Origin of the sequence: Ureaplasma zalophigenitalium (genome assembly GCF_025780055.1) — a bacterium.
Classification (GTDB): domain Bacteria; phylum Bacillota_I; class Bacilli_A; order Mycoplasmatales; family Mycoplasmoidaceae; genus Ureaplasma; species Ureaplasma zalophigenitalium.
In genome coordinates, this window is the sequence record NZ_JAOXHJ010000003.1 from 57672 (window position 1) to 111669 (window position 53998).

At 29.6% G+C, this 53998-nt stretch carries 40 protein-coding genes and 1 other RNA gene (1 of these 41 running past the window's edge); 16 read left to right on the forward strand and 25 right to left on the reverse strand.

The window, feature by feature from the left end:
• Together OF365_RS01730 and OF365_RS01735 are read right to left on the reverse strand one after the other, a co-directional pair.
• Window positions 1-100, reverse strand: partial view of a lysophospholipid acyltransferase family protein gene (locus OF365_RS01730; RefSeq protein WP_263817889.1) — the start only. 689 nt of this gene lie to the left of the window's left edge; only the first 100 of its 789 coding nucleotides appear in the window; the start codon lies at window positions 98-100; its stop codon lies beyond the left edge, outside the window.
• A 53-nt stretch (window positions 101-153) separates the two neighbouring features.
• On the reverse strand, window positions 154-435 hold the full coding sequence (locus OF365_RS01735) for a hypothetical protein (RefSeq protein WP_263817890.1): 282 nt from the start codon (window positions 433-435) through the stop codon (window positions 154-156).
• Between the two features lie 159 nt (window positions 436-594).
• Here OF365_RS01735 and OF365_RS01740 point away from each other — a divergent pair, with 159 nt between their 5' ends.
• The 8 genes from OF365_RS01740 to OF365_RS01775 all read left to right on the forward strand — a co-directional run bounded on the left by OF365_RS01740 (window position 595) and on the right by OF365_RS01775 (window position 20835).
• Window positions 595-1497, forward strand: a complete 903-nt coding sequence (locus OF365_RS01740; RefSeq protein WP_263817891.1) for a deoxyribonuclease IV — start codon at window positions 595-597, stop codon at window positions 1495-1497.
• A gap of 49 nt (window positions 1498-1546) precedes the next feature.
• On the forward strand, window positions 1547-2632 hold the full coding sequence (gene rsgA, locus OF365_RS01745) for a GTPase RsgA (RefSeq protein WP_263817892.1): 1086 nt from the start codon (window positions 1547-1549) through the stop codon (window positions 2630-2632).
• Window positions 2619-3899, forward strand: a complete 1281-nt coding sequence (yqeK, locus tag OF365_RS01750) for a bis(5'-nucleosyl)-tetraphosphatase (symmetrical) YqeK (protein ID WP_263817893.1) — start codon at window positions 2619-2621, stop codon at window positions 3897-3899. Before rsgA ends, yqeK begins: the two co-directional genes overlap by 14 nt.
• On the forward strand, window positions 3899-4588 hold the full coding sequence (gene mtnN, locus OF365_RS01755) for a 5'-methylthioadenosine/S-adenosylhomocysteine nucleosidase (RefSeq protein ID WP_263817894.1): 690 nt from the start codon (window positions 3899-3901) through the stop codon (window positions 4586-4588). The genes yqeK and mtnN overlap by 1 nt, the downstream gene beginning before the upstream one ends.
• Complete coding sequence (locus OF365_RS01760; protein WP_263817895.1) at window positions 4572-4754, forward strand: hypothetical protein; 183 nt, start codon at window positions 4572-4574, stop codon at window positions 4752-4754. Before mtnN ends, OF365_RS01760 begins: the two co-directional genes overlap by 17 nt.
• Window positions 4720-6210, forward strand: coding sequence for an endonuclease/exonuclease/phosphatase family protein (locus OF365_RS01765; RefSeq protein ID WP_263817896.1), 1491 nt, complete (start codon window positions 4720-4722; stop codon window positions 6208-6210). The genes OF365_RS01760 and OF365_RS01765 overlap by 35 nt, the downstream gene beginning before the upstream one ends.
• A gap of 231 nt (window positions 6211-6441) precedes the next feature.
• Window positions 6442-16485 carry a GDSL-type esterase/lipase family protein gene (locus OF365_RS01770; RefSeq protein ID WP_263817897.1) on the forward strand — a complete coding sequence of 3348 codons (10044 nt, stop codon included), beginning with the start codon at window positions 6442-6444 and terminating at the stop codon, window positions 16483-16485.
• 24 nt (window positions 16486-16509) lie between these two features.
• Complete coding sequence (locus OF365_RS01775; RefSeq protein WP_263817898.1) at window positions 16510-20835, forward strand: SGNH/GDSL hydrolase family protein; 4326 nt, start codon at window positions 16510-16512, stop codon at window positions 20833-20835.
• Between the two features lie 10 nt (window positions 20836-20845).
• On the opposite strand, the gene OF365_RS01780 is transcribed toward OF365_RS01775, so the two are convergent.
• Window positions 20846-22468 carry a hypothetical protein gene (locus tag OF365_RS01780; protein WP_263817899.1) on the reverse strand — a complete coding sequence of 541 codons (1623 nt, stop codon included), beginning with the start codon at window positions 22466-22468 and terminating at the stop codon, window positions 20846-20848.
• A gap of 233 nt (window positions 22469-22701) precedes the next feature.
• Between OF365_RS01780 and rpsD the strand changes: the two genes are divergently transcribed.
• Window positions 22702-23310: a 30S ribosomal protein S4 gene (rpsD, locus tag OF365_RS01785; protein ID WP_263817900.1), complete on the forward strand. Its 609-nt coding sequence runs from the start codon at window positions 22702-22704 to the stop codon at window positions 23308-23310.
• 171 nt (window positions 23311-23481) lie between these two features.
• Here rpsD and OF365_RS01790 read toward each other — a convergent pair whose 3' ends face one another.
• From OF365_RS01790 to OF365_RS01825, 8 genes are all read right to left on the reverse strand, one after another.
• Window positions 23482-23700, reverse strand: a complete 219-nt coding sequence (locus OF365_RS01790) for a hypothetical protein (protein WP_263817901.1) — start codon at window positions 23698-23700, stop codon at window positions 23482-23484.
• Window positions 23701-24397: 697 nt separating this feature from the next.
• Entirely contained in the window at window positions 24398-25789 is a 1392-nt protein-coding gene (locus OF365_RS01795; protein ID WP_263817902.1) for an MSC_0618 family F1-like ATPase beta subunit, read from the reverse strand.
• Window positions 25790-25802: 13 nt separating this feature from the next.
• On the reverse strand, window positions 25803-27326 hold the full coding sequence (locus OF365_RS01800; protein WP_263817903.1) for an MSC_0619 family F1-like ATPase alpha subunit: 1524 nt from the start codon (window positions 27324-27326) through the stop codon (window positions 25803-25805).
• On the reverse strand, window positions 27316-29586 hold the full coding sequence (locus tag OF365_RS01805; protein ID WP_263817904.1) for an MSC_0620 family F1-like ATPase-associated subunit: 2271 nt from the start codon (window positions 29584-29586) through the stop codon (window positions 27316-27318). Before OF365_RS01805 ends, OF365_RS01800 begins: the two co-directional genes overlap by 11 nt.
• Window positions 29587-29589: 3 nt before the next feature.
• Window positions 29590-30051: a hypothetical protein gene (locus tag OF365_RS01810; protein WP_263817905.1), complete on the reverse strand. Its 462-nt coding sequence runs from the start codon at window positions 30049-30051 to the stop codon at window positions 29590-29592.
• Window positions 30020-30898 carry an MSC_0622 family F1-like ATPase gamma subunit gene (locus OF365_RS01815; RefSeq protein ID WP_263817906.1) on the reverse strand — a complete coding sequence of 293 codons (879 nt, stop codon included), beginning with the start codon at window positions 30896-30898 and terminating at the stop codon, window positions 30020-30022. Before OF365_RS01815 ends, OF365_RS01810 begins: the two co-directional genes overlap by 32 nt.
• 9 nt (window positions 30899-30907) lie before the next feature.
• Window positions 30908-31447, reverse strand: coding sequence for a DUF2714 domain-containing protein (locus OF365_RS01820; protein WP_263817907.1), 540 nt, complete (start codon window positions 31445-31447; stop codon window positions 30908-30910).
• A 20-nt stretch (window positions 31448-31467) separates the two neighbouring features.
• A complete protein-coding gene (locus tag OF365_RS01825) occupies window positions 31468-32928 on the reverse strand; it encodes an MSC_0624 family F1-like ATPase-associated membrane protein (protein ID WP_263817908.1) in 1461 nt (486 codons plus the stop codon).
• A 232-nt stretch (window positions 32929-33160) separates the two neighbouring features.
• Between OF365_RS01825 and OF365_RS01830 the strand changes: the two genes are divergently transcribed.
• From OF365_RS01830 to rnpB, 3 genes are all read left to right on the forward strand, one after another.
• On the forward strand, window positions 33161-35716 hold the full coding sequence (locus tag OF365_RS01830) for a putative immunoglobulin-blocking virulence protein (RefSeq protein WP_263817909.1): 2556 nt from the start codon (window positions 33161-33163) through the stop codon (window positions 35714-35716).
• Between the two features lie 27 nt (window positions 35717-35743).
• A complete protein-coding gene (mip, locus tag OF365_RS01835; protein WP_263817910.1) occupies window positions 35744-38161 on the forward strand; it encodes an Ig-specific serine endopeptidase MIP in 2418 nt (805 codons plus the stop codon).
• An 18-nt stretch (window positions 38162-38179) separates the two neighbouring features.
• An RNA gene (gene rnpB / locus OF365_RS01840) (RNase P RNA component class B) lies at window positions 38180-38544 on the forward strand.
• A 65-nt stretch (window positions 38545-38609) separates the two neighbouring features.
• Here rnpB and OF365_RS01845 read toward each other — a convergent pair.
• The 8 genes from OF365_RS01845 to OF365_RS01880 all read right to left on the reverse strand — a co-directional run bounded on the left by OF365_RS01845 (window position 38610) and on the right by OF365_RS01880 (window position 42173).
• Window positions 38610-38741, reverse strand: a complete 132-nt coding sequence (locus OF365_RS01845) for a hypothetical protein (protein WP_263817911.1) — start codon at window positions 38739-38741, stop codon at window positions 38610-38612.
• Window positions 38742-38846: 105 nt separating this feature from the next.
• Window positions 38847-39212 carry a Vmc-like lipoprotein signal peptide domain-containing protein gene (locus OF365_RS01850; protein WP_263817912.1) on the reverse strand — a complete coding sequence of 122 codons (366 nt, stop codon included), beginning with the start codon at window positions 39210-39212 and terminating at the stop codon, window positions 38847-38849.
• Window positions 39213-39229: 17 nt separating this feature from the next.
• Window positions 39230-39709, reverse strand: a complete 480-nt coding sequence (locus OF365_RS01855; protein WP_263817913.1) for a hypothetical protein — start codon at window positions 39707-39709, stop codon at window positions 39230-39232.
• A gap of 163 nt (window positions 39710-39872) precedes the next feature.
• Window positions 39873-40196, reverse strand: a complete 324-nt coding sequence (locus OF365_RS01860) for a Vmc-like lipoprotein signal peptide domain-containing protein (protein ID WP_263817914.1) — start codon at window positions 40194-40196, stop codon at window positions 39873-39875.
• A 71-nt stretch (window positions 40197-40267) separates the two neighbouring features.
• The gene (locus tag OF365_RS01865) at window positions 40268-40444 is read right to left on the reverse strand and encodes a hypothetical protein (RefSeq protein ID WP_263817915.1); all 177 of its coding nucleotides are present in this window, start codon (window positions 40442-40444) and stop codon (window positions 40268-40270) included.
• A 36-nt stretch (window positions 40445-40480) separates the two neighbouring features.
• The gene (locus tag OF365_RS01870) at window positions 40481-40912 is read right to left on the reverse strand and encodes a hypothetical protein (RefSeq protein ID WP_263817916.1); all 432 of its coding nucleotides are present in this window, start codon (window positions 40910-40912) and stop codon (window positions 40481-40483) included.
• A 119-nt stretch (window positions 40913-41031) separates the two neighbouring features.
• A complete protein-coding gene (locus OF365_RS01875) occupies window positions 41032-41700 on the reverse strand; it encodes a hypothetical protein (RefSeq protein WP_263817917.1) in 669 nt (222 codons plus the stop codon).
• A 2-nt stretch (window positions 41701-41702) separates the two neighbouring features.
• Complete coding sequence (locus OF365_RS01880) at window positions 41703-42173, reverse strand: HIT family protein (protein WP_263817918.1); 471 nt, start codon at window positions 42171-42173, stop codon at window positions 41703-41705.
• Window positions 42174-42258: 85 nt separating this feature from the next.
• On the opposite strand from OF365_RS01880, the gene OF365_RS01885 reads away from it, so the two are divergent.
• Both OF365_RS01885 and OF365_RS01890 read left to right on the forward strand, forming a co-directional pair.
• Window positions 42259-42672 (forward strand): hypothetical protein, encoded by a 414-nt coding sequence (locus OF365_RS01885; RefSeq protein ID WP_263817919.1) that lies wholly within the window; start codon window positions 42259-42261, stop codon window positions 42670-42672.
• Window positions 42632-43234 (forward strand): YigZ family protein, encoded by a 603-nt coding sequence (locus OF365_RS01890; protein ID WP_263817920.1) that lies wholly within the window; start codon window positions 42632-42634, stop codon window positions 43232-43234. The genes OF365_RS01885 and OF365_RS01890 overlap by 41 nt, the downstream gene beginning before the upstream one ends.
• A 1197-nt stretch (window positions 43235-44431) precedes the next feature.
• On the opposite strand, the gene OF365_RS01895 is transcribed toward OF365_RS01890, so the two are convergent.
• Genes OF365_RS01895 through ileS form a run of 4 tightly spaced genes read right to left on the reverse strand, consistent with a single transcriptional unit; the run spans window position 44432 to window position 49966 of the window.
• Window positions 44432-45106: a hypothetical protein gene (locus OF365_RS01895; protein WP_263817921.1), complete on the reverse strand. Its 675-nt coding sequence runs from the start codon at window positions 45104-45106 to the stop codon at window positions 44432-44434.
• 20 nt (window positions 45107-45126) lie between these two features.
• Window positions 45127-46275, reverse strand: coding sequence for a methionine adenosyltransferase (gene metK, locus OF365_RS01900; RefSeq protein WP_263817922.1), 1149 nt, complete (start codon window positions 46273-46275; stop codon window positions 45127-45129).
• Window positions 46276-46287: 12 nt separating this feature from the next.
• Window positions 46288-47280, reverse strand: coding sequence for a tRNA (adenosine(37)-N6)-threonylcarbamoyltransferase complex transferase subunit TsaD (gene tsaD, locus OF365_RS01905; protein WP_263817923.1), 993 nt, complete (start codon window positions 47278-47280; stop codon window positions 46288-46290).
• Entirely contained in the window at window positions 47273-49966 is a 2694-nt protein-coding gene (ileS, locus tag OF365_RS01910; RefSeq protein WP_263817924.1) for an isoleucine--tRNA ligase, read from the reverse strand. Before ileS ends, tsaD begins: the two co-directional genes overlap by 8 nt.
• 101 nt (window positions 49967-50067) lie before the next feature.
• Between ileS and OF365_RS01915 the strand changes: the two genes are divergently transcribed.
• Window positions 50068-50961: a DUF5378 domain-containing protein gene (locus tag OF365_RS01915; protein ID WP_263817925.1), complete on the forward strand. Its 894-nt coding sequence runs from the start codon at window positions 50068-50070 to the stop codon at window positions 50959-50961.
• A gap of 81 nt (window positions 50962-51042) precedes the next feature.
• Here the strand turns inward: OF365_RS01915 and ribF are convergent, their stop codons facing one another.
• Both ribF and truB read right to left on the reverse strand, forming a co-directional pair.
• Window positions 51043-51912 (reverse strand): riboflavin biosynthesis protein RibF, encoded by an 870-nt coding sequence (ribF, locus tag OF365_RS01920; RefSeq protein ID WP_263817926.1) that lies wholly within the window; start codon window positions 51910-51912, stop codon window positions 51043-51045.
• Window positions 51878-52549 (reverse strand): tRNA pseudouridine(55) synthase TruB, encoded by a 672-nt coding sequence (gene truB / locus OF365_RS01925; protein ID WP_263817927.1) that lies wholly within the window; start codon window positions 52547-52549, stop codon window positions 51878-51880. Before truB ends, ribF begins: the two co-directional genes overlap by 35 nt.
• A gap of 129 nt (window positions 52550-52678) precedes the next feature.
• On the opposite strand from truB, the gene OF365_RS01930 reads away from it, so the two are divergent.
• A complete protein-coding gene (locus tag OF365_RS01930; RefSeq protein ID WP_263817928.1) occupies window positions 52679-53719 on the forward strand; it encodes a hypothetical protein in 1041 nt (346 codons plus the stop codon).
• Window positions 53720-53998 lie beyond the last annotated feature (279 nt).

A 53998-nucleotide genomic window follows, 5' to 3' on the forward strand; every position in this document is an offset into this window, starting at 1 on the left:
ATTTGTTTGCTAATAATTTAGCAAAAAGCATTTGCCAAATTACATAAAAAAAGACGAATGGACTAGACATTATTCATCATATTGCTTTTAAGAAATTCATTATATCACCATTATGTTATTGTACCACAAGCACGTTTTTATTGGTTAATGTTTTTAAATAACAAGTTCTAGTTTTTCATAATCAATTAAAATAAAGAATTTTTTATTTGCTAAATCGACTAGTTCAGCTTTCACAATGATTAAATCACCTGCGCTTAAATCATTAATTTTTTGATTTGTTTTAATTTGGAAGCTCAAGACTTTAGCGCAACATTGATTATGAGATTCTAAAATGTAAGCCAAAACTTCTAATACACTTGTTTGATTAGATTTCGTAATAACATACCCGCTAAAAAAATGATATTTTTTGTATAAATTCAGTCCGTACTCAAACATAAAAACCAACTCCTAATTAAATTATGCAGAATTATTTTCGATATTTTTGCATGGTTAAACTTTGATTTTAATAAACTTTTTTGTTACTTTATTAAATTGGTCTGTTTCGTGTTCTAATTTTTTTTATATTATAATATTGATACAAAGGATTGTGATTAAATGAATATATATAACTTGATAATAGGAAGTCATGTGAGCATGAAAGCTGATGACTATTTTTTAGGGGCAGTGCGTGAAGCTTTGGAATACAACAGTAACACATTTATGATCTATACAGGTGCTCCCCAAAATACGCGACGAACTGACATAAATAAATTAAAAATTCCGGAGGCCCACAATTTGTTAGCACAGAATAATATATCGTTAAATAACTTAATTGTTCATGCACCATATATTATTAACCCCTGTTCATCTAAACCTGATGTGCGAGAACTAGCCAAAGAATTCTTGATTAAAGAGATTCGGCGAACAGAAGCTTTAGGGATTAACAAAATTGTTTTACACCCTGGTTCTCGTTTGAACCAACGTCTCGAAGTCGGTTTAGATTTATTAATTAATATGCTTAATGAAATATTTGAGACAATAGATACAAATGTTTGTATTTGTTTAGAAACAATGGCCGGCAAGGGCAGTGAAATTGGTGCTGATATTTGCGAATTAGCAGTAATTATTCAAGGGATAAAATCTAAAAAAAATATTGGAGTTTGCTTAGATACTTGTCACATGTTTGATAGTGGTATCGATTTAACACGTAGTTCTTTTGATAGTTATTTAGAACGCTTCAATGAATTAATCGGGTTGGAATACATCAAAGTTTTGCATATTAACGATTCTAAAAATATTTTAGGCAGTCACAAGGATCGTCACGAAAATTTAGGGTATGGTAAAATTGGGTTTAATAATCTGATGCATATCGTTTACCATCCATTGTTAAACAATGTACCGAAAATTTTAGAGACCCCATGATATGGATCTAAAAACAATGAACATCCTCCATACAAAGAGGAAATTGAAATGATCCGCAAACAGGAATGATGAGATTTTAAACAATCAAATGAGTAACCATTCCTTATATAATTAATTAATATACTTTTAAAAAAAGAGAACATTTATGAACACCAATAAAAAATGCAAAGGTTGCGGTAGTTATTTAACTAACGAATTAAATCAACCTGGATACACCCCAAAAACCCTAGATTCAAATACAAATCTATGTCAACGCTGTTTTAAAATCAAAAATTATAATGTAAAAGAAGATTTTATTAAGATTGATCAAAAAATTAACGACGTCTTAAAGGATATTGACTTTACTAATCTACATATCATGATGGTTTTAGATATTTTTGATTTAGAGCATACAATTATTGACGAGTTGACTCCTTATCAATCACAAATTACTTTTGTCATTAACAAAATTGATCTATTACCTAAAAGTTATAATGTCAATTTAGTCAAAGAAAACGTCCTAGCTATTTTACAAAAACATGGTTTTAAAAACCCACAGATTTTGTTTTGTTCAATTAAATCGAATTCGAGTTTAAAAAACTTAAATGAAATCGTGCAAAGTCAAACAGAAAAACGTAACAAATCAATCTTTTTCGGCCGCACAAATGTCGGTAAATCTTCGTTAATTAACGGGTTATTAATGATCAACAAATTACCACCAGTTTTAACAACTAGTTCATTTATTAATACATCAACAAATATTTTAAAAATTAAAATTCGCAACAGCATAGTCTTGGACACACCGGGAGTTTTGTTCCCTGAAAACATTTTGAATTATGTAAATAATAAAGATAACTCTAAGGTTGTTTTTAAAAAAACACTTGTCCGTAATTTTTATTTAGCTCCTCAACAAACTATTATGTTAAATAAACTAGTTTATGTTTCATATTTAAGTGGTGCGCAAACAAATTTTAGCTTCTATGTGAATGAAGATGTGAATTTTAAACGTATGCAAACTAAATACGTTCAAAAAAATTTAGCAAACGAGCTTTTGGATAATGAATTAAAAGTCCACTATGCAACAGAAAACATTCGTTGAAAAACACATACATTTATTTTAAATCCCAATAAAAAACACAACATAAATATCGCTGGTTTGGGTTTAATTTCAATTAATAGTGAAGCTCGTGAAGTTAGTGTTTCTGTACACGAAGGCGTAGGAGTTAAATTAAGTTCACATGCGATCATCTAATATTGAAATTAAAAATTTAAATAAGACGCCAAAAAAGTCAATGGTGCTATATTTTGGGGCATTCGATATGTTCCATTATGCGCATAAGGAAATGATTCAAAAAACACAAAAACTCCTAGGTGAAGATACGCCAGTTCATTTAATTCTAGCGGCTAATAAATTCACTCAGAAACCATATGATCAAAATGACCCCGTCGCAGTTGCTAAAAATACATTAGCTAATTATGACGATCGTTGTGCAATGATTAAAATACAAATTAATGACTTAAAGAACGTCTTTTTATCTGATTACGAAATCAATTTAGCTGAAAATAAAAAAACACAAATTTATAGTTATGAAATTTTAGAAATTTATGAGCAAAAGTACCCAAATATTCAATTTTATTTAATTATGGGTACTGATAATCTAATTAGTTTTAAAGAATGAAAAAAATATGAAACACTTCTTGCAAGAACTAAAATCATTGGTTTTAAACGATTAGGCTTATGTGTTAATCACCAGTGTGATAAAAAATGTTCATGCACACATTATCTTCTAAATAACATATCGATTCCTTTGTATGACTTAAAATATAATGCCGTTTCTTCAAGTAGTATCAAAACATCATTTAATTGGGTTGGACAAATGGATGAAAAAGCGTTTAATTATTTATTAGAAAATGGCTTATACGGGGTTTATTTACTAGAAAAACATGTGCTTAAAATTCAAAATAATCACTCACAAATTGATTACAAACGCATTAAACATTCTCTAGAGGTTGCTAAATTAAGTGCACAAATTATGGAGCGTTATGACCCAACACAAACACGAAGAGCATATGTCGCTGGTTTATTTCATGATCTATTAAAACCTCTAAACCAAACCATGACAAACGATTTCTATGCCCGATATTCAACGGATTTAACTGAAATACCATGGACAATTAAACACGGTTCTAATGCCGCCTTTCTCTTATATTTTGAATACCACTTCTCTGATTATGCAGTTTTAAATGCGATTATCCGACATACTAAACCATACCTTTATACCAAACAACTAACATTATTAGATAAGGTATTATTCGTTGCAGATAAAATTGAACCGCACAGAACGATATCAGATCATCCAAATTTACACGCATTAAGAGAGTTAGTATTCACTGATTTAGATCGGGTTTTCGATGAAATAGATCAGTACCAAGATGCGTGTTTTGGTAAAATAAATTTAACAAATAAACAACATTTACATGTTATTAATTATGATGTGAAAGAAAAGAGACCAAAATAATGATCGGCTTAATTGTTGCATTACAAGATGAAATCAGCTATTTTTTAGCAAATAATAACCATTATAAAATCAAACGCATTAACAATACCAACTATTATATTTTTAAAATCCAAGGCAAGGAATTTGTATTGGTTTTTTCGGATGTCGGCTTAGTCAATGCAGCTATGGCAACTACTGCATTAATCGACCATTTTGAAGTTAATTTCATTGTCAATTTAGGTAGTTGTGGAACAAATCATCCGGAAGCGAAATTATTACAAGCATATGTGATTAATAGCGTTCAGTACATGAACGTTGATTTAACCGCCTTCGGGTATGAAAAAAATCAAATTCCTCGTAAGCCAGTTAGTTTTTTATCTCACAAAAATTTAAGTGCTGAGCTAGCGGAATGATTAGAAACTACTGAATTACCTTGTGCAAGTAGTGATATGTTTATCGATCATGAACAGCATACATTAATCAAATCAATTAAACCAAGTTTAATCGATATGGAACTAGCTGCTATTGCTCATGTAGCCCATGCTCATTTTATCGAATGAATTAGTATTAAATGCGTTTCTGATTCTTTAATTACCTGCCAAAAAACAAGTCAATCACACCAAGAAAATTTACATGCGATTAATACTTTTTTTCAAGACAAGTTATTAGCCATTATTGGTATGGTAGAGACATATGTCGAAATCGATTAATTCAAAAAAAATTGTGAGCATCATAACTGGTGTCCTAGTCGCATCAATGTTCATTGGAACGATTACTGCTGCAGCTGTTTTAATGAACAAACCTACACCAAAAAAACCAATAAAGAAACAGGGTGCTAAAAATGTCGAAACAACTACAGAAAAAACGACAAAATAAAAAAATCTTGCTTTCTTTGGGCTTGGGATTAACTTGCGCTTTGCCATTAGCTTTATCAACGAGTTGCTTTCTTCATGTTAAAAAAACTGATGATCAAATAAGTAGCACAAAACCAGAAATCACCCATCAAGAAACAAATCAAAATAAACAGCCTGATTATAAAAAAGAAAATAATCATGATCAGGTTAATGAGACAGAAGAATCAGCACAAACAATAGATACTGTTGATCCTCAATCATCCTTAAATTCAATTAAACAATTAAGTAAAAATCCAAATTACTGACGAATTGGACATTGAAATATTTTGAATCAAGGTGGAACGAATGAATTAAAAAATACGCTTTTAGCTCGAACAATCAACTATCTTAATTTCGATGTTATCGCTTTAACGGAAATCAACGCTCATAACGTACAAGACCAAGCAGTAACTAAAATCATTAATTTACTAAATAAATGAAATCCTGATAATCCATATACTTATATTCTCAGTGATGAACTTTATAGTCCAGAGTTTGCAACACAAAAAGAACGTGTAGCCTTTATTTATCGTAAAAACTCATTTGATGTTAAGCAAGAGTTCTACTTTCTTAAAGATAAAAAAACCAATACACCTTATGAATTAGACCAGGTAATTCTATCGTCAGATCCAGCAGATCACCCAAAACAAAAGGCGACAAAAATTACTTATGCTCGAACACCATACGGAGTTACATTAATTGATAAAAATCGTGAGAACGACTTTTCTATTTTAGCAGTGCATCTTGATTCACCGGGTGATTCGAATCATAAATCAATTAAAAAACAAGATTATAAATATGCATATAGGAACGGTACTAAGGAGCTTAATGAGGCTTATCACTTAACGACTGTAATGAAGCTTTTCGACAAGTTCGATGGACCTAATCAGGATTTAATACTAACAGGTGATACAAACGTTAAAGAGAAGAATTTCAACGTGGCTTTTGGTGCTTTAAGTAAACCACCATTAAACTATAAAAGCTTATTAATGGCCTCTTTACGAACATCTTTAGGCACTAGTTTTTCGTGTTATACTTCAGCTTATGATAAGCTATTTTTAAGAACTGACTACCAAGCTACAGATCCCTCTAATCAACCGGCTTATGATAACGCCAAGATGTTTGATTTATGACAGGTAGGAAATCCGGTATACAACATTGTAACCGACGAAATTCGTATGCAGGTTTTAAATGAGTGAATAACAAAAAAACCGAACGGAAAAAAAGTTAAAGCCAAATATACAGAACGGGAAAAGCAAGTTTTACTAGCTAAGTGAAAGCGATTTGACGACCCGCAACAACGAAAAACAATGAATAAAGCAGATCGGGACGAAGTAGTGGGTTTTATAGAATTTTTAGTGCGAAAAACCACAAGCGACCACGCACCTGTCTTTTTTGATATGTTCATTGATCATGATGATATGCGTAAAGAAGGATAAAAAACAAGGTGTTCCATCATTTTTAGAGAAGAGTTATGCTCTTCTTTTTTTGTCTATAAAAGTTGTGCTAATGCTTAAAAAGCTTAAATGCATCGTATTATAAAAAAAGGGCAATATATTAGAATAATATATTGAGCATATTTTAAAAGTTTTTTTAAAAATTCAAACTATGCTAAAATAATAAGATATTAAGGTTGTTCGCAACTTCTCTAATATAAGGAGGTCAAATCAATGACTAAAAAGAAAAAAATTGTTTCATTAGGATTGGCAATTAGCTTGACTGCTACTTCGCTTGTAGCAGCTGCAGCCAGTTGTTCAAAAAATAATAAAGACGATAAACAACCCTCTATTGAAGAGAACAATGAAAATGTTGAAACAGAAAAAAACCAATTAGAAGAAAATAAAAAAGATTTAATCAATCAAATTGGTGAGGATAATAATGTGGATGATTTAAAACCAAATAATAACCAAAAAGCCGTCAAACCCGCTGCAAGCTTAAAAGCATTAGAAATACCTAAGCAAAAAATTAATTATTTAGCTTTAGGTGATTCTATTACAGCTGGTTTCAATGATACTTTAGCCTGTGATTTAGCTGGTGAATTAGTAGATAATAAAATTAGCGGTTTGTCATACCCAGCGTTTTTAATTGACTATATCCAACGTTTAAACCCTAAAGCAGTCGCTAATTATGATAATGCTGCGATTACTGGTTCAACCGTTGCGTCATGACTTTATCTGTTGAATGATCGCGATAACGAATATGTCAAAGGATTAGAAGGGAACCATTTACGCTTCGGTTTTGCCTTAGATCAAAATGAACATGCCAAGTATAAAAATCGGTTATTAAAATATTTTGATCCGAAAATATTTAATGACGAAATTTTAAACTCTCAAGAAGTATTACAGGCAACTGAAAAACTCACAGCTAAAATTAAAAATGCCAACTTCATAACCCTAACATTAGGAGCTAATGATTTTATTTTAGGTACTAATTTCACAGGGATGATTAAGGAAGTTGTTGCACAACCTGCTGAAATTGAAAATATTTTTGCCAAATACCAACCGCTGTTTATACAAGAATTAACGGCGCTATCTGCTAATTTAACGAAACTTGTTAAAATTTTGCAAAAAATTAACCCCGAATTAAAAATTAATTTGATTGGTTATCCAAAACCAATGTTACGTTGAGAATCGATTTTTAATAAACTTTTAAATGTTAGAGACCAAAGTAACCAAATTTTTTCAGACTTTCTTTTTAATGGTCTAAATAATGCTATCGCCACGGCAGCTGAAAATACCCAAGTGAACTTTATTAGTGTTTTTGATCATGATGAATGACATAAAAATAAGAGTGTGTTTACAAGATCATTATTTGATATTCACCCGACTGAATTAGGTTATAAAAAGATGGCTCAAGACATTCTTTTAAAACTTGCAATTAACACTTCAACAGTGAAATTTGATCCACATGAAATTGCGAATTGAACAGACGAATATATTAACAGCGACGCAAATAAATATAACCAACAATTTTACTTTAGTGATTATTCAAACAAAGCGATTATTGATTTAATTGTCGGGCACAACAATAGTGGTTTGTGAACAAAAACAAATAATGAGAATGAATTAATTAACGAACAAGGTTTGAAATACAAAAATAAGACCGCACTTGTAGTTAAAACGTGAGTTTTATCTCATGCTGAAATTATTGATCAAATGCTTGGATTTTTTCAAGATGTTCTGAAAAGTCTGAATATGGAAGACATTGTCAAAAAAATGGAATTCCTGAGTCATAAAGATACTGAAGGACACACAAATTTCTTCAAATTAGTTAAATTGTTCACAGAAAACCAGGTTTTAGATGATGTGTTTGTCGGGATTCAAGAAGAAATCGACGAAAAAGCTGCAGCAAACCCGAACTATGATTTAACTTATCAAGACTTCATTGAAGCTTTTAAAAATAATCTATTTCGTCCCCAAACTTTACTGCGAGCTTTAAAAGCCTTATTAACTTCTCCGGTCTTCATTCAAAATGTCAAAGAAACAAAACTCATTATAAAATCAGTTTTAAAACATTTTTTAGGATCTGAACTGATCACTAAAATGTTTGTTCAGGTTAACTTTAAAGATAATTCACATGCACAAGAAATTACAGTGGCATTAGATACCATTTTAAAACAAGTGCAAAGCAGTGAAACTTTAAATAACATCATCGACGTTCTAGTAACTGATCTGTTCGATCATACATCAATATATTATAATTTTGAAAATTTATCAGAACTTTTAGCTACTTTAGTTAAAAATAACAAAACACAAATTGCTAACAATCTTAATACCTTATCAAGAGAACTAGTTGAAAATCAAGGTAGTCGTGAAGCTATTTTAAACATGGTTAAATTGACTTTTAATCATGATTTTGGAGATATATTAAACAACGTTCATGTTCAAAGGATTTTAGAAAAAGTTCTAGCCCGCCTTACATCTTTAACGAGTTTTGAAAAAATCAGTGATAATATTTTTGAAGCTTTAACAAATACTACTTTTTATGATCATGTTTTTCAAACTAAAAAAAATAATCTGGGTGGAAAAGATTTTAATGTTTTCCAAATTGGTTTAGCTGATTTATTAAATGACTTATTTGTTATTTTAAGTCAGGAAGACATTAGCGCACAGGAATTCCAAAAAGCTTTGATTACCATCCTAAGTTCTCAAGTGGTTCATGATGCATTAAATAATGGTTTAATTCCTTTAATTATTAAAATATTTAAATCAGGTAAGTTTGAAGTTAGCAACTTCTTAGATCAATTTATTAGTGGTTTAAAACAAAAAAACTTTACTGTTGATCAAAAAAATCATTTAAAAACAGTTTTAATATCACTTATCAAAACGTTATTTGAAACGCCTGAAAGTGATAACTTAATTAAACTAGTAATTAATTATCTAATTAACCGCTTTGGAGATTTTTTACTTAAACAAAACGATCCGTTTTTAGTAAAAATTCGAAAAGACTTGTTTAAAGTCGTTGATTTAGGATTAAATAAAATAGTCCCCTCAGAAGCATTAGGCAAGTTGTTGACCAACCTGATTGCTAATTTTATTGATTTTAACGAACAGTTTAACGAATATAACCACTGATCAAACTTATTGACTACATTAATTAAAATTAATAGTGTTGATCTGCAACAAGGAATAACTGATATTATTGGTTTATTATCGAAGGATCCTTCTGTTAATCAGCATTTAATTAATATACTTTTTAGTTTGATTGACCATTACGTTCCCTTAAAAAACCCTGTATCAACTGAAGTTAAACAAGCATTAACAAACATTATTAAACCCTTGTTAACAAATATTAGTGATCTAAAAACATTAGCATTAATTCAAAATAAATTATTCACACTGATCACACATCATTTAGAAGCTTTAGCTCAAAATCCAAATGCCAATTTGGAAAATTTTAAACGCGATATTTTAACAAGTGTTATTGAATTACTCCCTGAATTAACTAATTTATTAGAATTAGCGGAAATTAAGGCAATAAAAAACGATGATTTAATGAAGGTTATCACTTTTATTGTTAATGAGTTAGATTGAAACCAAATTCTTCAAAAAAGACCAAATAATGATTCTAACCAAGCTGAAAACTCTCTGTCAAATAAACGAATTGACGTTTTAGATTTGGTTTTTCAAACCTTAAAAAAACTTTTAAACTCGCCATATTTAAACCCGTCAGTCCCTAACGCCAGTGCTTTAGTATCTCAAAACCAACAAAAAGTCAAAGAGATTATCATCCACATCGTACAAACTGTTTTAAGTTCAACTAATCTAAAACAGTTGTTAAGTGAGCAAATTCGTAGTTTGTTAATCCATGCTAATCTGTCTATTTTCAAAAATGATCCTGAACAACAAAAGATTATTATCAATAACTTGGTTAATGCCTTATTTGAAAAATCAGATATCACAAAATTACTAACAAAAATAATTGATCAGACATTTATGCACCCTGAAGCATTTAATCAGGCAGACAACTTATTAAGCATGGTTAGCACTTTAATTAGTCAAAACCAGGTAGAATTAAAAACTTGAATCACTAACTTGCTAAATAATTTATTAAATAATGATGATATTCTTGACTTTATCTTTGGATTATTAATCCCGTTAATTAACAAAGATAAAACATGAAAAGATTTAGCTGTAGCAGACCAAAATACTTTAAAAAACTTTGTTAAAAAAGCGATTTATACAATTACCAATTTAGATGTTTTTCACCAATTAATTGATCAACTCTTTAATTTATTGTCAAATCCGAACAATATCCAAACATTGCTAAGTAATAATGCAGGGAAGTTTGTTGAAGATCTTTTAACAGCGGTTAATCTATCCACACCCCAAGAAATTGCTAGTCTAATTAACAATATTCACTCTAACATTTCGGCACGTGAGTATGCTGATGTTATTAACACCATCGTCTTTAAAGTACGTTTAAATTTTACTATTAAACCGAAAACAACAAGCGAAGTTGAGTACGAAATTGATCAACCGGAAAAACCTAATCAAGCAACAAATTTCCTTACTAAATTAATCCAAAATTTATTTGCCCAGGATTTTAAAAGTAGTACAGGCCAAAAAATCAAAGATACAATTAACTTTATTTTTGATGATTTAAAAAACGAAAAAATTATTAGCCATGACGAACGGTATGCTGTCTTTAGTGGTTTATTAGAACAAATTACATATCACTCTGATCCACAAATCAATCAGCAAATAAAAACATTAATCAAAACCGCTATTAATGATCATGCTTTATTAGATAACATGACCAATTTATTTAGCGTTATTATTAATGATTTATTTGACAACCATAGTGAGTATGGACAAATTCACGGTTTAGAAGATATTGTTCACATTTTATTCAAAAACAAAAAAACCGCTTTAAAGGATAACATCCAAAAAATCATTGAATTATTTATTACTAACACTAAAATCAACGAGAGTTTTGTCGATTTAATTTTTAGTTTAATCACTAAAAAATTAACAGAGTTTGCACCGCAAGAAATTACTTTCTTTAAACAAACTATCAAAAAGGTGTTAGCTCATTTACCCAGCTTGGCTTTATATAACAATCTGTTCGAAAAATTCTTTAATTTAACCGAAGAATTATTTGCTAATTTAATTACAAATAAACCAATTAATGCCCAACCATTTATTGATTTATTAATGAATAACCTAGTTGATTTTGTTGAAGTTTTTGAACTTGTTAAATATGATGACTTAAGTGTAGATGACTTCAAGAACATTATTCATATTGCAATCACCCATTTAGATCAACCCCAAACACCAAACAATGCGAGCGATCAAAAAGAACCATCAATATTCAAAAAACCAGACAATTTGAATGATTTCATTTTTCAAATACTCAAAAAACTAGCTGGTTTAGATTTATTTAATCAACAACCAGGTAAAATTAAAACAATTTTAACTTACTTACTTGACGAATTATTTGCAAGTAAAAACTTTAAAACATTGCTAATTAGTCCCTTATTAAAAAATTCAACAATCAGTAAAGTTATTGCTGATTTACACCTACCAACCACGCCACAGACAACATTAACTAATGTTGCTGATGAATTATTTAATGCTGATTTAAAAACTATTTTGTTAACTTTAATTAATCATTTTATTGATGATCACAATGAGCTAAAAAACGCGACTGATTTACCCACTTTAATTAACACATATGCATCTAAAGTCGGAGTAGATTTAAAAAACAAAATATATACTTATATAAAGAATTTAGCAACCAAATCCGATATTTGATTGCTAGCTGCACGTATCATTATCAAACAAATTAACCCTCAATTTAACGTTGCTGAAACATCATTACCCGTTAATCGCTTAGCAAACTTTTTAAAAAATGTTGTGACCAATCTTGATCAATTATCACTAGTTGATGCGAGCTTGAACGAAATATTAAAAAAATTAACAGATAAAGCGAGTGTTCAAAGTTATTTAGAGGATAGTCAATCCTTTATAAAAATGATTATGTCATTAGTGGATATCAATAATCCTAAGGTAGCTTACACGTTATTAGATATCTTAAAAAATGAAAAAATTAGTGCGCAAGACTATAGTGATTTAATTTTTAATATCGTTTTTGATGTTAACATTTTTGAGTTTATTAAAAAACAGAAAAATCAAAGCACAAACTCAGCAACAGACCAACAAACAACTAATTATCCTGATCTGATTTTTAAATATATTAATGCTTTTAACCATTTAACTTTAGAACCTTCAGTACAAACAAAACTTTTAAAAATCATCGATTATTTATTAGCAGTTTTAGAACCTACACATTCATATCACAACCAGTTGAGTGATCAACTCGAGGTTTTTTATCAACAATTAATTAAAAACTTAAGCTCAAACAATCAATTTATTAAAACTAATGAGAGTTGGTTTATCAATGTTTATAATGTTTTAATGAAAAACCAAGAGATTAATCAAGCATTAGTTAATCTCATGAAAAATTGTTTGCATGAAATGATTGAGCATAAAAGCGAATACCAATCAGCATCCGATTTTAATGCTTATTTAAGTCAATTTATTCAAAAGAATATAGCAAATAATAAAAACGCCATCAAAAACTTCTTTGTTGTCATTTTTAATAATCTAAAAAACTTGCAAGTCTTTGATTTATTAATAGATCAATTCCCGCAGATTGGCGACTCTTTAAATGCGACAGAAAAAAACGAATTAATCAACTATTTAGATTTAGTGGTTAAAAAGATTCCTGAACTAGAATTTTATAAAGATAATATGGATAAACTCCTAGAATTAGCGCAAAACAATTTTGCTGAATTCCTAGACAAAAATACAACTAGTTTAAAAAATTTCTGAACAACTGAATTCAACCAATTAAATAATTGATTAAATATTTTACAAATTTTAACTTTCGAAGATTTAGATGTAAATGTTCTAGAAAATATCTTTAACATCATTCTTCCTCATATCGATGTTAATAAGATTATCAATCTTTTAAAATCTAATACACCAGCAAATACAGCTGAAATTCAACCTACCAATATTTCCCAAACTCTTGATTTAGTATTTAAAATTTTGAATAATTTATCTAAAAACAAATACCTAACTGATTCTACAGTTCAAAAAATGCGTCATTTAATAAGTAAAATCATTGAAGGTGTTATGGCTAATTCAAGTGTTAAAAATTATTTTGTTAATTCAATTAGTAAAATGATTTTAAACATTAATTTAGATTCAATTTTTCAATTAAACCAACAACAAAAAACGGATTTATTTAACAAGCTTTTTGAACGTGTTTACAACGATCCAAACGTTCAAGGTTTAATCGTTCATTTAGCCCAATTCACTATTGAAAATGCTGCAAATTATCAAAACCAAACAAATCTTTATGGGTTAATTAACTATGTTTTTGCAAATCATAAAGAAGTGTTGCAAAACGATATTAACCAAATCATTATCAGTGTTTTAAACGATGATGTATTTAGCGAACAATTAAGTTACATCGTCTTTAATGTCGTGACCAAAAAACAACCAGATCAAATCTTGCACCAAAATTTCGTTGATCTGCAGACATTAATTAAAGCTATTTCACAAAATTTAACTAAAACCCTTGTATACCAAAAAATCTTGGGTAACGTTCTGGATTTATGCGCCTCAAACGCCGATGTGCACTATCTGCAAGCTATGATTGAACAAGAAGTTAATGCAACGAAATTATTTACTCAAAAAATCCTGGGCTTTGACCCACAAACACAATATGCAGCGCTTGTAGCTGATACTTTGCAAATTCTTGAAATCGCAGATTTAGATGTAAATGTTTTAACTCACGGGGTAGTTGCTGTTATTAATGAGATCAATTGATCTGATTTATTAAATCGACCAATCAATAATGAAAATCAACCATCAACTCCAAAACAACCATTAAGCAGGGTAAATGATTACTACGCTTATATTCATGCTTTACTAGCTTATAATTTATCACCTGATGCAAAAAATAAAGGGAAGCAAATAGTGCGTACCCTAGTGGATGTGATCCAAAACAAAGCTATGGGTGAAAACGGATTCTTAATAAACATGTTTGATGTGTTAAGTCAACAATTAGCTAACACTATAACTACGCAAGTGCCTTTATTAGAACCTTTAAAAAATGACTACCAACAATTATTTGCCCAAATTTTCCAAAATAAGGAATTAGTAACCGATTTAACAAACGAATTAAAACGTTTTGTGGATAAGTTTATTGATGATGCTAATTTGTATGCTAAAGTTAATGGCTTAGGTTCGTTGATCAGTGAAATTATTAAACTAAATAAAACCGAAGTAATTTCCACATTAAAGAAAATCATTAGTAAACATTTACGCCCGAACGGTTCAATCATTCAGGCGTTAAGTGAAGCATTTGTTAAAACCACTAGTGTTGCTTTAAAACTCCCGGCATTATCACAGGATGATCACGATAAAATCGCGCGTTTAATCACCGTTTTTGTTCCCCATATTTTTGATTTACAAATCGTGAATAAAACTTTAGATGAAGCTATAGGGTTCTTACAAGAGCATATTCATGCAATTATTGATGAAGATGCTAGTTTTAAAGACTTATTCCAGCAACATTTTGTAGAAAAAGTAAAACAACCCGCCTTTATTGCCGAAGCTATTGAATTAGTTAAATATGATCAGTCAAATTTAATCGACTTTTTAGATGTTTTATTACGTTTAATTCCTTATGAAAAATATAAGGAAATCTTTGATCCTGTGTTTTTAAAAACACCAGATACAACAAATGAACCAAACACTTCTGTTCCAGCTGACAATAAAGATCCACTAACCCAAGTATTCAAAACTATTGCTTATATCTTAAAAACTGATGTTTTAAAACAACAAGATAATGTTTTAAAACTAAAAGCAACATTAAAGGGTTTGATTAATAAGTTCTTAAAATCAGAACCACTATCACATTATGTAATTGATGTTTTACAAAATAAATTTACCAAAACATTAGTGAATAAAACAGGTGTTTCTGATGCAGAAACTCGCCGGTTTATTCAGGGAGCATACTCGTGATTCCGTGATTCAGCTTTATTACAAAAAATTCTAAATTCGTTAATTGATGATGTTTTTAAATATAAAAATATTTATGCTGATTTATTAATGGACAAAAATTATAAAGAAGTGTTAAACAACTTTATTGGTCATAATTACGAAGCGCATTTAAAACAAGACATCTTTGATTTTGTTGTTGATTTTGTTGTAGCTAAACCAACAACCCGTTTCCTAGCATTATTAATGTTTGATAAACTAAAACTACAAAATACAAACGAAAATGACATTGAAATTGTAGCTAATTTCATTGTGCAAGTTATGAAACACATTAAGGAATTCGACTTCTTGCGCAAACCAATTGAACTGATTCAAGATTTATTTAAAGAACAAAAATTAGCTACTTTCGAAGAAGCTAATCTGAAGAAAATTTCAGATATTATTAGTCGTTATATCACAAGTGATAAAACGCAATTTGCTAAAATTTTAGCCCACACAACATACGTGCACAACGATTCAAAGAAAATTCATGTGATTTACGTAGCTAACCTAATTAATTTAATTTTCGAAAAATCACCATTAGTAGCTTATGAAAATTTAAGTGCTGAACAACCGTTATATAATGGTTTGCACGAACGTAATCTGGTTGAGAAAAGTTTTATTAGTGAAATTATTGCCAAGGGGCAACCACCAGAAGGAATTACGGGTTCAGATCCTTTAGGTGCATTAACTACTTTATCAGAAAATATGTGAAAGGCGGATGAAGAATTCTTTAAAGCTAATCCACAACTAACCTTTTTAGACGAAAGTCCATACTACCGGGCAATGTTCCGGCTAACTTTAACTGTTTTATGATATGCTCATGAAACCTACTTCCGAAACGTTACGGGTGGGATTTGATGAAATGCCTTTTGGAGCGCTAATGGTATTGGTATTGTTGGAAAAGCTTTATCAGGTAAAACAAAATACGGCGAAAACCGCGTTTGAAATAATATTTTTGGTGATTATTCATCAAATAAATCTGTTTGACGATTTGAACAATCATACCGTGACTTCGATTTTATTTACTTTATTTCATGTTGACGTTCACAACAACGTTTACGACCTGAAATTACCACTCAAAACAACCATAATAAAGTTAATTATATATTTGAATCAATTAAGAGAGGACGACCGATTAACCGTCAAAAACGTTAATGGTGTTTACAAAAAGGAAGCCATATGAAGAGTTACAAAGATCAGCAAAAAATTCGTTATGTAGCCCTTGGGGATAGTTATACTTCTGGCTATGATCCCTCATTAGGATATGAATTATTTGGCAGTTTTCATGACAATGATCTGCAAGGTCTTTCATATGCTTCTTTTTTGGTCTACTTCTGGCACAAATATAACGCTTGCGAAGTTAGTGAATATCATAATCTAGGATTATTACACGCTAAGATTACTGATTGATTGTATTTATTAAACGCTCCCACTGATTCGTACATTCAAGATCAAGGATATAATTATTTTGCTTTTCTAAATGAATGAATGAATATTCGCAAACCTTTATTTGATGAACATTTAAAAAGCTATATTAATGGGTTTTATTTATACGAGCAACCCGCTTATCAACACGTTAATGACTATCAACATACCCACTTAATTAAAGTGATTAGCCAAGCGGATGTATTGACCATTTCATTGGGCTTGTTTGATTTTATTGATTTTGAATTAATTAAAAATATTGGACTTTTAATTAAAACTCGGAATGATAAGATTACTGCTTTTGACATGCTATTCGATAACTTATATTTAAAAAAACAAAAAATGATTGCAAATTATACACAATTAATCCAAATCATACAAAAGTACAATCCAAATGCCCAAATTTATTTAATCGGTTATTTAAACCCACTAGGGACTTTAGCTCAATTAGTTAACGAATGAACAAGTTTTGATGAACAAGATGATTTATCACTGCAATTATGAGACGAATTAATGAACGTTATTAAGATAACCGCACAAAATACTAACGTTCATTTCATCAATCCTTTGCGTAGTGTGTTTCAAAAACATTTAAATCTTTTACAACCTGTTTTTTATGATCTACATCCTAGTTATCGCGGTTATTTACAAATGGGTTTTGATCTATTTGTGAAAACAAGTACAAACCCACGTTTTCATCAAAAAATATGAACTGATCCATTAACCAGACGCTATTTATCATCTGATTATAATTGTTATCAACCATTATTTACATTAGATGAGCAAATTGAAAGAAATATTTTAGACACTTTCCCCGAACTTAATGTTTTTATGTTTAATAACGACTTAATAGATAAATACAAAACTTATTTATCCACTCATAAAAACCAACACTCATTACTAACGCATTTATACATGTGTTCGCTACGTCGTTATAAAAGTCGCTTTATAGACCTTTTAGAAAACTTTTTTAGTTTATTCATGAAAGATTTTTATAATAACCTATTATATGTTTTTTTCAAGGCTAAACAAGAGAATAATGTGTTATTAGGTTACAGCTTAATGCACCAGATTGTCCAAAGTGGTTTATGAGCTGATTGAATGTTGATGATGCAAGCGAATTTTGAGCGAAAACGCAAATACTCATATTTAAGTGAACAATTGTTCTGACAAAATATATTACAAGCTCTTTTTCATGCCCCACATTTTAATTTGTTCATTGAAATCGTATTTAAGCATCCGTTTATCCAAAAAAACGCAGATCAATGAAAACATTATTTCATGCTAAGCCTTCAGCATTTAAAAAGTAATTTACAAATTATTGATTTTATTTTATACATTTTTTTTAATCAAAAATATAACGAAAACATAAAACAAACATACCAAAATATTATTATTTCGATTTTGAACAATGCAGCCTTTCAGCATTATTTAAATTTATTCATTTCGCAAACATTTAAATACCAAAAATACATCTTATCACAAATCGATATTTACAATAAAATCATCACCCTCTTTGAAGTTAACCAATACTTGTTTCGTCACAAACAAGTTGATGAATTAATCAGTCGTTTAATTACTAATGATGTCTGGTGATCAAACATCTTTAATTTATTAATTTTTGTTTTACCCGATGATTTAATCCGCGGCTTGAATCCAAGTCCAATTATTAAATACTTAACCGCCTTAAAACGTTTAGTAATCAACGAGACTAACCTTTCACTCTTCCTAGCGCATATATATGATTTATTAATGCACTACGATTTAATTTACTTGTTATACAATCGACAATTTAAAAAAGCTTGGCCGATTATCAAACAAACCTTTCAACCATACTTTTTCTTAGTCGTACAACAGATGTTAAAAAATTTTAGTACCATTAAAAACGATCTTGAAGTTGGTTTTTGTTTATTTGACAATTTTTTAATCTATCAAGCATCCCAACGCTATAAAAAAGCCCACATTAATAATGATCAAAAAAGTTTAGTTCGTCCGATGAACCATCCAGCACTGGCTGAAGTCATTTTCCGAGTATTATTACAAAAAGATTATGATGTACAAGCTATTAAGGATAAAATTAGTTTATTTTTAGATCATATTTTCTTAAATATCAATAAAACAAATAAGAAGCACAACATTCTTTTAACATTATTTTTTAAATATATTAATTATCATGCTTTAAAGCATTCAGGACTAGCGCGTAATTTACTTGAAGTTTTTAAACATTTAGAAATCATTTTCAACGATTTATTATTATTGCGTGAAGCTAAATCTTTTTGCCAGGAAATTATTTTGAAAACATTATTTTCAAATACTTATGATCCACACATAGATCCGTATACATATGTAATTGACCAAATGTTAGAAAATTTGATCAATTGGGTTAAACGCCGTTTTAATTATCTACAGCACTTAATTTGTGATAAAACTTCTTTAATTAATACAAGTTTAACTGGTTTAATTATGCGCATCCTAAAGTTATTTACAGCAAACAAAATTGATTTCCTTTTAGATGCACACCGTATAAATGTAGCCCGTTTCATTGATCATATGCAGCAAACTAGTTTATGAACGGAGTGGCTTGTTTATCTTTTTGAACATCTTGGCAAGTATATTAATCAGCCAGTTCCCTTGTATAAAAAAGAGTTATTCAAAAGCGTTCATGAATTGACTTTAGAATTTCTAGGTTTGCAAAACCATATTGATGAGTTAATTAAATGACCTTTTGGTTCGCTGCAAGAATTAATTAACCTTGTCGCAAAGAATTTCGACTTATCTTTAATTAATCATGATTTTTACTACCTAAAAAACACAGGACAAGTGCTTCGTAATTTAATGCAAATTTATCAAAAAGTAGACTCAATTAATTCGCGCCGAAAAATTACTAATGGTTTTAATTTTTTAGTTCAAAACATTAAAAGTTGACGTTTTTTTCATTGGATGATTGTTATCTTTCTTAAAGATCGTTTTTCATTACATTCTTTTAAAATTAGTGACGAGCAGCATTATGAATTAATTCAATTCTTTTCGCACAATCCCAAGTTTTTAAATTTAATTAAAAAGTTTTATCATACTGTGATTATTCACGATCCCACAATTTATACAATTTGGTTAGAAAACAAACACAACCAATTTTTGAAGAGTTTATTTTATTTATTAGAAAAATATGATTTAACCAACGATTGAAAAGATATTTTCTTTGAATTAATCAATAATGATGCTATCGCGGATTTGTTCGTTCAATTCTTTTTTCGAGAATTACAAATTGACTTAAAATACGTGAACTTTGACATTCAGAAGCATTTTTTACACCAAATGATTACTTTTATGAGTTCGCGTTTTTTTATTAACCAATGATTTAATAAAGCAACACTTAAATGTATGGAAACACAGGGTAATGAATCATTAATTTACTATTTAGGGGTTTATTTAGATGAATTTAAAAATCATGCGCTTAGTTATTTAAAAAATAACATCGACATTTTCTTGCACGCTTTAGAAAATCAATCTATAAGCATGCATGGGTTATGTGATTTGTTAAATACAATCATTCAGTACTCTCCACTCAAGGATCGCGCATCAATCAACCCTTTACAAACACCATGATATGCTTATTTATGCGAGATTTTACTAACACCTTTTGCTTTTTCTAAAAAAACATTTATTCCCAAAAAATTTAAAAATCATAAGTATTTAAAACGTTTTTACCAATTGTTATGAGCTAAATACGAACAAAAAGATGATGCTTCATCTGTTTATGGTTTGTGTTTGAAAAACATTACACTAATTGTTTTCGCAATTGTTCATCAAAAATTCTTCATGAAAATAACTCATGGGATTTGGCATAACAAATCAAAATATTTCCGCATTACGCATTTTTTGATAAAAACAATTTGTCACACCGAAGCACAAGTTACATGAATTAGTAACTTCTTGAAAATAAATGACCATCCTAAAGTTGTTCAAAATCACGAAAAAATCATATACAAACGTTTGTATTTACACCTAATTTCTTTGTTAACTGATCAACTTGATGACAATTTATTCTTATTTTTGGAATTATTAAAACAAAAAAAATAACATGGAAATGTTATTTTTTGTTTCTATACTGATTAATTTGATCTAAATACATTTGAATTAAGTCCAGTTGTTCTTTTGTGCTGTGGTTATTAATAGCAGTATAAGGTAGATTATGATCATCTAAAAAACTCTGGCAAGCATGGGCCCAAATAGGAATCTGATGCATAATTAAGTTGGCATACGATTTGGTGAATTCAAGGCGTTCTCCAATAATTTTTAAGTAATTGATAATATATTCAGCCTGATCTAAAAAACTATAATTACTAACTTGTAAATCGTTTTGAATTTTCATTAGGAATTCATAATCATCCTTTAACAAAACAATTTGCTGATTTTTTAATGCCTGCATTTGCCGAAGGTAAAATAAATTCTTTTCTACTAATTGATAAATGATTTGCATTCGCTCATTAATCAATTTAATTTGTTCGTTTCATTGTTTTCAAGTTTGTTGTAAAAGATTAAAATCGTTAATAAAACGATAAACGCATATTAAAGCATCGTATTGAGCAATTCATTGTACATTCATATACTGTGTTTTTAAATCTTGCACACTAGTCATTATTGATTCTAATTGTTCAAAAACACGCGGATAATTAATTCTTTCTCATAATTTGTATGCTTGACTTATTTCTCTTTCCATCGCTAATAGATAATGATAAATCTTTGGTAATAGTTGAGTAATCGAAGTATTTAAAGACTGATAAATTTCTTGAGTTTTGTAATGTTCGTATACTCGCGGAATTAACTCATCTAGCAGGATTTCTAGAGGGCATAAATATTTACTAAAAATCAATTGGAATTTGGATGTTCGAACACATTCATAAAACTGTTTCTGACAAAACACATTCCATTCGTTATATAAAACAAAATAATTGTCCAGGTGGGGATTTTGGTATGAAGATATGAGAAATGTCATTAAGTCTTTATGACGTGTTCGCAAATGGCTAACTGCGCCCACTAAATATATAAGATTTTTCAGTAGGTGAAATTTATTTTTGATTGTACTAATAATCAACTTATTAATTTTGGTTTCTTTTTGTTTTTCGTGTTTTTGCTTATAAGTTTCTAGGTCGATAATTAAACCTTTCAGGTTATTGGCTGCTTTTAAATAATGATCATTAGTCAAATTATATTTCTGGCTAAATTCATTATATATTTGATCGATTTTTTTATTAGTAATATAATGGTTAACTATACGATCGTCATTCTCATCAAATGATGATCAAAATTGATATAAGGCTTCATCAAATATTTTTATATTGTGCATTAATAATTGGAACTGGTGTTTCAAGACCTTGTTATATTTAAAAGCTTTAAAAATATAACCCTTTGTGATTAATTGATAAAAGGTAATTAGTTGATCATTTAAGAGACTAATTTGATCATTGATTGTGAAGCGATATTCGTTGATAATGGCACTCGAGTGAGGTTTTGCATCTTTGAAAATATTAGATTCTGCCAAGAAGACTTTATAAAAACGATCATCAAATTTTTGACGATTGATAATTAATGACTGCAAAAAACGATGATATTGTTTGCGATAATTAAGATGCATGCATAACATACAAATAATAACTGATAAACCAGCCAACAAACAAAAGGCTAAAAAACCAATAACTCAATACAAGGGCATAAGAAACCTCCGCTATGTTATTAATTATAAAATGTTTTTATATTTCTAAAAATATAATTTTATGTTAAAATAATATAAGCATATGATAAGCAGGTCAACATATTCTGCAAATATTTAGTTACTTTCGCTTTAATAGTAAGAATTGCTATCATTCTGAAATTATTAAAACTAAATTATGCAAACGGAGTTGGCCACCGTTGTTATATGCCTAAATATGAAAGGAAATAACAAATATGAGTCGTTATACAGGAAGTATTTACCGTAAATCTCGTCATTTAGGGTTTTCATTATTAGAAAACAATAAAGAGTTTAATACTGGTAAAAAAAGAACTTATGGGCCAGGTCAACATGGTAATAAAAAAGTTAAATTATCAAACTATGGTCAACAATTATTAGAAAAACAAAAATTAATGTACCTTTATGGTTTAAACGATCGTCAATTCCGTCGTTTATATAAAGTTGCTATGAAAAAGGGTGGGGTTTTAACTTTAGACTTACTACAAGTTTTAGAATCTCGTCTAGACTCAGTTGTCTTCCGTGCTGGATTAGCTCCAACACGTCGTGCAGCTCGTCAATTAGTTAACCACAACCATATTTTGGTTAATGATAAGAAAAACAATATCCCATCAGCTTTATTAAGTGTTGGTGATGTAGTTTCATTAAAGGCATCAGCTTTTGATATCCCTATCATCAAAAATACACAAAACAAACCTTCTCCATTCATCGAAACAATTGATGCAGAAAAGAAAGTTTTCAAATTAGCTCGTTTACCTGAACGTGAAGAATTACCATCAGATGTAAATGAAGCGTACGTGGTTGAATGATACAACCGTTTAATGTAATTATTTTTATTAATAATTATATATACAAAAAACTACTGTGAAGTAGTTTTTTTTATTTCCTATTCAGTTATTAACTATCATGCATTATATTTTAAACGTTTGTAAAGAATACACTTTGAATTGACATAATTTTCTTACCCTTTGATTATTAATTTTTCGTAGGAGATAAATTTATTCAGCTTGACCTTCTATGTTTTTTGAAAATCCATCAACGTTGATTTTATGTGCACTTAATGTATTAACATATGCTTGCTTTGTAAATGAATTAACTTCTACTTCGCCTGGTCAATTTTGGCCATTTTCTTTTTTACTGCGTGCATTCAAATAATATACATATTTTTCTTTTATAAGAATAACAATTGGGGCAGGAAGAAACGCGCTGGTCCTCATTTTTCTCCCACTATTTGCTCTAATTGACTTAACTTCGATCCAATGGGGTCACCATTGTACGCAAAATGTGGAATCCCCCTTTTACTAAAAAAATCCTTATTCGTCCTAATTTTTAGAAAAAACACTCCTGTATTGTTTTCCATAATTACCTCATCTTATTTTTATATTGTAATTATAACGCTATAATAAAAAAAGATAAACAGACCTTTTATAGTCATTGACAATAAAAAAACACCACTATGAAAGTGGTGTTTTTCATTACTCTTTACAAAAATATTGCCTCCGCTGTGATTTTCTTCTGGCATCTTTACACAATACCGTGTGTACAAAGACCCGGTCCGATAATGTGTGCTGTTCCGATGTGTAAACATCCGACTAGTGTGGGTTCACCGCGCAGCGTATCGACACACAGCTTCAATTGCTACCTCACTGTGCCGGAAACGTTTTCATAATAACATATTTCTTAATAAAAATAAAATATTAATTATATTACCATAAAAAATGAAAGCGATTTCAATTAGCTTTTTTTGCACATTCCCAATTCATATACTAATATAATTTAATACCAATAATGTAAGTATTGAGCTAATTATTCTTTAGATAATCATGACTATAATAAGTAAATTAGTCTCGCAGATCAACAGATTATATTATTGAATAGATTTTTCTTTCGATAAATAAAAAATAAGCCTTAGGCTTATTTTTTATTTAACTGTTCGTCGTTAAGCATATCTAGGTTCGACCCAATGAATGAAAATATTTCAGGACTTTGATTAATGAATTCACCATTAATAATACGAAGCACACTGTCAACAGTGTCTTCTAATTTCACATAAACACCTTTTTCTTTTGTAAAGTGTTCAGCCATGAAAAAGTGTTGCGTGAAGAAGTTTTGTAATTGCAAAGCAATTTTGACAACTCTTTTGTTTTCCGGATCTAATTCATCAATCCCAAGAACCATAATTACATCTTCTAAATCTTTATATTGTTTTAGAATACTTTTGACTTTAATCACGGCATCAAAATGTTTTTGACCGATAATTTTAGGGTTCAACGAAATAGAATGTGATTCTAAGGGATCGATTGCTGGATATAGATTTTTAGCCATTAAATCCCGTGATAAAACCAAAGCACCATCTAAATGAGCAAACAAAGAGACTGCAGCCGGATCAGAAATGTCATCCATCGGCAAGAAAACGGTTTGGAACGATGTAATTGAACCATTTTCATTGGCATACAAACGATCTTGAATAAATGACACATCAGAATCAAGTGTAGCTTGGTAGCCACCGATACTAGTTTTCTTATCTAAAGATGAAGCAACTTCGTTAGAGGCTTGAATAAAACGATAAATATTATCTATAAATAAAAGGACATCTTCGTGCTCTACATCCCGTAAATACTCTGCGCAAGTGATTCCGAACGGCACAATATTTGCCCGCGCTGCAGGTGTTTCATTCATTTGTGCAATAAACATAGTTGAAGAAGCCATTAAATTTGCTTCTACTAACTCTTGATATAACTCTAAACCTTCTCGTGAACGTTCCCCAGAACCAATAAAAATAGGGGAAATTTTTTGAGCCATTTTTTTGGCATTAAAAATAATTTCTTTAATTAAAACTGTTTTTCCAACCCCAGCACCACCAAAAATACCTAATTTTTGACCAACAACAATCGGAGTAAAAAAGTCGATAACTTTAATCCCTGTTTGTAAAATAGAGTTATAAGTGTTCAATTGTTTTGATTTTTGAATCAATGAGTTCATGTTCACATATTTTTGTGAAGCATTAACACTATTTTGAGCTGATAAATTATTTCCTAAAATATCAAATACTTGGTTTTTAGCTTCGTGTCCAACTGGTACTTGTAAGAATTTATCTGTAATTTCAACCTGATCACCAATTTGAATGTCTTGTGCGCTATGAACGACTACCGCTCTTATTAATTGGTTAGAAATAATTGTTTTAGTAATTAAAAAAGTGTTTGTGTTATGCATAGTTAAAACATGATCAACTTGTAAGTTGTCATATGGTTCAGATAACTCAATTTCTACTACATTTGTAAAAATTTTAACGATTTTTGCTGACATATTTTTCCCTACCTTAGTCTTTCAATGTTTTAATAATACTTGCTAATAAATTGTCTTTAATTCCGATGGTCGGAATTTTGTTTTTGATTTGATAGTCGATGTGCATCGCTTGGTAAAACTGGTTTGACACTGATGCAAAGTAAGCTTTACTTAATTGTTCATTAACACTCTCTTCATTGAGAATTTTTTTAAATATTTGATTAGCTCGTAAGTCATTATTAATCACATAACTTAAGAATTGAATCAGTTTACTTGTTTCATATAAAGGTGTAAGCAATTCTCAATCAATAGCCTTAGTAGCAATAATTAAACTTGTTTTAGAAGGTTGTTGAAAATTTCTTTGCAATAAAAAGTTCGCAATTTGTTGACCTTTTAGCATTAATGTTTGTGTACGTTCATCAAATTCATAATGAATTTTAGATAATTTAATTTGTTTTCTATATGCTCGGTATATTTTCGATAAATTGCTTGCAATTTTAGCAATCGTACTTGTTTGTACTGATGATCCCGTTCGTGAAACTGATAAATCTATATCCACAGCTGGTAATTGCCCGTTAGCAAACATGTTAGCATTCATAATGATTTGTCCATCTGTAATACTAATGACATTAGAAGCGATTAAAGATGTAACATCATTATCAATTGTTGTAATAATTGGCAAGCAAGTAATAGTTTTAGCACTAATAAACGCTCCTGAACGTTCTAACAATGAAGAGTGGGCATAAAACACATCAGCTGGATACGCTTCTTTTGCAATTGGTTTATTGGTTAATAATGAAATCTCACGATAAATATTTGCGTGTTTAGTTAAATCATCATAAATCACTAACACGTCGTGTTCTTGAGCTAAATTCTCAGCGTGCGCCATAGCAATATAAGGAGCTAAAAATTGTTGAAACGCGGAAGTACTTGGTGCATCGATAATCATTGTGTATTCTAATGCTCCATGTGTTTTTAAAGTGTTGTATACATACGATAGACTTTGACGTTTTTGACCAATACTAACATAAATACATTTTATATCTTTATTTTTTTGATTAATAATAGTGTTTAAAGCGATGTGTGTTTTCCCTGTTTGTCGATCGCCCAGAATCAATTCACGTTGACCTAATCCAATTGGGTTAAACAAATCAATAGCGTGAATACCTGTGTACAATTGTTGATCCAAACGACGTCGATGCATCATATTGCTGGCTATAGAGAAGGTTTTATTTTTAACTGGTAGATATGTCATGTTCTTTGGTTGTTCGATATCTAAAAAACGATTATCAATATCGATTACATGTCCAAAAAAATCTAATGATGTTTGGACTGATGAATATTGTTCGTCAGGGATTAATTCATCACCAATTTGAAAATCATTCGTGTAATTATCAATTAATAAAAAGGCTTGGTTGTCAAAAGCGTCTAATACAATAGCTTTGATGTATGGTTTGTTTTTAACATAAAATCCTTGGCGTTCTTTAAATAAAAAATTTGCCTCAGCTAAAACAACATAGTCTTGAATCGCAATAATTTTTGGGTTGTTATTTGTCATATTTTTTAACTCCTCGGTTTTTTAAAAGTGTTTTTTTGTGTCTGATATATAAAAAACTACTTGTGGTTATTAAGATGATCATTAAGATAGTGATTGGTATTGCCACATATAACGCCACATAATTTGGTTCTTGGTTTTGCTTTCATAGCGCTTGCAGTTGACTCAAAGCATCTTCGGCGTATTTTTCATAAGTTGATGGATCAGCTTCGTGCAAACGTAATGTTTGGTTAATTTGATTAACTGCTAATAGTGTTTTTTTAGCTTTTTGCAACAATTGATCAATTTGGTTGAATCACGAGACATTTTCAATGTTTGTACTTAAACTTAAGTAGCGTGCTTGCGAATAAAATTGCTTAACTTGTTGAGTGATTTTTAAATAAATGGTCTTTAAATCATTTTGGTATTTACTGTTTTTCAGACTAAAAGGAAAATTGTATGTTTGCTGGAAGAGATTAATGCTTTCGTGCATTAAATTATCTTCTTTTTTATTGTTTTTAGCTTGTAAACGGATAGATTTGAAATAATCTAATAAAAGATCAACACTTTTTGCACAGGCTTGCTGAATTATATCCGGCGTTAGATTTTCGTTTCGATAATAAGTCTGAATGATTTTTAAATATTTATTGTAAAAACTTGGTAAATTAACCATACGATAGTAGTAAGTGCTTAAAATATTTAAATTAATACGCTCTCGTTTTATAAGGTTTTGTTGTTCGATAATTTTGACTTTTTCTTGGTCGTTTTGATTATCAATAATAATGTTTTTGAAATCTTTTTGGTATGTAAATCAATCGCTAATAGGGTGTACTAGGGGGTTTGGTTTTTTTTGTTTAAAAAAATAATCACTCATTTGCGCATTTGTATAATAAATTAATTGGTAGTATTGACGATTTAATTGGGGATCAAAAACATTTTGTTTTGATAAATATTTTTGAATATTTTTTTTATTTGTATTTCAAATTACAATATCGTATGTTTTGTGTTTATTATCAAAAGCTAATTGTTGTTTTTTAATGTTATTTCACACGCTAACGGTTGCTATGATTTCGTTTTGATCATTTAATCGTACATTCTCAATACGGTACTCAATAAAATCATTCAACGGATAGTTGACTAGAAAGTAATCTTGCAATTTTTGTGCTTGTTTTAATTCTGGGAACTGACTAATAAATTGAACATACTTATCTGGTGTTAATTCAGGATTTATTAGAATATCAATTTTTTTTAACTCATTAATAAATTGCGTATCTTTTGGTTCAATGACATTATTTTTATCACTAACAATATCTTTGATTTCTGAATCATTACTGATAGGAGGATCAGTTATATTGTTATCAGTATTTGGTTGATCGGGATCATCTGGTTTTTCTGGTTTTTCTTCTTTTTTTTCATCCTCTTGTGGTTCAATAATTTTAGCGTTTTCCTCCAAATCGAAGACGCTGAACCGTGATGTAATTTTTTTAGTTATTCACTGATCCCAAGTTTCGATAAAAGGATCGTCGATTAAAGGATTAGACGCAATGAATCCAGAAGAATTTGGATCGTTGATAATTTTAAAATCCTTGTCCATTACTGGGTTATCATCATTATTGAAGAAAATTGTTCTTGCTCTATTGTATAAATCATTATAGTAAGTTGTGACAAAGGTTTTTAATTTCTCTTCATCGTATTCGTTTAAGACTTGTCGAATTTTTTGAGGATCAGATTCTTTAGTGTAAACAAAATAGGGATTAGTTTCAGATCCATAACCACTTTCTACAGTGTTACCCCAAAAAGAATTGGGATAATTCTCATTAAGAAAATTAATGTTTCCGTTTTGAAAATAGACATTATCAGCTATGACATGTGGAGCATTAATCACAAAGCCAAACGCATGCGGTTTTTTTAAAATAGCTTCCTTGTTTGTTGTAAAAAATTCTTTAACCTTAAAAAGATAAAAACGCCGTTGAATTTTATATTTATTGAATAGTTCTAACGTTTCATATTTTGCTTTATTTTCCTCATTATCATAGCTTTGTTTTTCTAACTCTAATAATTGATCATCAGCGATTTTTAATAAAGCATCAATTAATGATTTCAAATGTATGTCGGTTTGTTCTTGCAATAACTTCTGTAAAGCTTTAATTTCTTTATCTGTTTTTGGCTTGTTTTCGGGTTTGTCTTTTGGTTGTTGATCATTATTTAACATTACCATAGATAAACTTACTAAGGGTGTTAGAGTCCCTAAGAACATTCATATTTTTTTCTTTATTCTACTCATATTCTATTCCTCATCAACAATCAAATATAAACGCTGATTCATCATTTCAACATATTTATCTCAGATTAAAAAATGATTATTTAAATAATTATTATCATCTAAAAAGCTGGTTGGTTGGTTCAAAAGATTTTTAAACTGTGTGTAATCACTTTCATGAAATTGTTTTTGTTTGCTTGCTATGGCTTGTTTTTTGCGCGCTATATAAAAAATAGGTTTTGTTTTAGTGTGAATGTATATAGTATCCTGTCAAAGATAAACTAATCCGTATTGCAAATGAAAAAATAATTCTTTGTTGTTTTTTAACACTAATTTATATGTCCCACAAGATAAGCAAGAGGTGTTTTTATCTTTTAAAGGCATTCAAGTATCTTCAAAATGCAAATTAACGTAAACTAATACTTCGTGTGGATAAGTGTATGATTCTTCGTAGGTGTTAATGATGATTTTTCTGTATTGTTTTGCCATATTTTTTAAGTCCTTGTTTCTTGTGATCATGAATTAAATTTAATTCTTGAATTTCTTGTTCACGAACCGAGCGATTTAAACTCATTTTTGCTCGTTTAATCCTTACTTCCAAATCTTTTAAGATTTTATTTTCGTGAATTAATTTATTTTTATAAACAATAAACGAAGATTCTAATAAAAGTGTATATAGTGCACTGCTCAAGAAACCTATTAATGCATTTTCATTAAAATCGCTAGCGGTTTCATAAAAACGAAAATTTTGATTATTTAATTCCTGATAAAGCATCTTATCATTTTCTTCTAAAGAAAGTTGAAAATCAAATTCATTCAAAGGGTATAACACTGTGTTTATATTATTTGTCTTATTTGAACGTATCAAAAAAACAACTCTATTCACTCTTTTTTCTTTTAAATAACGAGCGATTAATAACGCTGATTCTAGCGGGATTTTTTTGAAATCTAATGGATCATCATAATGATGAACAGGCGTTGTCAACAATGATTCTTGACTAAAATCAAAGGCTCGTTTACCCAATGAAATTAATAAATCTTTGTCTTTTAAAAAATGATTTAATAGATGGTCTTCAATTGCATTATAAAAGTTAGATGTAAACTTTTCATTTGCAGCATAGTAAATGTACAAAGTTTTTTGCTCATTTATTTGCTCAGACTCATTTTTTTGTAATTGATCCAAAAAACTCATATAAGCAATCAGGGTGTTTTCTTGTTTTTTTATTTTCTTAATTAATTGTTGAATCGTAATTAATGATAAAGATCGATTTAATGAAACAATATCATTTAGTTTTAAAAAATTATCAACCAACTCTTTTTTCTTTTTTAAATTCATGATTATTTCCTAATTTTTTAAAAAATTTTCACTGAATAAAATTTTTAGAACTTTTGTTTCAACTTGCTTGTATACAATGATTTCGGGAATTAATTCTACATTCTTATTCTCGTTAACAATTAATTGATGCACGATTTTATCAAAAGCAATTAGTAAACAATTTAAATCGGGATTTTGAACATCGTTTTTTAATGATACACTGTTTTTTGTCGACGATTCTGTAGACACTATCGTTGGGTATGTTCTAAATAAGCTAAAATTCATTTGCTTTAGAAATGAAATTACAAAAAAGGAAGTAACGAAATCAGACTTTTCTTTTAATCCTTTGTGGATTTTGTTTTTTACTTGTTGTATCAATTCTTTATCATAAGGCAATTGAGCATCTAATAAAGCTGTATGAATTAGAGCTTCAAAGCTGATATAATCATCAGATTGAACAGCCTCATAGAAACGGTGGTAAATTCCGTTTAATCCTGTTTTATCTGCTTCTAATTGTCGATTTTTTTGGAATTCTTTGAATTCATTATTATTTTTTTTCATCTTCATCATATATAAACCTCTTTTTATTTTTATTTTCCTATAATTACAACTTTTTTATTTTTTATAACTAAACTAATATATATTGATCCTTTTACAATAGCATATCCACTACAGAAGATTAAGAAAGGGATAAAAGTCATGTTCCATAAACTTAAATAATAGTCATTAATAGCAATATTGTTGTATCTTTTTAATCACGTGCACACCGCATTTAAAATCAGTATTACTATTACAAATAGGAAACTAATATTTAAAACATATGATTGATATCGTTTAACTGAATTAATACGTGAAAGCATAACGATGAAATTAACAATGCTTGTTATGCATGATAATCAAACAATTAAAAAGTTTTGTTGATTATTAGTTTGATTAGAAATCAATAAATAAGTTAGCATTCAATGGCTAATAAAAAAAGCCATGAACATATTAAAAATATAATTCTTAACCTTGTTTTTAGTTTTTGAATAAAATAAGATAAAAGAAAAACTAAAAATAAATAAGATGCTGAAGACTAAATTCAGATATAGCAGGTTGAATGATTCTTTAATTTTAAATGTTAAATAAATATTTTGGTTAGTGTTATTAAAACTAATTGTTGAAAAATACAAGAAAGAGCTTAGTAAAATAGCACTAGAAAAACTTAATAAGCTGCTTGTTTGGTAAAAATCATTTTTGTATTTCTTAAAGTTTAAAATAAAAACTAAAGCAACGCATGCTAGATTAGCTATTAATAAACAAATTATCAAGAACAGAACTACAGCATATCCTGGATGATTTATAATGGAATTTAAATTAACAAAAAATTCGTAAACTTTATTAGGTACATACTGTTTATCAACGCTATTCGCCTTTAGTAAATTAAATGATTCATCATTAAAACCTAAGCCACCTAATAACCCTATTCCTAAGAATATGAAAACAAAAGCAGCAGCATAAGCTAGATAATAAATTTTTTTCTTATAAATAAATGTTAAGTCAATACTATAAGCTTTAGAGTTTATGAAAATAAAAACTAGTAAATGAATAAGTCCTAGAATTACAAAAAGAAAGCTTGTATAAAAAACATCTTTTCAATTATGAATAGTAAATCCAAAATAAAGACCCAACGATATTATGAAAACACTTGCATATAAAGCTAATGCCCATGCTATTTTTTTAAAATCGTGCCGTTTATTATCAATTAATTTATAAATAAAGAAAATACTAAAAAATTGGGACAATAATAAAAAACAACTTTGAGTAATTAATGCAACGTTTTTAAAATAAATAAATGAGTCGTTATAAATTAATAGGTTTTTTATATCTGCTTGCTTTGGGGCATGAAAAAAGTATTTATCAATCGTAAAAAACACGGCTACACAAATAGCAAAATAAATAATAATCAATATATAATTGATGATTTTGTGTATTGGAAGGCGTGTTTTAAACTGTTTGTTTTTGTGTCTATCTTTAATTGCTAGATTATGAGAAAGTAAAATATTACGCATAGTTTGTATCAGTTAACCTCTGGTGTATATCTTTCGGAAAGATTAAGTTATATTATATACAAAATATTTAAATTTGTATACTAAAATATTTGCATTATATATATATATATATATAGTAAATGGTATTTTTGTTATTTAAATATACAGCAATTTTCTCCTTGTGTGCTATAATTAGTTAAATTAATTATATATTAATATTTTGAAATAGTGAGAAATCTAATAAGGAATTTTTATGAAATTAAAACACAAATTATCTCTAGGTATCATCGCATCATGTTTAGTAGTGGCATCAGTAACAGCTATCGCCGTAGCTGTTAAGAAGCATCACACATCAGAAATCACTCAAAGCATGTTTGTCCGTAATGATGATTTTCATTTAAGTCAAATTGAAGAAAAAAAACAAAATAACCCTATCATTCCTAAGCGGCCTCGAGAAGAATTGAAAAAAGAGGAGGAAAAACCTCAAGAAATTCCGAAAGAGGAACCAAAAGTCGAAGATGTTCCAAAAGAAGTGCCTAAGAAAGAGGAGGAAAAACCTCAGGAGACTCCAAAGGAAGAACCTAAGGTTAAGGAGCCACCGAAAGAAGAACCGAAAGTCGAAGAACCACGCAAGGAAGAACCAAAAGAGGAACCAAAAATTGAGGAACCACGCAAGGAAGAACTAAAAGAGGAACCAAAAATTGAGGAACCACGCAAGGAAGAACTAAAAGAGGAACCAAAAGAGGAACCAAAAATTGAGGAACCATCTAAGAAGGAAGAAGAAAAAAACACAGAAAAACCTAAAAAACACGAAGAAATTAAAGAAGATAAGGTTCCACAAAAATCTATCACAGACTCAGAGTTACCAGCCGAACTTCAAGTTTTTCCAAAACAAATCACTGTTCCAGTCGAAGTTGATGGTTTAAACGAGCAAGTTACACTACAACCGCAACCGAATAGAATCTACTTTAAGAGTGATGTTGAAGCAGGCATTGTAAATAAAAATCCTGATCCTTATTTAGCAGAACGTGTGCCAGATGTTATTGAATTCAACCCTTCTGAAGCATTTATTAAAAAACAAGTTGAAAAATCAAAAAAGTCATTTGAAGCTCGTAGTTTTGGACCTTGAAATAGAAATGAAATTCAAAATCTAAGTCAAGATGATGTAGAAAAAATCATTGCTCAGGGTGGTCATGATGAATACAACGATAATGAATTAGCTCGACATAACTCATATTTAACTACAGCTGATAAATATTGACTATTAATTCACAAATCTAATAAATGAAAAGAATTTGTGTATGATGGTACACCACCAGAAAAAATTACTGAATTAGAAAATTTACCCAAAGATGTCAGTCCACACACTAAAAAATCTGTGGCTAGAATTTTAAAAATTCTTACTTATATTGATTTTAATAAATTTACTAAATTATCAAAAAAAGCCGAAGAGCAAATTCGCGATGGTGGATATTCACTTGATGATAGTAACTCATATATTGACGAAAATGGAGAAATTAATAGTTATAGTTTTGAACCTCTTCCTGGAACTAACAAAGTTACTTCTCGTCTTTCATACGATAATGAAAAACGGCGTGTTTTTGGATATAAATCTCATTTCAACCGTTCATCACAAAATTTAATTGAAGGAACATATGAGGGATGAACTAAATCAACAGATACCGAATTGGCAAATAAATATAATACTAATAATATTTCTGGTATAAAATTTGAAAAACTAAAACGTGTTAATCCTGAACAAGGGCAACGAAACGAAGGTCGTGTATTAACTATTGATTTAGCAAAAAATGACGCTTATCAACACACAGTTGGTTTATTAGAACAATTAAAAAAAGACCATGTTGTGATTGAAAGTTATCGTTTCTTAAACATTGGTTCCGCAGGAGCGAATCAATCTTTTTACAAAATTGTTAAAGCTCTTCCTAAAAAACTGTTGCAACTTGAATTCTTCTTTGTAAAAAAAGATACTAGTGCGTTAATGGCATTAGAAGAAAAAGATGAAATTAAAGAATTAGGATTATATACTAATGAATTGCCTTACGACGATGCGTGAAGAATTAATCCTTGAGCCTTGAAAAATGTTCACTGAATTAACACTAATGACTATAACCCAAGAGAAAACACTCGCATGAGTTATAAACCATGATCGCGAATCATGTTTACTAGCTTAATTTTCTATGAAAACGATATTAATAAAAACACTACTAATTTAGCTGAAAAATTAAACCGAATCAACTATGGTTTGCGTATGGCTTACTTCACGAGAAATAATGAACCTTTCTTTAATGGTGAAATGGGTGGAGGTTTAAAACCAGATCATAATGAAGGTGGAAATTCATACCCTTGGGGTCTAGATTTATCAAATACTAGTTTGAAATCCTTACGTGGACTTGTATTTACTGATCATAAAAAGAATACAAATGGTACGCGAAAACTAAAATATTTGTGACTTAAAAACGAAAGTTCTGTTTTTGAAATTAGTACAGATGAGTTGAATAATGCTCAATTCAAGGATATTATGATTTTAGAACAACCACAAATGCCACGAACAAAAATATTCTTTAGCAATAAAGACAATACTAAATTCATTAAAGTTGTTCCTGGTACCGAAAGTTTGAATGCCAATGGTATTGCAAATTTAAAGGTTTTAAAAGAATATGCTGATTCATCATATATCAAAAGCAACCCTATACTAGTTGATCCGCAGAATGAAGATATTAAAAATAAATTAACTTCAAGCTTTCCTGTAAAAACTGATGACGGAGCAATTGCATTAGAAATAGCATAATAACACATTAAAAAGGAGATTTTAAAGATGTTAAAGAGAAAATCAAAAAAACGATGATTATTAGCCTTATCAGCTATCGGTTTACTAGCTTTTAGTACCGCTATCATTGCAGCAAGTTGTAAAAACGAGCAAAAGGATATTAAGGAAGTCATCCCTCCAAATAATCCCAATAATGAATCAACAAATCAAACTAAACCTTCGGATTCTACTGATAAAAAAGACAATACAACAACTAAACCCATTGAACCTGGACAAACAGTTGATCCAAACGCGCTTGTCGATACGCCCCCTCCTGCCGAAATTAAACCAGTTATGGATGCTTTAGAAGTTTCTGTAGCCCAATATAATAACGCTAATACTCCAGCTGCTCAGTTATCGATTAACGATTTAAAAAACAATTTAGATCAAATTAAATTAACTTTAAAAGGAAATCAGTTATCCTTATTCACAGCTCGGGTTAGTGAGTTAAGACCTGATTATAATGATGCTCAACAAAACATCTCTAGCAAAACAGGACATGCTGTTTTAGTGGTACAGATCATTCATAATAAATCTAAAACATATATCACAAAAGAAATTGAAATCAGTGGTTTTAAAACATCACCTGTTTTAGTAGATGAAAACGGATTTATTATTCAAGAAGAAAACGCTGCTCAAAAACAACAACAATTAGATTATTTTACAAAATATAACGCAGATCAACGAGCTGCATTTGATAACAAAGAATATATGGTGGGATTAAAAAACCAATGAAATAATGCCTTATTAAAGGATGTACGTCCAGATTTATCAACTGTTTCTAACAACCATAAAAACCATTTTGATGAATTAAGTAAATCTTTGGGTTTAGATACTTACGATAATCAAGCTTATAAAGGTTATACACTACCCATTTACAACGCTGATCAATCAGTAAATGGCTTGTCAATTGCCAAAAAATTACCTCCTCAAGGTCCATCGTGAGTTGATGCTTATAACCGAGATCGTTTTAAAAATAAAGGTTTGGCGCGACTGTTATTAAATCAACAATATCAAACCATGGGAGAACAAACATTCTCAGTGTTGTTTACTAATAAAAACCCTAATTATAAAGCAGGCAACGAAAATGACTCTAAAATTGCGACTGATGATAAATCGAAATTTCCGTTAAGTGTACATCGAGGAACAATGTGAATTTTAGATTATGTTCAACCAGAAGATAATTCATATCCCACTAAATGATATTTTGCAACGAACCTGCACGTCGCTGATCTATTAAACGAAACAACCGAAGGTGTTTCGTTAACACGTTTAAATCAAAAACCACCATTAAATACACCTTTTAGCTTAACTGAGTATGATGATCATTTTACCCAATTCATTATTGGTAGTTCAAATGACCACGATAAAACCCAACGCATTAGCGAAATTTTTAAAGTAGTCTACAAGGCAACTGACTTTTTAAATAAGGATCCAGTTGATTATTTAGCTGATCAATACAAAGACGAGTACAAAGACAAAAAAGAGTTTGCTGACTTTGCCGTTATTGAAGTTGATTTTAGTAAAGTCAAAAATAATGAATGATCATTTGTTTCAAATAATAAAGCTGTTTTTAATGGATTAAACAATGATCAACAAAAATTGATTCAAACCTTAACAAATGATTATGCGAATCAAAAAGATAAGCAAATTAAATTTATAAATTATGATTATTTATCAAATTTCGAGAACCATTCTGCTCCTTTGTTAAAACCTGATTTTGAAAAATATACCGGAGATCAATTCTATCTGCTTGGTTATCCATTAGCTATTGAAGATTTTTATTTTTCACAATATGATACAGAGAAAGTGCAAGGTTTATATCGCCATTCTACTTCGTTATGAACAAATGCTAAATATGAATTCTTTAAGCAGCCATCAGTGGATGAAGTTGGTGTTTCAGAAGAAACTAAGGCTAAAAATCAAAAAGAAATGCAACAGGGCGGTCGTTTTAGCTACCAAATAGGTTATCGTTCATTCTTGAATAAACCAGGGATCTCAGATGCTTTTTTAGCTTCACCTTATAATGGTAATAAATTCATGAAAACACACGATAATAAAGAATTTATTTCCTTTGGTCTACAGTATATGCCCCGTGATTATGAACCATACGGAGGGGCTAGTGGTTCGTCAATGCGTAACCAACGTAACGAAGTCATTGGTTTATACCACACAAAGACCCAAAACACCTCAACAGGTTTAGTCTTAGCTTTACGTTCAAGTGGTTTTGATTATAAAGGATTGTATGGTAGTTATAATCTGCCACAATATGATTTAATTTATGGAACTGGAAAAGATCAAAAAACTTCATATCGTCAAGCGTTAGAAGAGTTGTATAAAAATCAAAATAACGTCCATACCAACCTTTTCCCTAATGGTTTTTCAAAAGAAAAAGTAGATTCAAAATTTCTTTTTAAAAATTCCTAAAAAAACGCTAAAATTAAAATATCATAGTTAATTGCTGTTAATATATTATAAATATTAATAGAGGAAAGTCCGTGCTCGCACAAGGTGTGATTCCTTGTAGTGTTTGTAGTATGTATAATTCATAAAGCATAGCATTGTTGTTCATCAATGACGGCTATAGATAAACCTAAGTTTTCGAATATGGTGAATCTATCTAAAAGTGCCACAGAGACGAGTTTTTGAGAAATCAAAAAGATGAAACGTTGGTAAACCCCGCAAGCGAGAAACCTAAATTTTGGTAAGGGAGTCATAAACCGTGAAACGAAATGGTTTATGGATAAAAGTATAAACTTTTATAGATAAATAATTAACACTCATTTGAGTACAGAACACGGCTTATTTGATATGATGAACAAAAACAATCCCAGCACTTTATAGTGTTGGGATTGTTTTTCATAAATCTTGTGAATTAACGAGATTTATTATTGGGGTTTAATTGTTTTCCTCTATTTCCTTGATTTGTATCATAGGTTTTATTAGTTCCACGTGTTCCTTTATTAGCGTTGCTAATATCAGCATTATGATTTGGTCTTTTTGCCATATTTTTATCACCCCCCCTTATCATCAAAATGTTTGCTTGTATGGATTAAAAACTGCGTTATTAGTCAATAATATTGAGAAAAAAATCCACATTAAGTAAAGCTTTTTATTTTTTAGGAAAGTATTTATCAACTAAAAGTTTAGCAGTTTGAACTTGATCTTTCAACTGTTTAATTAATAGTTCTTCTTCAGCATCAGTAAGTACGCTTTTACTTTTCATTTTATCAATAGCTGTATTAAATTCATTAATCATCTTGTCTTTTTTAACTTTATCACCAGGTATGCGATTTATTACTTGCAAAAATTCTGCTCTTATTTTTTCTAATTCATTATTTTTATTTGTAACAGTTGTGATTGCTGATTCAGCTTTCCCATTTTGTTTAGTACAACTAGTTACAATTGGTGTAATAACTGCTGCTAAAGCTATAGGTGCTAGTACAAAGCCTAAAATGCGTTTTGTTTTTTTGTTCATTTAAATATTCCTTTAATTTATTTAGTTGGGTATAACTCATTTGTTTGGTTTTTGATCATGTTTTTTAGTTCAATCAATGTATAAATCCATGCGATGAAATACAAAAAAGGAACGCCACAACAACCTGCTATTAATAAAACTTGTCATGTTTTAAATTTTTCGATTTGCAAACGTACAATCTTTACCGTGTATAAAATTTTAACTATCAAGTCGTATATCAAAGCGATTCCAAATAAAACACCAAAAGCAATTATACGTTGAATAAAAGGATCTGAGGTCGGGCCTAAACTTTCATATTCACTATAAATATAACTATTTCCGTTCAAGCGATATGGCCTAAATCCCCCGTATCCCGCATATAATGTGATGTAAAGCCCAATAAAAGCTATTGTCCCTAAAATTATGCCAACTATTGCTAATAAACCGATTGAACGCGTCTTTTTAACACGGTTGAGAAAATCAGATTTTTTCACCGATATGTTTGATTGATTTTCCATTTTTTTATGCCCCTTAATCTTTTAAAATTACAAAATTATTTTAAGCTGTATCAAAAAAAAAAAAAAAAAGAGCTGTTTTTTGCTCTTTTTTTTAGTTGTTCCAAAAATAAGTGGAACATTTTATTTAATTAAATTTATTAATAAAATTAATTATGGTTTTATTTTAAAATTTTAAACCTATTGCGTCTGCTGACGCTTTTAACGTATCCATTGCTTGTTTAACAACATCAATCGCCGCTTTTTTCTCAGCATCATTTTTTGCGTTCTTAAACATTTCATCAACTGATTTGAATAATACATCGATAATTTGATTGTAATCCTGCCCTGTTTGTTTTTTAAAAAGCGCTTTGTAATCAGCTTTGGCTTTGTCGAATTCCTTTTGTAATGGGTCTTGTTTTGAACAGCTAGTTACAATTGGTGTAATCACAGCTGCTAAACCAATCGGAGCTAATACAAAACCTAGAATGCGTTTTTGTTTTTTATTCATATATCTTCACCTACTATTAGTAACTACTATGTAAATATTTTATTTTAATTCTATATTTATAAATAAAATCATTATCTTTTTGATTTTTTTTGTTCTGCGCGATTGTCACAAGCAGCTTTATATTCAGGGCTGTTTGGATTCTTAATGTTAGCGTTGTGATCCATTCTTTTTTGATATTCTGGATTATTTGGATTGTTGATTTTACTTTTTCAATCAAGTTGTTCCTTAGTCATCTTTTGTTTTGACATATAACTCACCTCCTATTTGTAAACATTATTGTGTAATTATTTGCGTTTGTTGATCATATCTTTTAGTTCAACAAGAGTGTAGATTCATGCTATAAAGTGTAAAAGTGGCATTACACAAAAGCCGACAATTAATAAAATTATTCATAATTTAAATTTATCTACTTTTAATTTTGAGATCATTACCATATATAAAATATCGACAACAAAACCAAAAATTAAGCCAATACCTAATAATCCACCAAACGCAGCTAAATATTTCGAGTATTCACTTATCGATTGTACATAAGAACCATATATAGAAGGGTTAGTATAAAGGGTTTCAACCTGTTTAGTTGACCCGATAATAATCATAATAATAGCTAAAACAACAAAAACAACTTGAACTATAGATAATAAACCTACTAAACGTGTTTTTTTAAGCTTATTTATATATTCCGAACTTGTTTTCTGATATATTTGAGTTTCCAAATTTTATTTCTCCTTATTTTAAATTACAAAATGTATTATAACATGGATGAAAAAAAAAAAAAAAAGAGGCTTTTTTGACTCTTTTTTCTAAAAATTCCGAAAATAAATGGAACACTTATTTATTTTTTGTGACTTGCCGCTATTACAATAATAAGAACAATTAAACCTAAAATTATTAAGCCGACTACGAAAACTCATCAATGATGAGTAACAAAATATCCACGTAACTCAATTTTTCGTTCATTATGTTTCAAATGAACTAATCAGTATTGGTTATAAATTTTTTGTAGTTCATCTAAAATGGATGCTTTATTATCATCATTTATAAAAGTTTGTTCGGATGATATCATTTTGTGTGACAGGTTTTGCTTGCAGAACCCCTCTAATTGGTCTCATTGTTTGAAAACTCCAAAAGTTTTACGACCAATAAATCATTTAATAGATTTGATTGTTGTTGGACTTTTAGTATAAGAAAGCATAATATAGGGTAAGGCAATGAAAAATTGATTAATAAAAAGAAATGACTTATGAAAATCTTTTTCTATTGAAGAATTTCATGAATCAATGAAATTAATAACTATAGGATTTTCGATTTTTGCACGATTCAAAGGAAACTTATCTAAATATACTAATCAATTATTATAAATTTTATTGATTTGTTGATGAAGAACACCGTAGTTAACATTAATATTATTAGAAAAACTAGAGCGTAAGAAGTCATACACATTTTTTAAAGTGCTTTGTGTTTGGTTGACAATGATTGTTATTGGGGTTCTAAAATTATTCATAATTAAGCTAAAAAATGTTTTCCAAAACGTGATTTCTTTTGTTTTTGGACTACTCGTGATACCTTTTTAAAAATTTCTTGATTGGCGATAGTTTGTTCTTTTTCTGATAAAGTTTTTTTGTTAGCACCAAAATAAAACCCTTCATCAGCTCCATATTTTGGAATAATATGTAGATGGGTATGCATGACCACTTGACCAGCTGCTGGGTAGGAATTCATCAAATAATTAAAGCCTGCAATATTTTTTAATGCATCCTCTAGGGCAAATGTTAAATTCTTAGCCATGTGCACCATTTTTTCTAAATATGATACATCTGTTAATCCAAAATTTGGATAATGCTTCTTCGGAATGATTAATAAATGACCGGGTGCTGCGGGAGAAATATCTAAAAAGGCCATTACATCATCGTTCTCATCAATAATTTGCGCGCTTATTTTCTTATTTACAATTCGACAAAATAAACAATCCGTCATTTTTCCACCGACTCTTTCGTATTATATATATAATATAATTAAATTGTAATATAAAATAAACAATATTCCACATAGAAAGCCGAATATGACAAATCGAATCATCAACTGTATTGATAACTATCAACAAAATAGAAAATATCCCACTTTAAAATATTATGCTATGGTTTTTTTATTTTTAATTGCACTTGTTTTCTGTTTTCTTATTTCAATCCTTAATAAAGGTATTGATAAGCTTTACATTTTAATTCCTACTCTAGCAATCGCGCTTTTTTTAATCATTTTTATTATTATATTTGTAATACACAAGCGTTATTTAAAAACCTTATATATGCATTACCACCAAAAACGTTTCATACCAGATAAACGTCTTCAATTTTTTTTAAATAGTCTAGTCTTTTTTATGTTTGATCATAAATACAAAGATTACGAATATTTATTTGACGAATTAAAAAAATATTATGCAAACCTACAAGACGATCAAACAAAACAAACAGAATAAATATAATGTAAATAAATCCAACTTTTATGGGTTTTTATATCCAGTTAGTAATGCAGATCAAATCGCGGCATATTTAGATGAATTGCGTCGCATTTATTATGATGCTACTCATATTGTTTATGCATATCGATATTGATCAGGTGAGGAAGTTATTATTAAAGCAGATGATGACAATGAGCCTAAAAATTCAGCTGGGATGATGATTTTAAATAATTTGTTGAAATATGATCTAGTTAATAACATGATTTGTATTGTTCGTTATTTTGGAAAAGTTAAGTTAGGTTTAAGTAAACTTAAAAACGTTTATAAAAATGTTAGTGAGCAAATTATTTTAGACTCCCAAATAGACAATTTAGTTATTAAATACCCATATAAAATCCGGGTGCATTTAACAAACATGGCGCAATTTGACCGTTTCGTTAATCAAGATTTAACGCTAGAAATAGGCGATAAATATCAGGAAAACGGATTTTTAATAGTGCAATGTTATTCAGCTTATCTTTATGAACCAATAAGTAAAGATAACTGATCAATTTGACCTTTTGAAAATTCTAATAATTAATTATATATTCCGAGTTTTTCAGGTAATCAGTCTTAATAAATTATTTAGATTTTACATAGATCTCTGCTTTCACCATGTGAATATTTTCAAGATTATAAAAAATTAAAGGAGTCTAAAAACTATGGTTAAAATTGCCTTCGTTCATTTTTTATTGAAAAAATGTTTTTAGAAATAATTATTTGCAAAGCGAAAAGATATTAGAACCTTTTGCTGGTGCTAATAATTTAATTCATTTTTCTAGAATGCCAGAATAAAATTTTAGAATTTGAAAGTTATGTTTTAGACTCCGACATGCAGAAGTTGTGCAAAAAGATAGTATTAACAACTAAAGCTATAGCAAGGGTTTATACTTATCATAACAAATCCACTATATTTATCAAAATTTTACTCATAGAATAAAAATAATAACTTTGTGGATGATTATAATACCTTAATTAAAAAAACAAACTGCAATCTTGTACCAAAAATAAGAAGCTCTTGTTAACACTAGCCACGGGGATATTTGATTAGTACTATAGATAATATGTAAAGACAAGTCAAATATTCGATTTTTATCCGCAGAGAGTGGATAGAATTAGAAAAAGTCTCGAAAACAGATAGACTTTTAAAATCAGGTTGTTAATGGATCAAACAATTATTTTGAACCAAATTATTAAACAACTTAATAATAAAATAAGAGAATTAAGAAACAAAAATTGTGATTATTTCTAAACTTCTTTTAAAGCGATATCTAGAAGTGGTCATTTTAGAAAATGAATTGCTTTTAAAACAATTCGAAAAATTATAAATTGAATTGACTTCCAATAATCATCTATTAGGCATTCGGTGGTTTAATATTAGCAACTAAATATACAAAATTATTGATTTCTTAGAATCTTTGGTCAACAAGTATTAAAGACTGTTGATCCTGCTGTTTTAATTGCTTTTAATTTGGTTCAGCATTGTCTTAAAATCTAATTAACTTATATTTTTAGAGATTAAACTCATCGCCTTATATCTTTTTTAAGTCATCCATTATTTTTCGTTGATTAAATTACTTTTTATATTATCTTTAATTCAATAAAAAACCTTCATTAACATTTTAATTCTAATCACAAAATAAGAAAACCACTTATTAATTCTAATCACAAAATAAGAAAACCACTTATAAACAAGAATATATATAAAAAAGAAGCAAACTGCTTCTTTTTTATATATCTAATACTTTAAATGTTGGGCTATCATAAACTTTTTAATTTCATTCATCGGCCTTATAAACAATAAGGTAATTCAAATGTTAATAGCTAATGATCCAAAAACGACTGTTGAATTATATATCATTGACCCTACCCAATGAACTCCGTAAAATAAATATCCTTGGATACTATAAAAAATTCATACACCAAAATAAGCTATTATACTAAAAATTATTAAAAAACTAAAAGCTCAAAAGTGATGGTGTTTTGACGGATGTTTAAAATTTAAACGCAATAAAATTAGATCAAAAAATAAAAAAAATACGAAAGAATAATGTGGAAATAAATAACCTAGAAAAGGCTCGGTGCCAAATCCAAAAATTAACATGCAAATCGGGGCAAATAATAAAAAAAACAACTTGTAATAAAAGTTCGGAATCACCATGAGAGCAATCACAAGCACTCCCATTTGCAACTGCCAACTAGAGCCATTTAAAAAGTCTAAATTTTTAGTAATAAAACGAGCAATCAAAAAGAAAGCTAACATTAAACCTCCCATGGCAATATTGTATGTTAACTGGGAAGAGCTCGTTTTTTTTATATTAAAATAATCCCGCAAAATTTGGTTTCATACTTGTTTTTCTTGTTTTTTAGATCATTGTTTATTTCAATTAAACCGAAAAGATTTGTTCTGCATTTTTAATAACCTATTAATATTTATCAATTTTGCTTGTTAGTTAATAAAGAATATTGAGTTTTAAGTGTATCAACCTTATCTAAGCGCTCTCATGGTAAATCAATATCATCGCGCCCGAAATGGCCATAAACAGCCACATCTTTATAGGGAGCATTAATTAAATCTAGTTCTTTAATAAAGTGGTCGACACTAAAATTAAAACTATTCTGAATTACATTAAATAATAAATTTTCATCGATTTTATTAGTATTAAAACAATCAATATACATGGCTATTGGTTGAGGTTTACCAATCGCAAATGCTAATTGGATTTCTAGAGTATCACAAAAACCGGCTGCGACAACGTTTTTTGCGATTCAACGAGCAAAATAAGCTCCTGACCGATCTGTTTTCGATGGATCCTTTCCAGAAAAAGCTCCTCCACCGTGTTTTGCATAACCTCCATAAGTATCAACAATGATTTTCCGACCCGTTAAACCTGTATCCCCAATCGGTCCACCAATTACAAACTTCCCTGATGGGTTAATAAAACGCTTAAAATCGGTATTTAAATTATATTTTTGAGCCACATTAATCATAATTTGAGAAACATCTTTTTCTAATTGATTTTTATCATAATCCTCAAAGTGTTGGACGCTCACTAACATCGTATCAATGCACACAGGTTTTTGCGAATAATTGATACTAACTTGTGATTTCATATCACTTTTAATATAAGCCATCGACTTGTCCTGTCGTTTTTGTTCTAAAATACGCACTAAATCGTGGGCCATAGAAATCGCTAGGGGCATATATGTGGGGGTTTCGTTACATGCATAACCAAAAACAATTCCCTGGTCACCCGCGTTAATCACATCGTTTTGGTCAACAGCCTGGTGAATATCGCTTGATTGTTGATTAACATTCGAAATAATAGTAAAATCATTTTCACTATACCCTAATGGTTTAATTACTTCTCAAGCTGTTTGTACAACATCAACATAAGCTGTTGTCGTAATTTCTCCGGCAATAACAATTAAATGATTGCATGCTAAAACTTCACACGCCACCCGTGCTTTTTTGTCCTGCTCTAAACAAGTTTGTAGAATCTGGTCACTAATTTGGTCACATATTTTATCAGGGTGACCGGCCCCAACTGATTCTGAGGTCATAATTTTTTGGTATAACATAACAACTCCTTCTTAGTATTTTGAATTTTTTAAATCATGATTTTTCTTAATTAAAACCGATTTTTTGTGATGAATGATAAGAAAATAAGCATAAATACCAATCATTGCTGCGTTATCTGTTGTATATAGCAAATCTGGGATGTATACTTCTGTTGCTAAAGTTTTAATTTCTTTCCGTAGCAATTTATTTGCAGATACACCACCACCTAAATAAATCCGGTCTAAATGTGAAATTTCTAAATAATATTTCATTTTACGGATTAATTCGGCAATAAGAAAAGCTTGTAATGACGAAGCTACTGTAATTTTATCAATTAACTGATTTTTTTGTTTATGGTTGTGCACATAATTGATAAAAGCTGTTTTTATTCCCGAAAACGAAAACATTTGCGCGACTGGTCGAGGTTCAACTAGTTTTAAAGTTGCGCGACTAGGATCATAGTGTTGATCAATAATTGGTCCCCCGGGATAAGGTCAATCAAGAACACGCGCAATTTTATCATAAACCTCTCCCACTGCATCATCTTGAGTTTGATTAAGAATTTGAATGTCATCATAATCATGAACGAGGTAAATACTCGTTTCACCACCACTAACAACTAAACCTAAAAAAGGGAATTTAATTGGGTGATTGATTCCTGCTGAAAATAAATGGGCATGTAAGTGGTTAATTGGTATTAATTCTATCTTATATAAACGGCTAATTAAATCAGCAAAGACCTTCCCAACATGCAAGCAGCCCGGTAAACCCGGAAACGCCGTATAAGCTACATGCGTTAATTGTTCGGGTGCAATACCTGCTTCTTGAATTGTTTGTAAGAAAACAGGGACAATGTTATGCTCGTGATAACGCGAAGCTACTTCAGGAACAACCCCTCCATAAAAAGCCTGTGCATGCATGGAAGAAGTAATGGTGTGAGCTAGTAATTCCTGATTATGAAAAACCGCCATACTCGTTTCATCGCAACTGGTTTCAATACTTAAAATATATAAATCTTTAGGCATATAAAACAACGGCACATCGGGTGCATATATCGTCGTGTTTATCATCTAAGTTCTCAAAATAATTTCAACAACGATGACATTTTAAAAAACCTGATTGCAACACTTCGTTATGATCTGTATAAACTACTTTTGCTACATTTAATCAGCGCGCTAACAATTCTGGTTCTTTTTTTAATACCTGACATTGGATTTGGGCTTGATCAACATAAACTATTGCTTCATTATTTTTATTAATAATTTTATTTTTTCGCGCTTGTTCTAATAAAGCAAAAAAAGTATCTTTGATTGTGAAAAAGAAATCAACGTGTTTGATGTTAGTTAAATCAATATGGATAAACTCTTCATGCGTTAAGAAGTTCTCTAATTTTACTGATGCTTTTTTATTTGGCATTTTTAAATGACTATATGCTTCTTCACAAGTGTGAGGGATAATTGGTGTTAGTAAAATTAGGGCGTTTTTAAGGATAAAATAAACACATGATTGAATTTGTTTTCTTACATTATCAGTTGGTTTTAAACAGTATAAACTATCTTTAATCAAATCAAAATATCAACCAGATAATTCTAAAATAAATTTATTAACTTGTTTGATTACTTCCATAAAATCAAAATCATTATAAGCGCGTGTGCAAACTAAATACATCTTTTTAAATTCGTTTAAGACATAGTATTCTTCTGCTCTCAAATCGCTTGTATAGTCGACTTCGGGGTCAAAATCAACAAGAACAGATAGTGAATATTTAAATAAAGTATTACGAATACGTCGGTAGATTTCAGCTGTTTGCTTTAGAATATCATCTGAAATTCGTGAGTCGTTTTGATAATCAATGTTGCTAACTCATAAACGTAATACATCAGCACCATATTGACGACAAACATCCAATGGATCAGTTACATTTCCTTTTGATTTTGACATTTTCAAGCCATTACCATCTAAAACCATTCCGTGAGCTAATAAGGTTTTGTATGGGGATTGGTTTTTAAAAATAGTCCCTGTAATTAATGAAGAGTTAAATCAGCCTCGGTATTGGTCATAACCCTCTAAGTATAAATCGGCAGGGTAATTTAAATTAGCGCGTTGTAAAACAGAATATGAACTACCTGAATCAAACCAAACATCCATAATATCTTGTTCTTTATAATATGTTTCTTTCGTGTCTTTATATTTAGGAGTCAAAAAAACACTTACATCTTCGTTAAACCAAGCATTTAAACCTTTTTGGTTTAATACTTCAATAATATGAGCCACTAGTTCATCATCATAAATTGGGTTTTTTTGAGCATCAAAAATCATTGGGATCGGGACCCCTCATACTCGTTGACGAGAAATGCATCATTCCTTTCGATTAATAATCATTTCTTTAATTCGATCAATTCCTCGCGGATTTTTAGCTACAACATCTTTTTCTAAAGTTTTGATAATGTCATCTTTAGCGTTTTGTACCGAAACAAATCATTGTTTTGTTGCTCTATACATTACCGGTTTTTTAGTTCGTCAATCATGAGCGACTGAATGGGTAATCAACTTGTGTTGCAGCAATAGATCATCTGTTTTAAGAGTATCCAAAATAATGGCGTTAGCATCTTCGTAAAATATACCCACTAACGCCGGATTATCTACTTCACTGTTGTATTTACCAAATTGATCAATCATCACTCGAGCTTTTATGTCGTATTTTTTACATGCATAATAATCTTCAAGACCAAAGCCTGGTGCGTTATGAACTAATCCTGATCCATCAGTATCTGAAACATATTCATCCATAATAATTGGGCAAACTTGTTTATTATAAGCAGAATAATATTGTTTGTTGGCTAATTCTTGGGCTTTAAAAGTTTTAAGGATACTATAGTCCTTATAACCTAATGATGCTGTTCAAGCAGCAACTAAATTAGAAGCAATAATAAATTTTTTTTCTCCAACTTGAATTAAATCGTAATTTAAATGTGGGTGAATACAAACTGCTTGGTTGGCTGGTAGAGTTCAAGGGGTTGTAGTCCAAATCACATAAGCTGTCTTATCATCTAAATCAGCATCTGGTACACAGGGCATAGCAACGTAGATGGCGTGTGATTGCCGATCGTTATATTCAATTTCAGATTCTGCCAAAGCTGATTGTGATGATCAAGACCAGAAAACAGGTTTGAAATCTTGGTAAACATAACCTTTTTGCATTAAAACTAAGAATAATTGCAATTGGTCAATTTGAAATGCATGGTCAAGTGTTAAATAATGCTTTTTAAAGTCAGCAAACATTCCTAAACGCATAAATTGTTTTGTTTGGTTTGCTACTTGTTCTAAAGCGTATTTAGCACACATATCCCGGCGTTCATTAGCACTTAAATTATTTAATTTCACTTTTTTAGATAATGCTACTTCAATTGGTAGGCCATGAGTATCTCACCCGGGAATATAAGGAGCATAAAAACCTTGCATGTTTTTTGCTGCAATAATAATGTCTTTTAGAATTTTATTTAAAGCGTGGCCAATGTGAATACTTCCATTCGCATAAGGGGGGCCATCATGTAGAATATAACTTTGGTTTTTTTCGTTCAACAATAAACGTTGTTGGTAGATTTCTTTTGCTAATCACTCTTGTTGAATAAGTGGCTCTTTGGTATTTAAATTAGCCTTCATTTCAAAGGCTGTTTGGGGCATATTTAATGTACTTTTATAATCTTTCATGACTTCTCCTAATAATAAAGTTCTATAACTTATATATTATAATATATATTAACAAATGTTGGAAAACCGGTTGGGCATATTTCATTAAAAAGGAGCATATTGTGTACTATAATCACTTATTAATCATTATCACTTTTTTGTTAATTGCCATAATTATCGTTTGTGCTTATGTTTTCCAAAATAAACAAATCAAAACCCCATATAAAAAATATCTCTGATGATCTAATAAACATTTTATCAAAAGTAAATGATTATTAAATTGTGTCATTTGTTTAGTGTTCTTACTTTACTTTATTTTAATCCGTTATAGTTATGATGTAAACGAATTAATTACATTCCAATCACGTGACCCTTATTATATACAAACACACCATTACCAGTACTCTTTTCGTTATAGTAAAGTTCTTTTATTAGACTGATGCCCTTGTGTAATGATTATTCTTATTCTACTAGGTATTTTTGATTTTAAACAGCATTTAATTCAATACTTTGGCTTTGTTAGCTTTAGCTTAGGTTTATTCACAATAATTGGTATGGCTTTTCAAAAACCAATCACATATGAAGATGCATTTGAATACACTTTCGTTGGTTTAGGGAATGATCGTTTGTATTTTATGATGCACTTCTTTATGGTTATTTTTGGCTTAATTAATTTTTTAAGAATCCGATCCATCCATAAGTTAGGCATCATAATGGCGCATTTGTTTTTAATAGGGTATATTGTTTATGCCAATATTCTCGCATACAGCTTACACATTGACTATAATGTTGGAGGTTTTAAAATCGGTGATTGATACGCTGAAAATGTATATGTTTCTGATGCTCAATTTGGCGTTTTAGCTAGTTATTTAAAACTAAATTGATATTATAATTTATTAATCATGATTAGTGTTGTATACCTTGTTATCGTCCTTTTATGTACGGCTCATCTACTTTTTATTTATCGTTTACAAAATAAACTAAAAATCCCGTTTAAAAAAATCTGAGCCCAATAGGTTTTTGTGCAACGAGGAAATAAAAAAAAAAAAAAAAGACGACGTCTTATTTTTATTTGCAAGTATTTATGATTAAATATTCTAGTATTTGGGTTTTAATGATCATTTACGACGCTTACTAATGTATTCATTAATAGCACTAATCAGTTCATTAACATTGCTAAATTTGATGTTTGGAGCCAGATAATCATGAAAAACAACTTTAATATTCTGGTTGTAAATATTGTCGTTAAAATCTAACAAATGAGTTTCAATAAACTTAGTTGTACGTCTTTCAATTGTTTTAGGGACGCCGATATATGTAATACTTTTGTAAGAGCGAGCATTAATTATCGCACTAGTTAAATACACGCCGTCTACTAAGTGGATTAATTGTTCATCATAAATCATATTGGCTGTAGCAAAACCTAAGGTTTTGCCAATTTGACTACCATATACAACTGTACCACACCGATAATAAGGAGATAATAGGACATTATTCACTAAAGTTCACTGATTGTTTTTAATAGCTTTTTTAATTAAAGTAGTGGAAATATCTTTAACATGAACCTCTGAAACAATCGCATTTGCGCACTGTTTTTTTAAAAAATGGGCGTCTTTTTGGTCGTTGCCAAACAAAAAGTCACGCCCTACAATAATTTTTTGCGGATTTAATTGTTTAATATACTGATCAATGAAGGCCTGAGCAGATAAATTATTGGCTTGAATGTCATAAACATAAATATCAACTAAATTTTCCAAACTATTTAAGATTGCTAATCGTTCATAAAAAGGATACAGATTTTCTTTTTTTCGTGGGATTGAATTAAAAGTTAAAATGCTAAATTTTTTACATTGGGAAAAAAGATATTTATGTCCAATATGTAGGCCATCAAAAAAACCGATCACCAAATCCACTTGGCGATCCATTTGTAAATTATGAATGTTTTTCTGGTTGAGTTCAATAATCATAGACTTCCTCGATCTCTAATGCATCTTGTAATTTAAATTTACCACTACGAATGCGCACTAAGTTCTTTAGTGTAGCATAAGTGTGCAATTGTTTGGCTAAATCAACGGCAAATGAACGAATATAAAAACCCTTAGAAACTACTAAGCGAATTTTTAAAATATTCTCATGTAAGCTAAGAATTTCGTATTCTTTAATTTGGACAAGGCGTTGTGGCAGTTCTAAATAAATGTTTTTGCGAGCAAAATCATAGGCTTTTTTACCATTAATCTTAATCGCACTATGCATCGGTGGTGTTTGGTAGTAGTCTTGGGTTATAAAATTAGTAATTGCGGTTTGAATCATTTGTAAATCCACCACTTTATCATCACGATGTAAAACTTCACCTACAATGTCGTAGGTGTCAGTGTGCACATTAAACAAAATATCTGCAACGTATTCTTTTTCATCAAGAATTAATTTGCCAAGTAATTTTGTACCTTCATTAATCCCTATAATCAAAACACCTGTTGCATTTGGATCCAAAGTGCCAGCATGACCAATTTTTTTCACTTTTAACAGGTACTTTAATTTATTGACAACATCAAAGGATGTTCAATTCTGTGGTTTATTGATCACAAGAATGTTTTTCTTTCCCATATTTAACTTTCTTATGTTTGTGTAAAAATAAAAGACCACACAAACAAGTTTGTCTGGACTAAAATTCTACTATTTTTTTATATACTTATATATTATTATAAAATAAAATGGTTGAAATGAGGTATATCTATGAAAACAATCATAATAATGAATCGGAGTTATGAAGATCAAAAAGAATTTAGTACTAAAGTAGTACATGACAGTGGTCCTTTTTTTGATAATGAACGTTTTTTACGTTTAGCTACTCAAACTTTCGATTCTCACGTTAAAAGGAAAAGTCGCTTATTGTATGTATTCATGAATTGGTGGTTTTTTACAACAAACCATAAGTTAGACCCGAATTTATCACGTAAAAAAATGTCTTTGGGGCGTTTATTGCTGAATTTATTTTTTTGGGGCTGCATTATAGGTTTGATTGGTTGCATTCTAGCTGGTGTTGCTAAACCGATTATTACAGCTAGTTTTATCTCGATCAAATTAGCTAAATCTGAATATGTAGGTGACTTAGTAATTAATGGGCAAATAATCGCTAAAGGATTGAATAAAAGTGGTGGACTTTTAAAAGGTGATGTTTCAGATCAATTTAAATATATCCCTTTGGTTTGGGAATACACTTTTAAAGATGCAAAAGTTATCGTGCCATTGGTTTTAACACTTTTCTTTTTCTTTTTCTCTTTTGTCTATATTTATATGGTTAAAAAAATTCGTCCTGCAACAAATAAGCTAAGTGTTGAAGGGTATTTGGTTGCTAAAATGAATTTAGTTAATGGTTTTAAAAACATTTTAAAACGAAAAGTTAAATTGACACCTGGAATCAAAGAGTATAATCATCGACTAGTTTTCAATGTGAAACCAAACTATAACTTAATGCGTGTGATGAATTATGTTTATGGTGGTTTAACAGAAATGAATTTAATGATGTTGTGTGACTTCAATGATGATCAGGACCAAGAAATTATGGATTTACAAAAAACGATTAAACAGGATTTTGATAACTTAGTCTTAATTGTTCTTTCGAAGAAAAAAACAGATGCTTTAAAATCATTACACCAAGATGGTCGCTTGGGAGTTGATAAAATTAATGTTCTAAATCAATCACCAGATATGGATCAACAAGTACGTGAAGACGTTGTTTTTAGTAACGATAAAACTGTAGATATTAGTCTTTAACTAACCTGATATTTAAAATCTAGCCTGTCAGGTTAGTTTTTTTATTAACTAAATATAAGTTAGCAGCAGAAAAAAACACAAAAACATAAATTATTACCATTTGCTAATGTTTTATCTAACAAACAGGTGGAGTTCGGCAAAAATATGCCCTATATCTAGTAAAATAAATAATATGTAATTCAATCACAAAGGAATATTATGAATAATAAAATCAATAAAGAAGAACTTGCAAGACAGCTGTGAAATTCTGCTGTTAATATGCGTGGTTCACTAGAACAA